Source organism: Mycobacterium gordonae (genome assembly GCF_017086405.1).
In the GTDB taxonomy this organism is placed as follows: domain Bacteria; phylum Actinomycetota; class Actinomycetes; order Mycobacteriales; family Mycobacteriaceae; genus Mycobacterium; species Mycobacterium gordonae_D.
Genome location: NZ_CP070973.1, coordinates 3,167,935 through 3,225,456, shown reverse-complemented (window position 1 = coordinate 3,225,456; position 57,522 = coordinate 3,167,935). Strand labels below are relative to the sequence as shown.

Here is a 57,522-nt window from a genome sequence, read left to right as displayed (position 1 = left end):
TCCCACAACCGCACGGTCTTGTCCCAGCTGCCGGACACGATGCGACGACCGTCCGGGCTGACGGCGACGCCGGAGACGGCGTCGGTGTGCCCGGTCAGGGGCGGCCCGATCGGCGCGCCGGTCACGGCGTCCCAGATCCGCACCGTGTCGTCGCGTCCGCCGGAGACGATCCGGTTTCCATCCGGAGTGAACGCCACGCTCGACACGGCTTCGGTGTGGCCGATCAGGGGTCCGCCGACCGGCGCCCCGTTCGCGGCGTCCCACAACCGCAATGTGTTGTCGCTCGCGGACACGATGCGCCGACCGTCTGGGCTGAGCGCCATCACCCCGGAGGACGGAGCCAGCGGGAAGATCTTCAGGGTGCTGCGCCGCGCTGCCAGCGTGTCGAGTACCGAGCCGAGTTCGGTGGCGGGCGCGACCACCGGGGCGGCGAGGATCTGCTGAATCGCCCGCACGTCGCCGCCGGGCGCGATCCCGGCCAGCATCGTCTGCGCCTGCGAGGTCAACTTCAGCGCCACCGCCTGGTCACGCTGATGCAGGGCCTGCTGGCGCTGATGAACCGCTTCGCGTTGCTGGATGACGGCGAAGACCGCGGCGACCACGGCGAGAACCGTCAGCACCGCCATCCCGGCGATCGCGGCGGCGCGCAAGCGGCGAAACCGTTGCCGCTCGCGCAGGTCGTCACTGGCCAATTGGTCTTTGGGTACGCCGTGGATCGGCGCCGCCAGCGCGGTGATCTTCTCCCGCAGTATCGCCGCGTGCGGATTCCAGGGAGCGTTGTCGCTGACGTCGATGAAGAACGGCTCCGCCGGCAGCACGCCCGGTTCGGTCAGCACCGGCAGCGCGGCGTTCGACGATTCCGGATCGAAGCGCTGGTGTTCGGCATCCCAGTGCAGCCGGCCGCCGGCAAGTACCAGCAGCAGCCGGTCGCGGCCTTCGTGCTCGAGCCAGTAGCTGACTTCGCGGTTCACCCAATACGACTCGGCCGCTTTGTCCGACAGCACAGCGACCAGAAAGCGGGACCGATCCAGGGCGTCGGTGATCTTGCCCCACAGATCCGGGCTGACCGTCAGATCCGTGTCGTCACGAAACACCCGCAGTGCCCGAAGCTGACCCAGCCGGCGTCCGATGTGGTGCATACCCTGCTGGATCCCGGCGGCCGCCCGGCGGTCATGGCGCGTGTACGACAGAAACGCGTCGTAGTCGCGCGCGCGTGTCACCGGAGCCGAAGTTGGCGGCACGGGCTATCTGCTCGGTGCGGGGAAGTACTTGAGCACGCCCTCCTGTACGACGGTCGCGACGACCTGTCCGGAGCGATCGAAGAAATGCCCGGTGCCCAATCCGCGCGAGTCGGCAGCGACCGGCGATGAGGTGGAGTACAGCACCCAATCGTCGAAGTCGACCTGGCGATGAAACCAGACCGAGTGATTGGCCGACGCGGCGAAGATTCGGTCGTATCCCCATGACAATCCGTGAGTGGTGATCACCGAGTCCAGCACGGTGGTGTCCGAGGAGTACAGCATCGTCGCGGTGTGCAGCACCGGATCGTTGGGCAGCGCGCCCGATGCCTTGAGCCAAACCCGGTTATGAACAAGGCTTTCGTCCTTGTCGCGCATCACCCAGGACGGGTCGTTGGTGTAGCGCCAGTCGACCGGCTGCAGCGCGTTGACGAAGTGCGGAAGCATCTGCTCGTATCCGCGCAGCAATTCGGCCAGGGGCGGGACGGATTCCGGTTCGGCGACTGCCGGCGGCTCGACACCGTGCTCGAGACCCCGCCCGCCGGACATGTAGGCGATCATCGCCGTGCACAGCAACCTCCCGTCTTGCACGGCGTCGACGCGGCGGTTGGCGAAGCGGCGCTCGTCGCGCAGCCGCACGACGTGGAATTCGATGTCCTTGTGGGTGTCGCCGCCGTTGACGAAATGCACCGACAGCGCGCTCGGCGGCAGATTTCCGCGGACCAGCGTCCGGGTGCTCGCGACGAACGACTGCGCCACCAGCTGGCCACCGAACGTGCGCATCGGGTTCTTGCTGGGGTGCGATCCGACGAATTGGTGGTCGGCGACACGGTTGAGATCCAGCACCGCCAGCAACTCGTCGAAGTCAGACACGCTTCACCCTAATTGCCCGGCTCCTCCCCGTCGGCACCGCGGCCCGCATCGTCACCAGGCTAAACGTCGTCCTCGCCGATGCGGTGCACGTGGATCAGGTTGGTCGAGCCCACCGTTCCCGGAGGTGCCCCGGCCACGATGACCACCAGATCACCGCGCTTATAGCGCCCGAGTTCGAGCAGCGACTTGTCCACCTCTCTGATCATGCCGTCGGTGGACTTCATGTGCGGGACGATGAATGTCTCGGTCCCCCAGGTCATGGCCAGCTGACTGCGTACCTCCGGCAAGTCGGTGAACGCCAGCAAAGGCAACGGGGTGTGCAGGCGGGCCAATCGCCGGACGGTGTCGCCGGACTGGGTGAACGCCACCAGGGCCTTCGCGTCCAGTCGCTCGCCGATGTCACGCGCGGCGTAGGAGATCACTCCCCGCTTGGTGCGCGGCACGTGTGTCAGCGGCGGCGCGGCAGTGGAATTCTCTTCGACCGCACACACGATGCGCGACATCGTCTTGACCGCCTGGAGCGGGTACTTGCCGACGGAGGTTTCGCCGGACAGCATGAGCGCGTCGGCGCCGTCGAGCACGGCGTTGGCGACGTCGGACGCCTCGGCCCTGGTGGGCCTGGAATTCTCGATCATCGAATCCAGCATCTGGGTCGCGACGATAACCGGCTTGGCGTTCTCGCGGGCCATCTGGATGGCCCGCTTCTGCACCAGCGGCACTTCCTCCAGTGGTAGCTCGACTCCGAGGTCACCGCGCGCCACCATCACCGCGTCGAACGCCAGCACGATGGCCTCGAGGTTGTCGATGGCTTCGGGTTTTTCGAGCTTCGCGATCACCGGGACCCGCCGCCCGACCCGGTCCATCACCTCGTGAACCAACTCGACGTCGGAGGGTGACCGCACGAAGGACAGCGCCACCATGTCGACACCCAGCTTGAGCGCGAAGGTCAGATCCTGGATGTCCTTTTCGGACAGCGCAGGGGCGGACACATTCATCCCCGGCAGCGAGATTCCCTTGTTGTTGCTGACCGGACCGCCCTCGACCACCTTGCACAACACGTCGTCGCCCTCGACGCGATCGACGACGAGTCCGACCTTGCCGTCGTCGACGAGCACCCGGTCACCGGGCGTGGCATCTTCGGCCAGCCGCTTGTACGTGGTGGAAACCCGGTCGTGGGAGCCACCGCACTCGGCGACGGTGATGCGGATGGTTTCGCCGTCGGCCCAGTAGGTGGGGCCGCTGGCGAAACGCCCGAGCCTGAGTTTGGGTCCCTGTAGATCGCACAGCACGCCAACGGCGCGGCCGGTGTCGTTGGAAGCACGTCGGACGCGGTTATAGGCGGCTTCGTGATCCGCGTAGTCGCCATGACTGAAGTTCATTCGGGCGACGTCCATTCCGGCTTCTACCAGGTCACGGACTAACTCGTCGGTGGGGGTGGCCGGCCCGAGGGTGCAGACGATCTTTCCGCGTCTAGTCACGACGACAAAGCATAGTCGCGCCCGATTGCATCAGGGTGACTGGAAGGCCCGAGACACGTCGATGCCGCGTTGCTCAAGTGGGCTCCCGGCTTCATGTGCGACGCCGAAAGTGCCGCTCGCGGCGCGAGCCAGCGGGCCCAGCGGGGCCCGATCAGCCGGTCAGGAGGGTCGGCACCAACGGGAAGCCGGGCAGGTTGCGCACCACCGTCCACGCTGCCGCCGCGACCAACAAGGTGATCGTCGTGGGTGTCGGCAACCAGGAACGTCCGCCGAACCGGCGCACCAGGATCCAGACGGCCAGCAGCGGGATCACAACCAGCGCGAACACATTGTCGGTGGCGGCGGCCAACAGGTCACCATGTAGTAGGTCGTGAGTCATCCGAAGGCCACCGCAGGCCGGACAGTTCCAGCCGGTGAGAAATTTGAACGGACACAGCGGGTAAACCGAATCCGGTTTGTGTGGATCACAGACCCCGATGTACGTCAGCGCACCAGTCAGCAGGACAGCCGATCCTGCCGTGACTACCTTGGGCGTTGCCGGGGCGGGCGAGTCAGGTTCCATCGCGCAATGGACGCCCCTGCGGGTCGGTGACCTTGTCGGTCAGGATCAGCACCGCGTCGATGACGCCCCATACCCAGGCTCCGATCCCGCAGGTCACCCAGCCAACCACCAATTGTGCGATACCCAGGCCCACATAACCCGCGTAAATGCGCCCGATGCCGACAAAACCGAAGAGCCCCACCAGTTGCAGCAGACCGGCGACGGTCTTCGACTTGTCCGAATACGGTTGCCCGGTCACGGGATGCCGGCCGAACGGCGCTGACGGGTCGTAGCCAGCTCCATACTGCGGGTATTGCGGGTACGACGGATAGGGGGGCGGAAAAGGCGGCGGCGGATACCCCGCGTCCGGCGGGGAGCCCGACTCGCTGGCGCCGGGCCACGGCTGGTCAGTCACGGGTTCAGCATGCCAGATACCGCGTGTCGCCGCCCTGTCGTCACATCGGCCGCTCTGGCACCGGTCCTGACCCGGTGACACGTCCTGGGACAGGATCTCAGCGGTGGCATCAGTAGCGTTGTAGCGCAATCGAATTCAGGCTTGCGACGAGGTTACGAGCGCTGTCTGCGGAGCCGGAGCCGCCATCGTTGACGTGCTGCGCCGGCGGTCGCCGCCGCAATGTCCGGGGTCGGGCTCGGAGGCGCGGGGGTGTCGTCATCGTCGTTCTCCGGCTCGACGGCCTCGGGTGCGGTGCCGACGGTCTCGGTCTCTGTGACGGTCTCGCTCAATTCGGGTTCGTCGGCCTCGTTCTCGGCGGCAGCCCCGCCGGCTTTCTCGGCTTCGTCGGCTTCGTCGGCCTTGTCGGCGCTGTCGGCGGCGGCCTCGTCGATCTCGGCGGCAGCTTCGCCGGTCTCGCCGGTCCCGTCGGCGGCGGCGCCGGCCTCGTCGGTCTCGGCGGCGTCGTTCTCTTCGGCTTCGTCAGCCTCGTTGGTCTCGTCAGCAGCTCCGTCGACCTCGTCGACTTCCGCGACTTCGTCGGCCACGTCGGCTTCTGCGGTCTCGTCGGCTTCGACGGTCTCGGCGGCTTCCTGGGATCTAACGTCAGGCTGTTCAGCCTCCGGCGCTGCGGCCGCTTCCTCGGCTTCGTCGGCGTCCTCGCTCACTGCCGGGGCGGCACCTAGCAACGGGTGACCACCAGGCTTGGCGGCGGTCGACGGGACCTCACCCGCCGGTTCGACGTCTGCTGCCTCTGCGGGTTCATCAGTAGGCTCGGATTGCACCGTCTCTGCGGCCTCGGGCTCGGCGTCCTCGACCGCCGTTTCGATCGCGTCGATCCCTTGAGGCTCCACCGGTGCTTCTACCTCAACCCCTGCCTCTTCCGGCTCGGCTTCCTCGACCTCGGCCGTCACCGGCTCAGCCGCGGTGGGCTCCGACTCCACTTCGGCCTCTGCGCCCTGGTGCTCGTCGGCCTCGGCAAGATCCGCCGCGACAGGCTCGTCGGCAACCTCGGGTTCAAGATCTACGGCTTCGACATCGGCTTCGTCGGCTTCTTCAGCTTCTTCAGACACTTCAGCCAGTTCGCCGTCTTCTTCGGCAGCAACTTCACCGCCTTCGGCGGCAACTTCGGCGGCAACTTCGGCGGCAACTTCGGATTCGCCGTGTTCGGTCTCGCCAACTTCGGCGGTGTCCCCTTCGACCACCTCGGCCACCGCGGCTTGGGCCTCCGTCACCTCCGGCTCGGACTCCACATCGGAGTCGGCAGCTGAAACCTCCGCCGTCTCCGACTCACCGTCAACAGCAGAAACGGGATCGTGATCAGCGTCGGCTTCATCGGCTTCATCGGCTTCATCGGCTTCATCGCCGTCATCGACTGCTTCGCCGCCAGCGACCGCCATCGGAGCCGCTGCGGTCGCCGCGGCGGCGCCGACACCGGCCAGCTCTTTGTCCGGCTCCGGCTCCGGCTCCGGCTCCAAGACTTCGTCGGCATCGTCGGCCCCACGACCGCGCAGCAGTGCCGGATCCTCACGTCCCTTCGGCGCCAGGATGATGTAGACGACCGCACCGATGAAGACGAACGTCGATGTGAACGTGTTGATCCGAATGCCGGCGATGTGTGTCGCGGTGTCATCGCGCAGCAGTTCCACGCCGAATCGCCCGACGCAGTACAGCGCGACATACGACGCGAACAGTCGCCCGTGGCCAAGAATGAAACGCCGGTCCAGGGCCAGCAGGATGCCGAAAACCAGCAGGTTCCACAGCAACTCGTAGAGGAAAGTGGGCTGCACGACCAGCGCCACCTGCCCCGTCGAGACGCCGTCGAGTGAGTGCACGTCGACGTATCCCGCCGGGTCGCGTCGGTAAAAGATTTCCAGGCCCCACGGCATCGTCGTTTCGCGCCCGTAGAGCTCTTGGTTGAAGTAGTTTCCGAGCCGTCCGATGGCCTGCGCCAACACCACTCCGGGCGCTACCGCATCGATGAACGCGGGCAACGGGACTCCGTGCCGCCTACAGCCGATCCAGGCACCCACGACGCCGAGCGCCACGGCACCCCAGATACCCAGACCGCCGTCCCAGATCCGCAGCGCCGCGCTCAAACCCGCACCGCCCGGACCCCAATAGGTCTGCCAGTCCGTGGCCAGGTGGTAGAGGCGGCCGCCGATCAGACCGAACGGCACCATCCACAGTGCGATGTCGTAGACGACACCCCGCTGGCCGCCGCGGGCCGCCCAGCGCCGGTCCCCGATCATCAGAGCGACGATGATGCCGGTGATGATGAAGAACGCGTAGGCGCGAATGGGCAGCGGTCCCAAGTGCCAGACGCCCCGCGGGGGGCTGGGAAAAGAGGCGAGATACGTCTGGGACATCGCAGCGATCATGCGCAGTCACTCCGGCGCACACCGGCGGCGAGTTCCTCGGTCAAGACCCGCAAGGCGGCTAAACCCTCACCCAAGGCCGAAACCAGTGCGGAACCCACGATCACGCCGTCGGCATACGCGCCGATCTGCGCGGCCTGCTCACCCGAGCGCACCCCAAGGCCGACCCCGACCGGTATGTCAGCCACCGCCTTCACCCTTCGCACCAGTTCCGGTGCGGCCGTCGACACCGCATCGCGCGCCCCCGTCACACCCATCGTCGAAGCTGCGTAAACGAATCCGCGCGAAGCCTCGACAGTGGCCGCCAGCCGTTCGGGCGTCGAAGACGGCGCCACCAGGAAGATGCGATCCAAGCCACGCTCCTCTGACGCCGCAATCCACTGCACCGCCTCGTCGGGAATCAGGTCGGGGGTGATCAGTCCCTGACCTCCGGCCGCTGCCAGGTCGCGGGCGAAGGCACCGATCCCGTAGCGCAGCACCGGATTCCAATAGGTCATCACCACGGCGTGACCACCGGCGGCACTGATCGCCTCGACCGCGGTCAGCGTGTCGCGCACCCGCACTCCCCCACTCAAGGCCCGCTCCGTGGCCCGCTGAATCGTCGGACCGTCCATCCCCGGATCAGAGTAAGGCACACCGACTTCGATGATGTCGCAACCGGATTCCACCAGCGCGGTCATCGCCTGTAGTGATGTCGGCACGTCCGGGTAGCCGGTGGGCAGATAACCGATCAACGCCGCTCGACCGTCAGCGCGACACGAATCGAACAACGGGCCCAGCCTGCTGGCCTCGCTCTGCCGCACCGTCATGACTCGTCCATCAGGCCGAACCACTTGGCGGCGGTCTCCACGTCCTTGTCGCCGCGGCCCGACAGGTTCACCACAATGACCGCGTCCCTTCCGAGTTCGACACCCAGCTTCAGGGCGCCAGCCACCGCGTGCGCGGATTCGATGGCCGGGATGATGCCTTCCGATCGGGACAGCAGACCGAACGCGTCCATCGCCTCGGTGTCGGTGATCGGCTCGTACTGAACGCGTCCCGCGTCTTTGAGCCAGGCGTGCTCCGGGCCAACCCCGGGGTAGTCCAAACCCGCTGAGATGGAGTGTGATTCGACCGTCTGGCCATCTTCGTCCTGCAACAGGTAGGAGAACGAACCCTGGAAAGCACCGGGTGACCCACCGGTGAACGTCGCCGCGTGCCGACCGGTCGCGACACCGTCGCCCGCGGCCTCGTAGCCCACCAACCGCACGCCGGGATCGTCGAGGAACGCGTGGAAGATCCCGATCGCGTTGGATCCGCCACCGACGCAGGCGACCACCGCGTCGGGCAACCTGCCTGCCTGCTGCAGGATCTGTACGCGCGCCTCCATGCCGATGATGCGCTGGAAATCGCGCACCATGGTCGGGAAGGGATGCGGCCCGGCGGCAGTGCCGAAGCAGTAGTAGGTGTTGTCGGCGTTGGTGACCCAGTCCCGGAAAGCCTCGTTGATGGCGTCCTTGAGGGTTCTGGATCCGGTCTCCACCGAGACCACCGTGGCACCGAGCAACCGCATGCGGGCCACATTGAGCGCCTGGCGGGCGGTGTCCACCGCACCCATGTAGATGATGCAGTCCAGACCCATCAGCGCGCAGGCGGTGGCCGTGGCGACGCCGTGTTGGCCCGCGCCCGTCTCGGCGATGACCCGGGTCTTACCCATCCGGCGAGCCAACAGCGCCTGGCCAAGCACATTGTTGATCTTGTGAGAACCGGTGTGGTTCAAGTCTTCTCGCTTGAGAAAGATGCGCGCCTGCCCGGCGTGCCCGCCCAGCCGGGTGGTCTCGTACAACGGTGACGGCCGGCCGGCGTAATGCGTCTGCAGCTTGTCCAGAGTGTCCAGGAAATCCTGGTCGACGCGTTCCTTCTCGTAGGCGACGGTGACTTCCTCGATGACGGCCATCAGCGCTTCCGGGACGTAACGTCCGCCGTAAACGCCGAAATGACCGCCCGCGTCCGGGTCGTAGTGGGTGCGTTCGACGATGGCGGCGCTGGTACGCGGAATATCCGGATTCGACAGGTCTGCCATCACAAAGACTCAGGGCGTGCGCGAGACATCAACGGCTAGCGAGCCGGTTTCGGACAGGATGGGTGGGTTCCGGCGGTAACCAGGTCGGCGACCGCCGCACGGGGGTCACCGCTTTTCACCAGACCCTCGCCGACGAGAACCGCGTCGGCGCCCGCGCCGGCATAGGCCAGCAGGTCACCAGTGTGGCGCACGCCGGACTCGGCGATTCTGATCACCTTGCTGGGTAGCCCGGGGGCGATCCGCGCGAAGCAGTCCCGGTCGACTTCCAGGGTGGTGAGATCGCGGGCATTGACCCCGATTACATTGGCGCCCGCCCTCAGAGCCCGGTCGGCTTCCTCTTCGGTGTGCACCTCGACGAGGGCTGTCATCCCGAGAGACTCCGTCCGGTCGAGCATCGACACCAGCGCCGACTGGTCAAGCGCCGCGACGATGAGCAACAACATGTCGGCGCCGTGCGCCCTGGCCTCGTGGATCTGATAGGGCTGCACCACAAAGTCTTTGCGCAACACCGGGATTGACACCGCGGCCCGCACCGCGTCGAGGTCGTCGAGCGAACCGTTGAAACGTCGCTCCTCGGTCAGCACGCTGATGATCCGGGCGCCGCCATCCTCGTAGGCACGGGCCAGCTTCGCCGGGTCGGCGATCGTGGCCAGCGGACCCTTCGACGGACTGGCGCGCTTCACCTCGGCAATCACGCCGATCCCGGGCTCCCGCAGCGCGGCCATCACGTCGCGAGGCGGCGGGGCGGCAGCTGCGGCGGCCTTGATTTCAGAAAGACTCACCCGGGCTTCGCGCGCGGCAACATCGGCCCGGACTCCCTCAAGAATGGAGTCAAGCACGTTGGCCGGACTCATACCTGCGGTTCCTTCCTTCTGTAACCCACTGTGCGTCTGGGTCACCCCGCGCTCGTCAACCGATTTCGACGGCGTGAGAGAAGGGTAGCGACCGCCACGAATGGGTCCGTCACCGCCCCTCGGTGTCCGGGTCGCGCGGTCGATCGGTAGGGTCGCGACCCTCGTCGAGCGCATCCCAGATCATGCGCTCCGAGAGCTGCGACTGCCCGTCGCGACCCTGCGCCCCATCCTCGATCTGTGTCCCGTCGATCTCCCGCGCCGCCGAGCGACGCGCCCCGGGAGCCAGGTACTTCGTGCTGCCCGGACGGGCGGATCCAGCGACCGACGCCGAGCGCATCAACAACGCCGCGGCGATCAGGGTGCACACCGCGGCCGCCACCGTCACCACCGCCCCGGAGTACTGACGGGTGCTGCCCACCAACGTCGCCACCGGGACATGTGCGAGATCAGCGCCGCGCGCGGCCACATCCGGTACGGCCCAGAGGCTGACGCCCAGATAGCCGACCGCAAAGCTCGCGGCCGCCAGCAACGCCGCCAGGGCGCGCAGCTGCCAGCCACGCACCGCCAGCGCCGCGACCGCGGCGGCCAGGTTCACGATCGCCAGGGGTAGCAGCGCCGTCGACCAGGACGCTCCTGACAGGGCGATCTGCTTCGGCGGCCCCAGCCCGTCGAACGACCGGATGACGACCCAGGTGAACCGCGACGCCCCCCACAGCGCACCGGCCCCGACCACCAGCAGCAGTTGAGCAACACCGGTGATGATCCGGCCGCGGCGCTGGTTTTCAGTCACCGGGCGTGCCCGGGGCCGTCAGCGTCTCTGCCGCGGCGATCGCGTTGAGCACGGCCCGCGCCTTATTCCTCGACTCGTTGTACTCGTAAGGCCCGTTGGAGTCGGCCACGACGCCTCCGCCGGCCTGGACGTAGGCGGTTCCATCACGCATCAGCGCGGTGCGGATGGCGATCGCGAAGTCGGCGTTTCCGGCGAAGTCGAGGTAGCCCACCACGCCGCCGTACAGGCCGCGACGGGTCCTCTCCACCTCCTCAATGAGCTCCATCGCCCGCACCTTGGGAGCCCCCGACAGGGTGCCGGCCGGGAAGCAGGCGGTCACCGCGTCCAGAGCCGTTCTGCCCTCGGCCAGCAGGCCCGTCACCGTGGACACCAGATGCATCACGTGGCTGTAGCGCTCGATGTGGCTGTAGTCCTCGACGCGGACGGTGCCCGGCGTGCAGACCCGGCCCAGGTCGTTGCGGCCGAGGTCCACCAGCATCAGGTGCTCGGCCAGCTCCTTCTGGTCGGCCAGCAGCTCCTTTTCGAGCAGCACGTCCTCTTCTTCGGTTTCCCCCCGCCACCGCGTCCCGGCGATCGGATGCGTCGTCGCCCGTCCGTCCTGCACGGTGACCAGCGCCTCGGGACTGGAGCCGACAATCGAAAAGTCCACTGCGCCTTCGGCATCGGGAATTTGCAGCAGGTACATGTACGGGCTCGGATTGCTCACTCGCAGCATCCGGTAAACATCGATCGGGTCGACGTCGGTGTCCATTTCAAACCGCTGCGACGGCACGACCTGAAATGCCTCACCGGCGGCGATCTGCTCTACCAAGTAGTCGACGATCGCGCCGTACTCCTCGACGGTGCGTTGGGAACGATGCACCGGTTCGGGTTTGCTGAACGTGGATACCGTCGAGGGCAGCGGCTGACCCAGCGCCGCGGTCATCACGTCGAGCCGCGCGACCGCGTCGTCGTAGGCCCAGTCCACCCGCTCGTCGGTGCCGTTCCAGTTGACCGCGTTGGCGATCAGGGTGATGGTGCCCTCGTGGTGGTCAACCGCAGCCACATCGGTGGCCAGGAGCAACAGCATGTCCGGCAGCTTCAGGTCGTCGACAGCAAGCTCGGGTAGACGCTCCAGCCGCCGCACCATGTCGTAGGCGAAGTAGCCGACCATGCCGCCGGACAGCGGCGGCAGCCCCGGCCTTGAATCCTGGGGAGCGGCGGTCGCCAGAACCTCCAACGTGGCGCGCAACGCGTCCAGCGGATCGCCGCCGGCGGGAGCGTCCTTGGGCACCGCGCCCAGCCACACCGCATGGCCGTCTCGCACGCTCAACGCCGTCGGCGCCCCGGCACCGATGAACGACCAGCGTGACCACGACCGGCCGTTTTCGGCCGACTCGAGCAGGAAAGTCCCGGGCCGGCCGGCGGCGAGCTTGCGATACGCCGAGAGCGGAGTTTCGCTGTCGGCCAGAACCTTGCGAGTCACCGGGACTACCCGATGCTCGGCCGCCAACACGCGGAAATCCTTCCGCGTCGTCGTGGCTGCGAGGTTGGCGTGCACCGAACCATCCAATCAGATTGCGGGGCGACCGCCCGCGTAGCGTGGCGACCATGAAAATTGGTGACACCGTGGCCGACTTCGAGCTACCCGATCAGACCGGCGCGCCGCGCAAACTCAGCGACCTGCTGAGCGACGGGCCGGTGGTGCTGTTCTTCTACCCCGCGGCGATGACGCCGGGGTGCACCAAGGAGGCGTGTCACTTCCGCGACCTGGCGTCCGAATTCGCCGCCGTGGGAGCCAACCGGGTCGGCATCAGCACCGACCCCGTGCAGAAGCAGGCGAAGTTCGCCGACACCCAGAACTTCGACTACCCGCTGCTGTCGGACAGCGACGGAAAGGTGGCAACCCAGTTCGGCGTCAAGCGCGGTTTGCTGGGCAAGTTGATGCCGGTCAAGCGCACCACGTTCGTCATCGGCACCGACCGCACCGTGCTCAACGTGATTTCCAGCGAGATCAGCATGGACACTCACGCGGACAAGGCCCTGGAGACGCTGCGCGGCCGCTGAGATCCGGGCACAGCCAGCGAACGAATCCCGATTGATCGAGCTGTTCTGGCTTGAGCACATCCGCTGCTGCACCGCCACCAGCGTGGTTACCGATTCACGGGCTGATCGCCAAAAACAACCAGGCGGCCAGTATGACGAGATGAACCTCGCCCTCGAGGCGCGTCGCCCGGCCTGGCACCACGGTCAGCACACTGACCACCATGGTCAGCGCCAACAGCACCAACTGGGTGGGTCCGAGCCCCAAGAGCAGCGGACCACGGATCCAAATCGAGGCCAGCGCGATGGCAGGGATGGTGAGCCCGATGCTGGCCATCGCCGAACCGTAGGCCAGGTTGAGGCTGATCTGCATACGACCGTGGCGCGCCGCGCGGCCGGCGGCAAGGGTTTCCGGTAGCAGCACCACCAGGGCGATCACCACGCCGACGAACGAATGCGGAAAGCCCGCTGCGGCGACCATCCGCTCGATGATCGGCGATTCCACCTTGGCCAGCCCCACCACGGCCACCAACGCGACGGACAGCACTCCCAGGCTGACCAGCGCCGACTTCGTGCTCGGCGGTGCTGCGTGGTTCTCGTCGTCGACCGCCCCCTTCTGCACCACCGGAAGGAAGAAGTCACGGTGCCGCACCGTCTGGGTGAAGACAAACATCAGGTACAGCGCCAGCGAGGCGACCGCGGCGAAAGCGAGCTGCCCCGGGGAAAACTGCGGACCCGGATGACTTGTGGTGAAGGTCGGCAGCACCAGGCCCAACGTCGCCAGCGTGGCGACGGTGGCCAGCGCCGAGCCGCTGCCGTGGGCGTTGAACCAGGTCACACCGTAACGCCGGGAACTGAGCAGCAGCGACAAGCCGATGATCCCGTTGGTGGTGATCATGACCGCCGCGAACACCGTGTCACGCGCAAGGGTGGCCGCTTTGTCGCCACCCGAGGTCATCAGGGTGACGATCAGCGCCACCTCGATCACAGTCACCGCAACAGCCAGCACCAGCGACCCGAACGGCTCGCCGACCCGGTGCGCCACCAGCTCGGCGTGATGAACCGCCGCCAGCACCGCACCGCCGAGCAACAGGGCCACCACCGCACCAAGCACCAGCCCGATCTCCTGACCCCAGGTGAAAATCAACGCGACAAGCGCGATCAGCGGTGCCGCGACGTTCCAGGAGACACGTTTGACCACCGACCGCTCCTTTCGTCATCACCTTTGCCAGTCCGGTTGCCGCACGCCGAGAAAGCGACTCCGGCTAAACGGTTTGCGCTGCCTTGCTCAGCCGGCCACGGACAAGCCTGAAATCAGATGAGCCGCAACGTCCATCTTCGGCATACCCAGCCCGGTATCGGCGAAACACGTTCTGATACAACCGATTACGTGTACCGGTACCCCAACTGAGGCCACCCCGTCAGCGGATGGCAACCGCACTGGTGTGCACCTGCCAGCGAAATTTGCAGCGCCCCAATTGTACCAGTGCGTTAATTCCGCCTAACTGCGGCTCAGTAGCATGCTTGCATGCCGACCAGCGCAGACCGCGACCCCGGGCAGGGCCTACACGAAGGCGAAAACTTCGCCGGATACACAATCGTGCGGCGGCTCGGTGCCGGCGGAATGGGTGAGGTGTACCTGGCGGAACATCCCCGTCTGCCGCGGCGGGATGCGTTGAAGATCCTCCCGGCAGAGTTCACCTCGAACCAGGAGTTCCGGCAGCGGTTCAACCGCGAGGCCGACCTGGCCGGCAGCCTGTACAACGAGCACATCGTCGGCATCCACGACCGTGGCGAGTACCAGGGGCAGCTGTGGTTGTCGATGGACTACGTGGAAGGAACCGACGCCGCCCGACTGCTGCGCGACCGCTACCCCTCCGGAATGCCGCTGCCAGACGTGATCGACATCATCACGGCCGTCGCCGAAGCACTTGACTACGCCCATTCGAAGGGTCTGCTGCACCGCGATGTGAAACCCGCCAACATCCTGTTGGGCGAAACCGGCCCGCGGCGCCGAATCCTGCTCGCCGATTTCGGGATCGCCCGGGAACTCGGCGAAATCAGCGGCCTGACCGCCACAAACATGATGATGGGCACCACCGCCTACTGCGCGCCCGAGCAGCTGCAGGGTTCCGATCTCGACGGGCGCGCCGATCAGTACGCGCTGGGCTGCGCCGCGTATCAATTGCTGACCGGAAGCGCCCCGTTCCAGCACTCCAACCCCGCGGTGGTGATCACCCAGCACCTGTCGTCCCCCCCGCCGCCGCTCAGCGAGCGTCGACCCGAGCTGGGTTACCTCGATCCCGTCATCGCCAGAGCCCTCGCTAAGGAACGATCCGCGCGTTTTGCGACCTGCTCGGAATTCGCCGCCACACTGGCCGCGCAGCCAGGCACGCTCCAGGCACCCGTCGCCACGGCGCCCATTGAGGCACCCACCCAGGTGATCGCGGCGCCGCCGAAGGCGGCCGGGCGCCGTCGTGCCCCGCTAATCGCCACGCTGATAGCGGTCGCACTGGTGGTGGTGGCCGTGATTCTCGGGGTGGTGGTGATGCGCGGGCATTCCGCCGGACAACAGGCGGCGGACACCTCGAGCGGAGGCAGCAGCCCCTCACCCTCAGCGACCAGCGCGACTCCGCCCGCGCTTAAATTGGCCGATCTGGTGACCGACAATGCAGGAGTGTTGGGGCCGGGCGAACGCCTGCTGGTCGAGCGCGCAGTCCGCAAGCTCTACGACGAACGCGGCACTCGGCTGTGGGTGGTCTACGTCAGCGATTTCGGTGGCGTAAGACCCGCCAAGTGGACCGAAAATGTCATGCGCGCCAACGGTTTCACCGACACAGACGTCCTGCTGGCCATCACCACCGACCGACCGTTCTTCATCTTCCACGTGCCGGCGGCAGTCACGGTAGGCAAGCCCATCGACGTCGAGCAGATCCGCCGAGACCGCATCAGGCCGGACGTGGAGCGGCGCGAATGGACCCGAGCCGCGCTGGCGGCGGCCACCGGGTTGGACGTGCCCGCCAGTTAGCCCTCGGGTTCCAGCAGTACCGCGGCGTCGAAGCAGCTGTGGTCGCCGGTGTGGCAGGCGCCGCCCTCCTGATCGACGGTCAACAGCACGGTGTCGCCGTCGCAGTCCAGGCGCACCGAGTGCACGTGTTGGGTGTGCCCCGAGGTTGCTCCCTTGATCCACTGCTCGCCGCGGGACCGCGAGAAGTAGGTGGCTTCGCGGGTTTCCAGGGTGCGGGCCAGCGCGTCGTCGTCCATCCAGGCGACCATCAGCACATCACCGCTGCCGCGCTCCTGCACCACAGCGGTGAACAATCCGTCGGCATTGCGTTTCAAGCGCGCGGCGATCCTGGGGTCGAGACTCATTTCGCGGTGATCCGCACGGTGATGTCGTTGGCGGCCATGGCGGCCTTCACCTGCCCGATGCTCAGCTCCCGGAAGTGAAACACGCTGGCCGCCAACACCGCATCCGCCCCGGCGTCGACCGCCGGCGCGAAATGCTCGACCGCCCCTGCGCCGCCACTGGCGATCACCGGCACGGTGACCGCCGCACGCACCGCGCGCAGCATCGCCAGATCGAACCCCGCTTTGGTGCCGTCGGCGTCCATCGAGTTCAGCAGGATCTCACCTACGCCCAACTCGGCGCCGCGGGCCGCCCACTGCACCGCGTCGATCCCGGTACCCTGCCGGCCGCCGTGAGTGGTGACTTCCCAACCCGACGGCGTCGGCGCCGATCCCTCCGGCACGGCGCGGGCGTCGACCGACAACACGATGCACTGCGAACCGAATTGCCTTGCCAGTTCCGCCAATAGATCGGGCCGGGCGATGGCGGCGGTGTTGACCGACACCTTGTCCGCTCCGGCGCGCAACAGGGTGTCGACGTCGGCCACGGTGCGCACCCCACCGCCGACGGTGAGCGGGATGAACACCTGCTCGGCGGTGCGGCGCACAACGTCGAGCATGGTGGCTCGCCCGGAGGAGGATGCCGTCACGTCGAGAAACGTCAGCTCGTCGGCGCCCTCGGCGTCGTATGCCGCCGCCAGCTCGACGGGATCACCCGCGTCTCTGAGGTTTTCAAAGTTGACACCCTTGACGACACGGCCATCGTCGACGTCCAGGCAGGGGATCACGCGCACGGCGAGCCCGTCACCGGAATGATGCTGCATCTCAGTAGTCCTCCGGTTGCCCCGTGCTGCGCAGGATTTCGAGGATCTCGCCATGCACACCGGGCGCGGCGGCCAGCGCGGACCGCGACGCCGGCGTCCATCGTTCGCCGGCCAGGTCGGTGACGACGCCGCCGGCGGCGCGGACCAGCACCACTCCGGCGGCGTGATCCCACACGTGGCTACCGAAACTAATTGCGCCACCTAGGATCCCGTCTGCAACATAGGCGAGGTCGAGGCCGGTCGAGCCGTGCATACGCAGCCTCGACGACAGCCGGCTGAGGTTTTCCAGCACCGCCACCCGGTAGCGCCCGGGGAACCGGCCGCGGGAGTCGGCGCTAAACGAGCCGGCGCCGACGAGCGCGTCCGCCAACTCGCCGGACGCCAACTTCGGCTGCGGCTCACCGTTTTTCATCAACAGGCCGCCCGTTACGGCGGTGTACCGCTGGCCGGTGAAGGGCAGCCAGGTCAACCCGGCCACCGGTTCGCCGTCGCGCAGCAGCCCCAGCAGGATCCCCGCCATCGGCGACCCGGCTGCGTAGTTGAATGTGCCGTCGACCGGGTCCAGCACCCAGACCCACGGCGAGTCGACGTCGGCACCGCCGTACTCTTCGCCGTGCACCTCGATACCGGTCGCTGCGACCAGTGCATCGACGACCTGGCGTTCGATGGCGAGGTCGACCTCGGTGGCGAAGTCGTTGCCCTTCTTGCGGACCGCCGAATCGGCGCGGTGGCCGGCCAGAAACGGCTCGACGGCATCGTCGAGAATGTCCGACGCTTGCCGAACCAGCGCATCCAGATCCATGCCGCTACTCCCGCACCGCGGCCAGCGCCTGGGGCAGTGTGAACCGGCCGGCATAGAGCGCCTTGCCCACGATGGCGCCCTCGATCCCGCGGTCGGTCAGGGTTGCGATCGCACGCAGGTCGTCCAGGCTGGACACACCACCGGAGGCGATCACCGGCGCGTCGGTGCGTTCGGCGACCCGGGCCAGCAGGTCGAGGTTGGGACCGCCCAGGGTGCCGTCCTTGGTGACGTCGGTGACGACGTAGCGCGAGCACCCCTCGGCGTTCAGCCGGTCCAGCACCTCCCACAGATCGCCGCCGTCGGTCTCCCAACCACGGCCGCGCAACCGATGTGCGCCATCGACGATTTGGACGTCCAGCCCGACCGCGACCTTGTCGCCGTGCTCGGCGATGGCCCTGGCACACCACTGCGGGTTCTCCAACGCCGCGGTGCCCACATTGACGCGGGCGCAGCCGGTGGCCAATGCGGCCGCCAGGGAATCGTCGTCGCGGATGCCGCCGGACAACTCGACCTGGACATCGAGCTTGCCCACCACTTCGGCCAGCAGTTCGCGGTTGGAGCCGCGGCCGAAGGCGGCGTCCAGGTCGACCAGGTGGATCCAGTCGGTACCGTCGCGCTGCCAGCCCAGGGCGGCGTCCAGCGCCGAGCCGTATTCGGTTTCGCTGCCGGCCTTGCCCTGTACCAGGCGCACCGCACGGCCTTCGACGACGTCGACGGCCGGCAACAGAATCAGCGCCATGCCTACAGCCCCTCAACCCAGTTGTGCAGGATGGCGGCTCCGGCGTCCCCGCTCTTCTCCGGGTGAAACTGGGTGGCGGACAGTGCTCCGTCTTCCACCGCCGCCAGAAACGGCACCTCATGTGTGGCCCACGTCAACATCGCTTCGGGTGAACCTTCCCACCGCTGCGCGGCGTAGGAGTGGACGAAATAGAACCGGGTGTCCGCGCTGAGTCCCCGGAAGAGCACGCTGTCAGGCGCGGCGTCGACCACATTCCACCCCATGTGCGGGATCACCGGCGCGTCCAGCCGAGTCACCGAGCCGGGCCACTGACCGCAGCCGGTGGTCTCGACGCCGAACTCGACGCCGCGTGCGAACAGGATCTGCATGCCCACGCAGACACCCAATACCGGATGCCCCGCGGCGACCCGCTCGGCGATGATCCGTTCGCCGCCGATCTTGCGCAGGCCGGTCATGCACGCCTCGAAGGCACCCACGCCGGGCACCACCAGTCCGTCGGCAGCCAGCGCCGCTGCCGCGTCGGCGGTGACTTCCACGTTCGCGCCGACTCGCTCCAGCGCGCGTTGCGCCGAGCGCAAATTACCGGAGCCGTAGTCCAGAACTACGACGGATTTCCCAGTCACAGAACACCTTTGGTCGACGGCACACCCGATACGCGGGGATCGGGCTCGACGGCCTGGCGCAGCGCGCGGGCCACGGCCTTGTACTGCGCCTCGGTGATGTGGTGCGGGTCGCGTCCGTACAGCACCCGCACGTGCAGCGCGATGCGGGCGTTGGCGGCCAGCGACTCGAACACGTGCCGGTTGATGACGGTGTGATAGGGCACCGAATTTCCGGCGATCGTGGTGTGTTGCAGATGATCCGGTTCTCCGGTGTGCACGCAGTACGGCCGGCCGGACACGTCGACAGCGGCGTGCGCCAGCGTCTCGTCCATCGGGATGAACGCGTCGCCGAACCGGCGGATGCCCTTCTTGTCGCCGAGGGCCTGCCCGAGTGCGGAGCCCAGGGCGATCGCGGTGTCCTCGATCGTGTGGTGCGCCTCGATCTCCACGTCACCCTTGGTGCGCACCATCAGGTCGAAGCTGGCGTGGGAGCCCAGTGCGGTGAGCATGTGGTCGTAGAACGGCACGCCGGTGTCGATGTCCACCTCGCCGGTGCCATCCAGGTCCAGTTCGATGACGATGTCGGATTCTCGGGTGCGACGTTCGATGCGCGCACGCCGTCTTTCGGTTGTCACTGTGCTCCTAATGTCTGGTCGCGACCCGCTTCGCCCGGCTCCGCCGCGCTCGCGATCGCTCCGAATGTCTGGTCGCGACCCGCTTCGCCCGGCTCCGCCGCGCTCGCGATCGCTCCGAATGTCTGGTCGCGACCCGCTTCGCCCGGCTCCGCCGCGCTCGCGATCGCTCCGAATGTCTGGTCGCGACCCGCTTCGCCCGGCTCCGCCGCGCTCGCGATCGCTCCGAATGTCTGGTCGCGACCCGCTTCGCCCGGCTCCGCCGCGCTCGCGATCGCTCCGAATGTCTGGTCGCGACCCGCGCCTACCGGACTGGGGTTGCCCAGATCGGTGGTGGCAATCTGGGCGCTCACCCGCAAGAACGCGTCGTTCTCGTCGTCCATCCCGATGGTGGCGCGCAGATAACCGGGAATGCCGACGTCGCGAATCAGGACGCCGGCTTCCAGGTAATGCTGCCAGGCGGCCGCCGCGTCGGCGAATTCACCGAACAGGACGAAGTTGGCGTCGCTTGGGATGACTCGAAATCCCATGTGTGTCAGTGCCGTTGACACCCGTTCCCGTTCGGCGATCAGGGTGGCGACGCTGCCCAGAGTGTCGTCGGCATGCCGCAACGCCGCCCGCGCCGCCGCCTGCGTGACCGACGACAGATGGTAGGGCAGTCGAACCAGCAGCATGGCCTCCACCAAGGCCGGGGTGGCAACCAGGTAGCCAAGTCGACCGCCGGCGAAGGCGAACGCTTTGCTCATCGTGCGGGTGACGACGAGCTTGGTCGGATATTCCCCGACCAGGGTGATGGCGCTGGGCTGCGACGAGAACTCGCCGTAGGCTTCGTCAACGATCACGATGCCCGGTGCCGCTTCGAGCAGCCGGCGCAGGCCGGACAGCGAGATGCTCTGTCCCGAAGGATTATTCGGGCTGGCGATGAAGACCACGTCGGGCCGGCGGTCCGCCACGGCGGCGACCGCCTGGTCGATGTCCAGGCTGAAGTCGTCGGCGCGGGCGGCTTCGAGCCATTCGGTGCGGGTGCCGTCGGAGATGATGGGGTGCATCGAATAGGACGGCACGAAGCCGATGGCGCTGCGGCCCGGACCGCCGAATGCCTGCAGCAGCTGCTGCAGTATTTCATTGGAACCATTTGCCGCCCAGACGCTTTCGACGGCGACAGGGGTTCCGGTCTGGGCGCTGAGGTAGGCGGCGAGGTCGGTGCGCAGCGCCACCGCGTCCCGGTCGGGGTAGCGATGCAGGTCGGCGGCCGCCTCGCGCACCGAGCGCACGACGTCATCGATCAGCGCCTGGGTCGGCGGGTGCGGGTTCTCGTTGGTGTTCAGCCGCACCGGCACGTCCAGTTGCGGCGCACCGTAGGGCGACTTGCCGCGCAGGTCCTCCCGCAGCGGCAGGTCGTCGAGGGTCGGTGTCCTCACCGCTCGAACCTCCGGCGTACCGCCTCGCCGTGCGAAGGCAGGTCTTCGGCCTTGGCGAGCGTGACGACGTGACCCGAGACGTCTTTGAGGGCGGCCTCGGTGTAGTCGACGACGTGGATACCACGCAGGAAGGTCTGCACCGACAGGCCGCTGGAGTGGCGCGCGCTACCGGCGGTAGGCAGCACGTGGTTGGAGCCTGCGCAGTAGTCGCCGAGGCTTACCGGTGCATACGGTCCCACGAAAATGGCTCCCGCTGAGCGGATCCGGGTCGCAACCTGTGCCGCGTCGACGGTCTGGATCTCCAGGTGTTCGGCGGCGTAGGCATTCACCACCTTCACGGCCGCATCGAGGTCGTCGGTCAAAATGATCTTCGACTGCGGGCCGGACAACGCGGTGGCCACCCGCTCGCGGTGGACAGTGGTCAGGAGCTGGGCGGCGAGTTCGGCGTCCGTAGCGTCCGCCAGCTCTGGGCTGGGAGTGACCAGGACGCTGGCGGCCATCTCGTCGTGTTCGGCCTGGCTGATCAGGTCGGCGGCCACGTGCGCGGGGTCGGCGGTGTGGTCGGCCAGGATCGCGATCTCGGTGGGGCCGGCTTCGGCGTCAATGCCGACCTGGGAACGGCACAGCCGTTTGGCGGCGGTGACGTAGATGTTGCCGGGTCCGGTGATCATGTCGACGGGGACGAGTTCGCTTCCGCCGGTGTCGGTGCCGCCGTATGCCAGCAGGGCCACCGCCTGTGCCCCGCCGACCGCCCAGACTTCGTCGACGCCCAGCAGGTGGGCCGCGGCCAGGATGGTCGGGTGCGGCAGGCCGCCGAATGCCGCCTGGGGCGGGCTGGCCACGACCAGCGAGTCGACACCGGCCGCCTGGGCCGGCACCACGTTCATAACCACGCTGGATGGGTAGACCGCGTTTCCGCCGGGGACGTACAACCCCACCCGCTCCACCGGTACCCAGCGTTCGGTGACGGTGGCTCCCGGGCCCAGGGTGGTTGTGGTGTCGGCACGGCGCTGATCGGCGTGGACGGCGCGGGTCCGTTCGATCATCACCTGTAGGGCTTCCCGCACATCGGCGTCCAGGCCCACCGCGGCCGCCTCGAGCGCGCCCTCGGGCACCCGCACGGCGGCGGGCCGGACACCGTCGAACTCCTCGCCGTAGTTCAAGGCGGCCACCGCCCCACGCTCGGCGACAGCCTCGACGATGGGCCGCACCGTGGGCAGCACGGCTTCCACGTCGACGCCGCCACGCGGCAGTTCAGCGCGCAAGCGCGCAGCCGTCAACTCCACACCCCGCAAGTCGATACGGGACAGCGGCGAGGGCGATGTGGTCACGTCGACCATTGTCCCAGAGCAGCTCAACTCGATATTCGACCGGTACAGTGCGCGGGTAAAAAGGAGCCAGCCATGTCTGCACGGGATCAGCACCCCAACAACGCCCCGGGCGTTCCGATGATCTTCCCGGTGTGGTTCGAGAACATCCAGGTCAAGTACCTCAACCCGGTGTTGAAGCCGATCGCCCGCTTCCTGCCCGGCACCGCGACCATCGAGCACCGCGGCCGCAAGTCGGGTAAGTGCTATCAGACGATCGTGACCACCTATCGCAAGGGCAATGTGTTGGCGATCGCACTGGGTCACGGCAAGACCGACTGGGTCAAGAACGTGGTCGCGGCCGGTGAGGCTGACGTGCACTATGCGCGCCAGACCGTGCACATCACGAACGCCCGGATCTTGCCCGCCGGCACCGACGGTCCGGAGGCGGAGGGTCTGCCCAAGATGGCGCGCACACAACTGCGCCGGATGGCCGTCTTCGTCGGCGATATCGCCTGAGTCCTGTTCGCCGAGCGTGCAATGGCGGCGGAAATTATGCCCGGCGACGCCGCCAGTTCATACTCGGCGCATCTCGTCAGCTCCGGACGAAGACCGTCTTGCCGGTCATCGCGGGCCAGGCTGCCGGCGCGTCCTCCCACGGCACGACGCGGTCGACGGCCGGCGACAGGTCGCAGCCGTCGGCCAGCAACGCCATCACCTGCGGAAGGGCGGCCCGGGCGTTGACCCGACCGGTGACGAACCGTACGCCGCGGGTGTAGAGCGCCAGCAACGCCATCTCGGTCGGCTCGTAGTAGATCCCGGTGTCGGTGCACACGCCGTCGGGCCAGGTCGCGCGTAGCGCGGCGGCCAGCAGCGCCGGGTCGCCCGACGTGTTCACCGTGACGGGATACGGATCCCACTCTTTGGCGGGCTTCGCCCGGTCGTGCACGGTCGCGCCCAACTTTTCGGCGGCCGACAAGCGGTGTGGATCGGTATCGACGTAGTCGACGTAGGCTCCCAGGGCAGCCGCGAAAGCCGCCGCGTACAGCCCGATCGATGCCCTGCCCACCACCAGCACGCGGCGATCCACCGGGTCCATGCGGGCAAGCTCGTCCGCGAATGGCGCAACCGTGCGCCAACCGTCGGGGATGTTGTCCGACAACGACGCGACGGCCACCGGATCGACGCCGTCCGGAACCGGGACGAGCATCGCGTCGGCATAGGGCACCGCTACCAGATCCGACATGAAGCCGCCCCCGTCCAACCCGGCAATGGGCCCCATGCCGTACATCGCCAGCAATGGCAGCGAGCCGCATGATCCGGTGACGCCGCGGCGACATTCGCCGCAAGTGCCGCAGTTGATCTGAAACGGCACGACGACGCGGTCACCCGCTCGCACGCCGGAGACGTCATCGCCGACCGCGACGACCTCGGCCAGCCCCTCGTGTCCGACGGCATACCCCGGCGGCAACGGCAACCGGCCCGCGCAGACGGCGACGTCGAGGTCGCAGCACGCCACCGCCAATGGCCGGACCAGCGCCTCCCCGGGCGCCGAAATCTGCAGGTCGGCGACCTCCCGCCACTCGTAACGGCCGCCGTCGGCGTGAATCAGTTGCCTCATCGCAACATTCTTGAGTGATCACTCAAGTAATGTCAAGACCATGCCGAGACCTGATCGCAGCCGCACCGCGCTCATCGACACCGCCGCCACCCTGTTCCGCCGCCAGGGGTACGCGGCAACGGGCCTGAACCAGATCCTCGAAGAGGCGGGTGTCAAACCGGGCTCGCTCTACCACCACTTCCCGCAGGGCAAACAGCAGCTGGCGGCGGCGGCGGTGACGACGGCCGGTTCAACCATCGAGCAACTGCTCCGCCAGCTGTTGTCCACCGACAGATCGGTGAGCGACATCGTCGAGCGCTGGTTAGACGTGCTGGCGGCCGGCCTGGCGGCTGACCCACGCGACGGCTGTCCGGTCGAGCCGTTGGCCACCGAGGCGGTACACGGCAGTCCGGCGGTGCGCGACGCCGCCGGCCGCGCATTCGCGGCCTGGTGCGCGACGATCACCGGGCGGCTGTGCCGGGACGGCTGGTCCGCGGCGCGTGCCGAGCAGACCGGACTGGTGGTGATATCGCTGATCGAGGGGGCGTTGATCCTGTCCCGCACCAGCGGCGACACGGCCGCACTCGAGGCGGCAAAGGCCGCAACACGCCTGCTCCTGACGGTTTAACGTAATGGCGTGACCGACACCGTTGGCGAATTCCTCCGGGTGATCGACCTGACCGGAGTGTTCGGCAACGCCATTCTGGGGGGACTCGTGGCCCGGGAGATGCACCTGGATCCGATCGGGTTCGCGGCGTTGGCGACGTTGTCCGGGCTGGGCGGCGGTTTGATCCGGGACACCCTGCTACAGCACGGGCCACCGATCGCACTCACCGACTACCTGTACGGGCTGGCCGTTCTCGCCGGCGCCGTCGTCGCCTTCCTCACTCCGGTGCACGACCGCGCATGGGCACTGGTGTTCCCGGTGGTCGATGCCCTGGCCCTAGGTTGCTGGGCAGCCGCCGGCGCCCAGAAGACGTTGCACGTCGGCTTGGGCTGGCTGCCGGCGATTCTGCTGGGCACCATCACCGCGGTGGGCGGCGGCGCACTGCGGGACCTGGCCGTGCGACGGACGCCACTGATCTTCGGCGGCAACACCCTCTATGCGACCTGCGCGGTGACCGCCAGCGTCGTGGCGGTGGCCTTCGACTATGTGGGGCGTGCGTCGGCGGGCATGGTGGTCGCGACGGTGGTCGGTGCCGGTTTCGTCCTGCTGGCCCGCTGGCGCGGCTGGCAACTGTGGACGGGGCTGGATTGGGACTATGACATCCAGCGGTCGCCGGGCAGGCTGCTGCCGCGTATCGCGGTACGCGTCAACAGGAGGCCGGCCCCGCCTCCGGAGCTTTAGCCGTACTCACATGTCCAGGCCGACGTCGAGGACCCGGACCGAGTGGGTCAGCGCCCCCACGGCGAGGTAATCCACCCCGGTCCCCGCATAGGTCTTGGCGGTTTCCAGACCGAGCCCGCCGGAGGATTCCAGCAGCACTTCGGGGGCGCGCGCGTCGCGGCGCTGCACGGCAATCTGCGTCTGCCACACCGGGAAGTTGTCCAGCAGGATCAACTCCGGCTGCTCCGCCAGCACCTCGTCGAGCTGCTCGAGCGAGTCCACTTCCACCTCGCAGGACAGCTCCGGCGCGGCAGCCCGCACCGCTCGGAGCGCCGCCACCACCGACCCCGCGGCAGCCACATGGTTGTCCTTGATCAACGCCGCGTCGCCCAGGCCCAACCGGTGGTTGACGCCGCCGCCGACCCGCACCGCGTACTTCTGCAGCGCCCGCAGCCCCGGCAAGGTCTTGCGGGTGTCGCGGATCTTGGCCCTGGTGCCCTCCACCGCGTCCACCCACGCCGCGGTCACCGTGGCGATGCCGGACAAGTGGCAGACCAGATTCAGCATGGTTCGTTCGGCCGTCAGCAGGCCCCGTGTCTCGGCCCGAACCGTCAACAACGGCTCACCCGGGCCCACCCGCGCGCCGTCTTCCACCCGGTGCAGCACCTGGTAGCCATCGCTGCCGACCACCTCGTCGAGCGCCAGCAAAGCCACGTCCACACCGGCGACAACCCCGGGCTCGCGCGGCACCATCGACGCGTTAGCCAGCGCGTCCGCCGACACCGTAGCCAGCGTGGTGGCGTCCGGTCCGTAGCGCAGGTCCTCGTCCAGGCCGCGCCGAATGGTCGCTATCGCATCAGCGCGCTCTGCGGCATCCAGCTTCATCTGCCAACCCCCGCCAGGGTCTCCACCTCGACCGAGCTGCCGTCGGCAGCCAGCCGCACCAGTGCGCTACGGGCCGGTTCGGTCCCAGTCGACGGATACTCGGCGCGGTGGTGGCAGCCGCGGCTCTCGGCGCGGGCCTGTGCGGCGGCCGTCACGGTGCGAGCGGCCAGAGTCAGAGCGACATCCTCGGCATCCTGACGGCACGTCACGGTGCGGCTGGGCGCGGTACTCAGCATGTCGGCCAACCGGTGCAACCCGTCGGCGTCACGCACCACCGAAGCGTCCCGGCTCATCGCCTGTTGCAGGTCGCCGCGCCGCGGCGCGGTACGCCGGACCGGCTCGGGCATCTTGGCACGCGGGCATCCCGTGGCCACCGCATGCGCGGCCGCGGCCTGTCCGGCCCGTCCGCCGACCACCAGCCCCTCCAGCAGGCTGTTGGAGGCCAGGCGATTGGCGCCGTGCATTCCGGTGCGGGCCACCTCCCCCGCCGCGTACAGACCGGGCAGCTCGGTGTGGCCGTACACATCGGTGACCACACCACCGCAGCTGTAGTGCGCGCCCGGGACGATCGGGATCGGCTGGCGGACCGGGTCGATGCCCGCGGCCCGGCAAGCGGCGGTGACGGTCGGGAATCGCGAGGCGAAGCCCGCGATACCCCGGGCGTCGAGGTACGCGCACATGTCGCCGGTCGCCTTCAACCGATCGTCGATGGCGGCCGCGACCACATCGCGTGGAGCCAGGTCCCCCATTGGATGCACCCCCGCGGTGATCGAATTGCCTTGACTGTCAAGCAGGATTGCGCCCTCGCCGCGGATGGCCTCGGTGATCAGCGGCCGCCGGCCCTGAGCGCCGGGAACGAAGAGCATGGTGGGGTGGAACTGGATGAACTCCAGATCGCTGACCGCCAGACCGGCCCACAACGCCAGCGCGATGCCGTCGCCGGTGGATCCGTTCGGGTTGGTGGTGGCGCTGTAGAGATGACCGAGGCCGCCCGTGGCCAGGATCGCCGACGGTGCGCTGATGATGCCGGCGCCGTCGGGCCGGGACACCAGGACCCCGGTCACGCCCGCGTCGTCGTGCAGGACCTGCAGCGCCACATGGCTGCTGCGGATGTCCAGCGTGCGGGCAGCGCGGTCGAGTGTGCGCTGCACTTCGGCTCCGGTCGCATCGCCCCCGGCGTGCACCACCCGTCGCCGGGAGTGGCCCCCTTCGCGGGTCACGTCCCAGGTGCCGGGTACGGCTTCGTCGAATCGTGCTCCGTCACCGACCAATTGGGTGACGGCGCGGTACCCGTCGGCGACGATCGAGTACACGGCGTCGGGGTCGCAGAGGCCCGCGCCGGCCGCCAGCGTGTCGCCCACGTGGGCGTCGATGGAATCGTCGTTATCGGGCAACACCACCGCGATGCCACCCTGGGCATAGTGGGTCGCGGTGACGCCACGCGTTGCAGCCGCCTTGTTCAGGACGACGACACGCGCCCCGGCACGGTGGGCGGCTAGGCCCGCGGCCAGGCCGGCCACACCCATGCCGATGACGACGACATCGGCATTGTCGCGCCACACCGGACGGGTGCTCATTCGCCACCGCCGGGCTGGCCGATCGCGATCATGCGCTGCACGCTGCGCTTTCCTGCCGCCGCGACGTCCGGATCGACGTGGACCTCGTCGGCGCCTTCCACCAGGCACCGCAACAAGGCGGCGGGGGTGATCATCTTCATGTACTTGCACGAGGCCCGGTCGTTGACCGCTTGGAAGTCGACGTCCGGCGCCGCCCTGCGTAGCTGGTGCAGCATGCCGACCTCGGTGGCCACCAGCACCTTGCGGGCGCGGGTCTGGTGCGCGGCGTCGAGCATCCCGCCGGTGGACAGGATCTTGACCCGCTCGGCCGGGACGGCGCCCTCCCCCGCCAGATAGAGAGCCGAAGTGGCGCAACCACATTCGGGGTGCACGTACAGCTCGGCGTCAGGATTGGCGCGAGCACGCTCGGCGAGCTCGTCGCCGTTGATGCCGGCGTGCACATGGCATTCGCCGGCCCACACGTGCAGGTTCTGCCGGCCGGTCACCCGCCGCACGTGCGCGCCCAGGAACTGGTCCGGGCAGAACAGCACCTCGCGGTCGGGGTCGATGGAGGCGACGACGTCGACGGCGTTCGACGACGTGCAGCAGATGTCGGTGAGTGCCTTGACCTCCGCCGTGGTGTTGACGTAGGAGACGACGACGGCGTCAGGGTGCTCGGCCTTCCACGCACGCAGGTCGTCGGGCGTGATCGAGTCCGCCAGCGAGCATCCGGCCCGCTGGTCGGGAATGAGCACCGTTTTGTCCGGGCTGAGGATCTTGGCGGTCTCGGCCATGAAGTGCACGCCGCAGAACACGATGGTGTCCTCCGGCGCCTCCGCGGCGATCCGCGACAGCGCCAGCGAGTCTCCGACGTGATCGGCGACATCCTGGATAGCCGGCAGCTGGTAGTTGTGGGCCAGCACGGTGGCACCGCGCAAGCGCGCCAGCCGACGTATCTCGGCTGCCCACTGCGCGTCGCCGTCGACTCCGGAGAAGCCGGTGGGCGTTTTGACGATGCGGGCCGACAGCTCGTCGCCAATGGCGCCGACCCCCGGCGCCCGGCCTCGCCGCGCTTGCGATCGCCCCTCGGCGAGCGTGTCCATGCGATTCAAGACCGTCATGGTCGGCTCCTTTCGCACTCAGGAGGTTTTCGACTTACAATCGAAAACATGCCCCATGGTAGCACCGCCCACGAAGTGCTCGCCGTCGTGTTCCAGGTTCGTTTGGTTACCGATGGCCCTCGTACCGGAAAACCGCAGCTGAACGTGTTGTTATGGCAGCGTGCCCAGGATCCGCAACGCGGCGCGTGGTCGCTACCGGGCGGACAGCTGCGCAACGACGAGGACATGACCACCTCGGTGCGTCGCCAACTCGCGGAGAAGGTCGACCTGCGCGAGTTGTCCCATCTGGAGCAGTTGGCGGTGTTCTCCGATCCACAGCGGGTGCCGGGCGTGCGGATGATCGCTTCGACGTTCCTGGGCCTGGTGCCCTTGCCGGCCACTCCCGAACTGCCCTCGGACACCCGTTGGCATCCGGTCAGCGCGCTGCCGCCGATGGCCTTCGACCACGGGACCATGGTGGCCCACGCCCGCACCCGCCTGGTGGCCAAGATGTCCTATACGAATATCGGCTTTGCCCTGGCACCGAAGGAATTCGCATTGTCCACACTGCGCGACATCTATGGTGCGGCGCTGGGTTACCAGGTCGACGCGACCAATCTGCAGCGCGTGCTGGCCCGTAGGAAAGTCATCACAGCCACAGGGACCATCGCCCAGTCCGGCCGCAGCGGCGGCCGCCCGGCCGCGCTGTACCGCTTCACTGACTCCCAATTGCGGGTCACCGACGAATTTGCCGCTCTGAGGCCACCCGGATAGGGCCCACAATGGATTGTGACGAGCGGCACGCGGCGCTGTTTTAGGCGTGTCGATGGTTTGTACAGTAGTTTGTATAAGAGTTGGATAAGGCGAAATAAGATTCTAGTAAGAGGCGCTGGCCGCGATGAGCAGCCGGCGCCGCATTGTGACCAGCCTGACCGCGACCCAGGATCGGCACCGAGGGCGCGACGAGGGCCATGAAGGGAGCCTTGATGGTGGAGCTTGCGAAGCTGGGTGGCGAAACCGGGGCGGACTGGATCGGGCGGCCTCCGCACGAGGAGTTGCAGCGCAAGGTGCGCCCGCTGCTCCCCGCCGACGACCCGTTCTACCAACCTCCCGCCGGCTTCCAGCACGCCGCACCAGGCACCGTGCTGCGTTCCCGCGACGTCGAACTGGCCTTCATGGGGCTCATCCCGCAGTCCAGCAAGGCAACCCAGCTGCTGTACCGGACGACCGACATGAACGGCAATCCCGAGGCGACGGTGACGACGGTTTTGCTGCCAAAGGAAGTCGCACCCGGCAAGACCATGCCGCTGCTGTCCTACCAGTGCGCCATTGACGCAATCTCTTCGCGGTGCTTCCCCTCCTATGCCCTGCGGCGCCGCGCCAAGGCCGTCGGCTCACTGGCCCAGCTGGAACTGCTGCTGATCAGTGCCGCCGTCGCCGAAGGGTGGGCGGTGTCGGTACCTGACCACGAGGGCCTGCACGGGCTGTGGGGCACCCCGTACGAGCCCGGATACCGCGTGCTGGACGGACTGCGGGCCGTGCACAATTCGGAGCGGCTCGCCGTGCCGGCATCCGCGCCGATCGGCCTGTGGGGCTATTCCGGTGGCGGCTTGGCCAGCGCGTGGGCCGCAGAGATGTGCGGCGAGTACGCGCCCGAACTCGACATCGTCGGTGCGGTGCTGGGATCACCCGTCGGCAACTTGGGCAACACCTTCAAGCGACTGAACGGCAGCCTGCTTGCGGGCCTGCCCGCGATGGTCGTGGCGGCACTGACCCACGCCTACCCCGACCTCGACGCGGTGATCAAGGAACACGCCAACGAAGACGGACTGGCCATGCTCGAGAGCATGGAGCGGATGACCACCGCGGAAGCGGTGATCTCGATGGCTAAGAAGAACATGGCCGACTACCTGGACGAGCCGCTGGAGGACATCCTGGCCACCCCCGCGGTGACGCACGTCTTCGACAGCACCACCCTGGGCGTCGCGGTGCCGACACCGCCGGTGCTGATCGTGCAGGCCGTGCACGACTACCTCATCGGCGTCGACGACATCGACGCGCTGGCCGACACGTACTCGGCAGGCGGCGCCGACGTCACCTACCACCGCGACGCGTTCAACGAGCACATGCTGCTGCACCCGCTGTCGTCTCCGATGGCGCTGCGCTGGCTCATCGACCGGTTCGCCGGTCGCCCCATCACCGACCACCTCATCCGGACCACCTGGCCCACCATGTTCAATCCGATGACCTACGCCGGTATGGCACGCCTGGGCGTGATTGCGGCCAAGGTCATCACCGGCCGCAAGATCCACCGGCGTCCGCTCTAGGGGACTGTCGGATTGGCGGGAGCGGGCGGCACCACAGGCGGCCGCGGGTCGACCGGCGGATAGCCGCCCAGGTCGTCGCGCACGGTGCCGGTCGCCGCGAACGCATAGATCAGGGCGGCCGTGGCCGTCGGCGAGAGCAGCGTAGCGGCGATCTGCAGCGGCAGGTGACCGAAGAACACCGGTGGCGCCTGTCTGACGTAGGTCACGTTGTGGTCACCGGAGGCAAGCGCGACCGTGTCGAAGTTCAGCGCACCGTAGCGCAGTAGAACCAGTAGCGCTCCCACGCCCGCGGCGGCCGCGGCGGCTCCGATCAGGCCCAACGTGAGCGCCGCGACCATTTGCGGCCCCCGATGGTCACGCCACTGCCAGACAGCCACGGCGGCCACCACCGCTAGCACGCCGAGCAGACCGAGCAACATGAACGGCGCTACGAAGAAGTTCTGCGATTCGCTGCCCAGGTAGTCGTGCACCCGCTCGCCCTTGCGGCTCACCGCCACCACGGCGTGAATCGGCGGGGCGATCCACGCCCACAGGGCGCCCACCAGGACCCCGCAGGCGCTCAGCACGAGCACCACGGTGACCAGCGCGCGATTGCGGGACGTGCGCGGCCGCCGCTCGACGTTCCCCGGAACTTCCGGAACCGCGGTCACCTCAGTCATCGCTGCGCCTCCAGGTCGGCCGAGTCCACCTGTCCGTGCCGGGAACAGCGCGCCCACCAGCCGTCGGGACGGACCTGCACGATCATCCGGCGCCCGCACTCGGCGCAGAAGCGGGGCGGCTCCAGCCCCAGCTGAGCCGCGGTGGGCGTGACCGTGCCGGCCGGCTCTCCGGTGTAGACGTTGTAGGCACCGGATCCGATCGGAGCCTTGAGGTTTCCCGCCACGCTTCTCTTTCTACGACTTCTACAAGCTCGCGTTGAGCGCCTTGAGCGGCATCTGCAGGTCGTCGAGCAGTTGCAGGTCGGCTTCGGCAGGACGGCCCAGCGTGGTCAGGTAGTTGCCGACGATCACGGCGTTGATGCCGCCAAGAATTCCCTGCTTGGCACCCAGGTCGCCGAGGGTGATCTCGCGGCCACCGGCGAACCGCAGCATGGTCCGCGGCAACGCCAGCCGGAACGCGCCGACCGCTTTGAGCGCTTCGCTGGCCGGCAACACCTCCAGATCGCCGAACGGGGTGCCCGGGCGCGGGTTGAGGAAGTTCAGCGGCACCTCGTGCGGGTCGAGTTCGGCCAGCTCGGCGGCGAATTCCGCGCGCTGCTCCAGCGTCTCGCCCATGCCCAGAATTCCGCCGCAGCACACCTCCATACCCGCCTCGCGCACCATCGACAGGGTTTGCCAGCGCTCTTCCCAGGTGTGCGTGGTGACGACGTTGGTGAAGAACGAACGGGCCGTCTCCAGGTTGTGGTTGTAGCGGTGCACTCCCATGGCCGCCAGTCGCTCGACCTGTTCAGCGTTAAGCATCCCCAGGGAGCACGCGATGTGGATCTCCACCTCGTTGCGAATCGCTTCGATGCCGGCGGCGACCTGCGCGAGCAGCCGCTCGTCGGGCCCGCGCACGGCGGCCACGATACAGAATTCGGTGGCGCCCGACTTGGCCGTCTGCTTGGCCGCCTCGACCAGGCTGGGGACGTCCAGCCAGGCGCTGCGCACCGGTGACTGGAACAGGCCCGACTGCGAACAGAAGTGGCAGTCCTCCGGACAGCCACCGGTCTTGAGGCTGATGATGCCTTCGACCTCGACCTCGGGACCGCACCAGCGCATCCGCACCTCGTGGGCCAGCGCAAGCAGTTCTTCCAGCCGGTCGTCCGGCAGTTGCAGGACCCGCAGCACCTGGTCCTTCGTCAAGCCCTCGCCACGCTCCAGCACCTGCTCGCGGGCGACGGTCAAAATGTCGATCTCGGTGCCATCCTGGCCGGTGTCGCTGATCGGTCGAGTTGGCGCTTGAGTCACCGGGTACCCCCTGTTTGGTTGATCGCGTCCGAGCACGGTCGGACCACATCTGCGTTCCAGGGCCGCGTGTTCGTGGCAGCCCGAATGAAATCTGTTCAGGTTAGGGTAACGGGCGCCGCGTCGACGGATGGCGTCCGGGCGTGCCGATCGCCGATACGACGTCGCCCGGGAGGGTATGGATCCATCATGAGCAATCCGCCCGTCACCTATCTGGCCGACCACGGGATATGGCTGGCCATCCCCGCGTTTCTGCCGGCGCTGATCGTCGCGGGAGTGGTTTTGTATGTCGCAATGCGCAATCGGCGAAATTCGGGCAAAAAGCAGGATTGACCAGCCCGTCGGGTGGGCATTACAGGTTCGTCCTAGTCAGCCGTGCGCAACGGGAGGCGGTCGCGGTGGAATTGACAGTTGTTGCAGAGGCTCCGGCGGCGCGCGGCGCTGAATTGAGCCAAGTCATCGGGCTTTCGGTGGCCGCGCTGGTCATCACTTTGATCATGCTGGCCATCGGCTATGCGCATCGCACCCGTCGCATCAGCTGGTTGGAGCGGTTCGCCGACTGGCTTGGAGTCAAGTTCCGGCGCCCGTCCTGGGTGGCGCTGCCGGTGCTGGTGTACACCACGTCGATCATCTGTGCGCTGTTCGGATTTATCTGGGACGTCAGCTGGCATATTGGCGAAGGCCGTGATCCTGGCCCACTGGCCAATCCTGCGCACTACTTCATCATCATCGGCCTGTTCGGCATCTTCCTGGGCGGCATGATCGCGATCGTGCTGCCGTTCGACGAGCCGGGCCCGGCGCCGGTGCGCATCACCGAGAACTGGCACGCGCCGGTCGGTGGCATATTGATGGCCGGCTGCGGGATGTACGCACTGTTCGGCTTCCCACTCGATGACGTCTGGCACCGCATCTTCGGCCAGGACGTCACGCTGTGGGGTCCAACCCACCTGATGATGATCGGCGGCGCCGGTCTCTCCCTGTTCTCGGTGCTCATGCTGGAGTACGAAGGCGGCCGCGCTCTGCCGGATGCGCCGCCCGAGAAGCCGTTCGTGCGGTTCCTGCGTTACCTGTCCTGCGGCGGGCTGCTGATCGGGTTGTCGGTCTACCAGATCGAATACGACTTCGGTGTCCAGCAGTTCCGCCTGGCCTTCCACCCCATGATGATCGCCGGCGTGGCATCGCTGGCTCTGGTCGTGGCCCGGATGACGCTGGGCAAGGGCGCGGCGATCATCGCCGCTCTGTTCGCCATTGCCCTGCGGGGTGCGGTGGCGTTCACTGTCGGCCCGGTGCTGGGGGCCCCGATCAACTGGTTCCCGCTCTACCTGGGTCCGGCGCTGGTGGTCGAGCTGCTGGCCCTCACCCCCCTGTTCAAACGCCCCATCGTCTTCGGCGCCGTGGCCGGCCTGCTGGTGGGTACCGTCGGCCTCTGGCTCAGTTCCCTGTGGGTCGGCGCGGTGTACCACTACCCATGGCCGACCAGCATGTGGGGCGAGGCTCTGGCCATGTCGGTGCCCGTCGCGGTGATGATGGGCCTGTGCGGGGTGCTGACCGGGATGGTGCTCACCGGGCAACCCCTGCCCCGTCGCGCGATCGGGATCTCGATCGTCGCTGCGACCGTCGTCGTGATCGGCGGCGCGGTGGCCAACGGGCTGCACATCAACATCCCGAGCAAGAACACCGCAACCATCAAGCTCACCGAACTGCCCAGCGAGCCCGGGAAACAGATGGTGTCCGCGGATGTTCAGATCAACCCGCCCGACCTGATCAAGGACGAGCCCGACTGGGTGTCGATCACGTCCTGGCAGGGGAAGATGGTCAACGACCGCGGCCTGCTCATCGATCGGCTGCAACGGGTCGGTCCCGGGCATTACCGCAGCACCGAACCCATCCCCGTCTGGGGTTCATGGAAGACACTCCTGCGTGTGCAAGACGGCTACACGATGACCGCCGTGCCGATCTACGCCCCAGCCGACGAAGCGATCCCGGCTCCCGAGATCCCGGCCCAGCCCGTGATCACCCGCCCGTTCGTCCTGGAGAACACGATCCTGCAGCGCGAACGCGACCCGAACGCGCCCGAGTGGCTGTTCACCGCCGGCTCGATACTGGTGCTGGTCTTCACCCTGATGGTGATCGCGGCCCTGACGTGGGGCGCCGGTCGCATCAACGGCGAGACGACCAAGCCCCGGCGAGCGGAGGAGGAAGCCCATCCCCTCCCCCGGGCGGCATGAATCGATGACGGGACGCATTCTCGCCGCCGTCTGGGCGGCGATACTGACCTGCGCGATGGTCGGCTGCGGTGGCAGTTCGCAACGTAGCGCACCGACTAGTAGCGCGGCCGGCCCCGCGCTGACGATCGAGGTCACCATCGCCGACGGCCGGGTGACTCCGACGAACGCCACGCTGCAGGCCAATGTGAAGGAACAGGTCACACTGCGGATCACCAGCGACGTGACCGACGAGCTGCATGTGCACTCGGTGCCCGATCACAAGTTCGAGGTCGCCGCCGCCCCCAACCAGACGTTTCAGTTCAGCGTCGACGTGCCCGGCAACGTCGACGTCGAGCTGCACCACCTCAAGCGCACGATCGCCACCATTCAAATCCAGCCGTGACCAGCGCAGGGGCAGTGCTGGCGCACGGCCTCGGCGGATCGAACGATCTCCCGGTCCCCTACACGTTTGCGCTGATCGGTGCGGCGTGGGCGCTGACCTTCACCTTCGCGCTGGTGGCCCTGGCCTGGAAGCGGCCGCGGTTCGATCCGGCCAAGCCCGGACGCGCCCTGCCGGCTGTGGTGACGACGCTGGTCGACGCGCGCCTCACGCGCTGGCTGGTGGCGGGTCTGGCGTTGGTGTTCGCGGCGTGGGTGCTGCTAACGGGGGTGTTCGGCCCGCAGACCCAGGCCAACGGCCTCCTTGGCGCGTTCTACGTGCTGCTGTGGGTCGGGCTGGTTGCGCTGTCGCTGGTTTTCGGGCCGGTGTGGCGGGTCGTTTCGCCGGTCCGGACCGTGTACGTCGTGCTGCGGCGGTGTCTGCCGCAGCGGTTGCGCCGGTCCCGCTTCACCTACCCCGAGAGCTGGGGTTACCGTCCGGCTGCCCTCGGGTTGTTCGCGTTCGTCTGGATGGAGTTGGCCAGTCCCGATTCGGCCTCGGTGTTCGCGGTGAAGATCTGGCTGCTGGCCTACAGCGTCGCGCTGCTGGCCGGGGCGTGCCTGTGCGGGCAGCGCTGGCTGGCGCGGGTCGACCCGTTCGGCGTCTACAGCATGGCGGTGTCCCGGCTGTCGCCGTTCTGGCGTAATCGCGAGACCGGGAAGATCGTGCTCGGCAATCCCTTCGACCATCTGCCGTCACTGCCGGTGCGGCCCGGCGTGGTGATGGTGCTGGCGGTGCTCCTGGGCTCCACGGCGTTCGACAGCTTCTCCGCCTCGCCGACGTGGCGCGACTTCGCCGACGGGGTCGCCCGCGGTGCCCACGAGGTGCCGGAGACGGGCACGTCGTCGGCATTGCGCACCGCTGGCCTCATTGTGTTCATTTCCGTTGTGGCACTGACTTTTTCATTCGCGGCCAAGGCCACCGGCGGAGTGGACGCCGCGCAGCGCCGGGCGTTGCCCGGTCAGATGGCGCACTCGCTGATCCCGATCGTGGTCGGCTACATCTTCGCCCACTATCTGACCTACCTGGTGGAGCGCGGCCAGCAGGCCGTGATCGCGCTGGCCGACCCGCTCAGCAGGGACTGGCATGTCGCCTACATCCTGTCGATGCACCCCGCGGTGCTGTCCACCATCAAAGTGACCTGCGTGGTTACCGGGCACATCGTGGCGGTCATCGCCGCGCACGACAAGGCCTTGCGGTTGCTGCCGCCCGCGCATCAACTCACCGGGCAGCTCACCATGATGCTGGTCATGGTCGGCTACACCTTCATGGGCCTGTACCTGCTGTTCGGGGGGTAGTCAGCCCGAAAACACCACTTCAGCGCAGGATCGGCAGCTACAGTTCACTCTCTGAATCCCCTCGAAGCCACCGCGGCTTGCGGCTTCGTATGACCGCTGGGAGTACGTGATGTCGTTTCTAAGTGCAGCGCCCGACGTGATAGCGGCGGCAGCAGCAGACTTGACCAGCATTGAGTCGACGCTCAGCACGGCCAACGCCGCAGCGACATCGTCGACGACGACGATCGTGACCGCGGCTGCCGACGACGTGTCGACGGCGATTGCCGCCGCGTTCGGCGCGCACGCCCAGCAATATCACGAGGTCAGCGCCAAGGCCGCGGCATTTCACGCCCAGTTCGCCCGCGCCCTGTCCGCCGGCGGCAACCTGTACGCCGCGGCTGAGGCCGCTAATGCCTCGCCCCTCCAGGCGGTCCTGGATGTGGTCAACGCGCCGGCCCGGGCCCTGCTGGGACGCCCACTGATCGGTGACGGAAACAACGGCGCAACGCCGGGCCAGGCCGGCGAGGCGGGCGGGCTGCTCTTCGGCAACGGCGGTAATGGCGCGTCTGGCGGAGCGGGCCAGCGCGGCGGCAATGGCGGGGCCGCCGGACTCCTGGGCAATGGCGGTGTTGGGGGCGCTGGCGGGAGCAGCGCGCCGGGCGGTACCGGCGGCAGCGGCGGTTTGCTATACGGCAACGGTGGGTCCGGCGGCGCTGGCGGGGCCGCCACCGTGGCCGGCGGTTACGGCGGCAACGGCGGCGCCGGCGGCAACGCCGGCGTGTTGTTCGGCAACGGCGGGGCCGGCGGCGCGGGCGGCCAAGGCGCGACCGGCACGAGCGGCAATCCCCTTCCCGCTACACCCGTCGGCCAGGCGGCGACTGGCGCCAACGGCACTGACAGCTCTTCTGGCCCGGCGAGCAACGGGCAGGATGGCGCTGCGGGTAACGCGACCGGTGTAACCGGAGGCGACGGCGGCCGAGGAGGCTATAGCGGTGAAGCGGGCATCGTCAACGCCTTCGCCGGCAATGGCGGTGCCGGCGGGCTCGGCGGACCCGGTGCACCCGGCGGCCACGGCGGCGCAGGGGGCTATGCAGTTGACTTGGCCGGTACCGGCACGGCGATCGCGGGTAACGGTGGTGCCGGCGGGTCCGGCGGCGCGGGCGCGACCGGCGGAGACGGCGGAAATGGCGGTGGGGGTTACTCCGCTAACCCATTGAGTTCCTCCGGCACCGGGGGCGCGGGTGGCACCGGGGGCACCGGCGCCGCGGGCGGCAACGGAGGCACGGGCGGCCCGAGTGCGATGTTCGATCCATTCGGGGATCCGAATCTCATCTTCGGTGGCGCGGGTGGCAGGGGCGGTACCGGCGGCGTCGGCGCGGCGGGTGGCACCGGTGGTTCCGGCGGGGTCGGCGGTGCTGGTGGTCATGGCGGGCTGTTGTTCGGCGACGGTGGTGGTGGCGGCGCCGGCGGACTTGCCGGCGACGGGGGCGCCGGCGCTTCTGGCGGCCACGGCGGTACCGGCGGTCAGGGCGGCGCTGACAGTGGCATCTTTCCCGGAGCCGGTGTCGGTGTCGGAGGCAACGGCGGCGACGGAGGCAACGGCGGCGACGGAGGCAACGGCGGCGACGGAGGCAACGGCGGCAACGGCGGCGCGGGCGGCGCCGGTGGACTGTTCGGCCACTCGGGCGGATTCGGCGCCGGCGGCGCTGCCGGCCACGGCGGTGGGGTAGGACTCGGCGGCGACGGGGGTGCAGCAGGCACGAAGGGCACCGGTGGCGCGGATGGACAGGTCGGCCAAAAGGGCGCCGACGGCGTACCGGGTGCGGTCGGCAAGCCCGGCCAACCCGGCTGACGTCAGCCGATCGGGTACTCGACGCGCTGGTCGCCATCCCAGCGGCGCAATCCGGCGAAGCAGCCCTCGAACTGCGCCGGCCGGCCCGCTATCGCCAGCGCCGCGCCCAGATGCGCGACGTCCATTCGGCGGGCCAGCGTGACGTGCGCGGTCCACTGTCCGGGCAGGCTGTTGGCCATCGGCTCCGGGACCAGGTGCGGGCCGCACAGCCGATGTACCTCGGCGTGCAGGTCCAGCAGGGCGCGCGACGGCACGATCAACCGGGTGAATACGACGTTGGCCCGGCCGAACAACACGGGTGCGCCGATCACGCAGCGCACCGGCAGCTCGCGCGCCACCGGAATCAGCAGTTCGTCGACGTCAGGGGCGATGCGTTGCGCGACCGCGACCGTCACATGCGGCCGTCCGGGCGGAATCCGGATGGCCAGCCCCGCCTTTTTCAACGCGCCCAGGTCGTCCCACATGCGCCGCAGCACGGCCTCGGTGTCGGGGTCGAAGAGCAGCTCGATGGAATGTGCCATCAGGACACCAGGGACCGCACCCAGTCAGCGTCGAACGCCGCCGCGCTGACGGCCGCGAAGTCACCGGCGACGCTGGCTTGCGCCGGAAGCACCGCACGCACGGGCGCCAGCGCTTGCAGTGCCGACCGATTGGAGGACTCGACCAAACCTGGCTGAGCCGGCCAGCTGCCGATCACCACGCCGGCACACGGAATCCCCCGTACGGCAAGCGCTTCCAGCGTGAGCGCCGTGTGGTTGAGGGTGCCCAGGCCGGCCCGGGCCACCACCAGCGCGGTCGCGCCGAGGTCGACGGCGAGATCTCGCAGGGTGACACCCCCGGCGGCGAGTTCAACCAGTAGTCCGCCGGCACCCTCCACCAACGTCAACCGTCCCGGCCGGTCCAGCCCACGGATCAGGCGCAGCACGTCCTCGCGGCGGGGCAGCGACATGCCGGCCTGCTCGGCCGCGGCCACCGGCGACATGGGCAGCGGATAGCGCGCCAAGCCGGCCAGTTCGGTGACACCGGACAGCCGGCCCACCTCGGCGAGGTCGTCGTCGCCATCGGCGGTGCCGGTCTGGGCGGGCTTACACACCGCCACATCGATGTCGAGGCGGCGCGCACGCGACGCCAGCGCGGCAGTCGCGATCGTCTTTCCGACGCCGGTATCGGTCCCGGTGACGACCAGGATGGTCAACGCCGGACGCCCGACAGCACGTCAGCGAGCACGCGCCGCGCCAGGTCGAGTTCGTCGGCGCTCAGGGAGGCGCGCGCGGTGAGTCGCAGCCGCGAGGTCCCGGCGGGCACCGTCGGAGGCCGGAAGCAACCCACCCTGACACCGGCGTCCAGGCAGGCTGTCGCGGCGGCCAGCGCCACCTCGGGATCGCCGAGGATCACCGACACCACTGCCGACTGCGGAACCTCGGCGACACCACAGGCCCGCGCCAGTTCGGCCGCGTGGCCGAGTACCGCCGCAGGCCGCCAGGGCTCCCCCTTGAGCAGCCGCAGCGCCGCCAGCGCGGCGCCGACCGCGGCGGGCGCCAAGCCGGTGTCGAAGATGAACGGCCGCGCCGCGTCGATCAGATGAGCCCGCACCTCGGCCGGTCCAAGGACCACGCCGCCCTGACTACCCAGAGCCTTAGACAACGTCGTGGTGACGACCACGTCGGGCGAACCAGCCAGCCCGACCTCGTGCAGCAGGCCGCGCCCACCGCCACGCACCCCGAAACCGTGCGCCTCGTCCACGATCAGCAACGCGCGATGGCGCCGGCACACGTCGTGCAGCTCGCGCAGCGGCGCCAGCGCCCCGTCGGCACTGAACACCGAGTCGGTGATGACGACGGCGCGCTCCTCGTCGCGCGATCCCAGCGCGGCGTCGACGGCAGCCACGTCGCGGCTTGGCGTCACCACCACCCGCGCCCGGGACAACCGGCAGGCGTCGACCAGCGAGGCGTGCGAATGAGCATCGGACACCAGCAGCGAGCCGGGGCCGGACAGACTGACGACGGCGCCCAGATTGGCGGTGTAGCCGGAGGAGAACACCAGACCCGCGGCGGCGCCGACGTAGTCGGCAAGCTCGGCCTCGAACTGCGCGTGCAACTCGGTGTCTCCGGTGACCAGGCGCGACCCCGTGGCACCGGCACCCCACACACGCAGGGCCTGGACGCCGCCATCGATGACATCGGGATGTTGGGACAGTCCGAGGTAGTCGTTGGAGGCCAGGTCGAGTTCGGTGCTCACCGGCGACCGCGGCCGCAGGGAACGGCGCAGCCCGGCCTGACGGCGCTGGATCTCCACCCCTTCCAGCCAGGCCAACGGGGACGTCTCGGTTGACTTCATCGGTGATCAGACTACGAGTCGCGCAACCTGCACCATCGCCGAGGTGATCTGCGCGATCTCGTCAGCCGTGCAGACGTACGGCGGCATCGCATACACCAGGTTGCGGAACGGGCGCAGCCACACCCCGCAGTCCAGCGCCGCGGGCGTCGCCACGGCAAGGTCCACCGCCCGCTCGCACTCGATGACGCCGATCCCGCCGCAGACTCGTACGTCGGCGACCCCCGCCAACGCGCGAGCCGGCTCCAGTCCGTCGGTCAACCCGGTGGCGATCGCCGCGACCCGGGACCGCCAGTCCTGGGCCAGCAATACCTCGACACTGGCCACCGACACCGCGCACGCCAGCGGGTTGGCCATGAACGTCGGCCCGTGCATCAGGGCGCCGGCGGTACCGGCGCTGACGGTGTTTGCGATGTCCGCGCTGCACAGGGTTGCGGCCAGGCTGAGGTATCCCCCGGTGAGCGCCTTGCCGACGCACATGATGTCCGGGCTGACGCCGGTGTGGTCAGCGGCGAAGAGCTCACCGGTGCGACCGAAGCCGGTGGCGATCTCGTCGAAGATCAGCAGCACCCGGTGCCGCCGGCAGATGTCACGCAGGTCGGTCAGGTAGCGCGGGTCGTGGAAGCGCATGCCGCCCGCGCCCTGCACGACGGGCTCGACGATGACAGCGGCCAGTTCGGCCGCATGTTCGGCCAGTTGAGCCTCGAAAGCCGCGCTGTAGGCAGGGTCGTAAGCGCGCGGCACCTGCGGGGCGAAGACCTGCGGATTCAGCACGTCGGCCCATAGCGAGTGCATGCCGCCCTCGGGGTCACAGACGCTCATCGGCGTGAACGTGTCGCCGTGATAGCCGCCGCGCCAGGTCATCAGCCGGTGCTTGGCCGGTTGGTCCAGGCTGCGCCAGTACTGCAGCGCCATTTTGACCGCGACTTCCACCGACACCGACCCGGAGTCACTGAAGAACACGGTGTCCAGGCCCGCCGGGGTGATCTGCACCAGCAACTGGGCCAACCGGGCCGCCGGCTCGTGCGTCAGGCCGCCGAACATGACGTGGTTCATGGTGTCCAGCTGGGCGGTCATCGCCGCGTCGAGAACCGGGTGGCCGTGGCCGTGGATCGCGGTCCACCAGGAGCTCATCGCATCCAGCGCCTGCACCGGATGGCCGTCGCGAATCAGCGTCAGCCAGGCGCCGTGAGCGGCCACAGCCACCAGCGGCGGTATCGCTTCGCGGCCGATGGTGCTGTAGGGGTGCCACAGGTGAGCGGCGTCGATCGCGCTGATCTGGGCGGGCGTCAACCCGGGTTCCGCTTTTCCGGCCGCTGCCACGGATGCCGACACTAGTCGGTTGCGGTCGCAGAAAACCCCGCCATCGGGAAGCATGCAGGGCATGGCAGCACCGGATCAGTCCCCTGACACGGACAAGGCAGTCGACCCGCCGCGGGTGATCAGGCTGCGCCTGGTTCCTTGGGACGTCGTCACCATGTTCGTGCTGTTGGGGTTGTTGATCGCCGCGGTCACCATGACCGACTGGCCCACCCGGCTGTTTGCCTTCACCGACAACGTCTGCCAGGGCGACGACTGCCCGATGGTGCCATTCGGCCTGAATTACTACATCTACCCGCTGGTGTGGGGCGGCATCGGCGCAGCTGGGACCGCCGCCCTGCTGGGCCCGTTCGTGTCGCTGGTGAAGGGCTGGTTCATGTCCTTTTGGCCAATCGTCTCGGTAGGCGTGCTGAGCCTCGCCTCCGTAGCGGGCCACGCCCTGACCGATTTCAGCAACACTTTCGGTCGCTGACGCCGCCCGGACCACATCACGCGGCGGCATCATCTTTGAGACCGAAATCACAACTGCCATCACGGGATTGACCGTTCCTATCACCGTGCGGTCACGGTCCTACAAATAATGTTTCGCCGCTCTGGCGGCCACCTATCTCTGTTGTCAAAGTGTCTGTAGTGACTGGTGTGATTTAACTCCGGCTAACTGGATGACTCACCCCATCAAGTCCAGCGGCGCTCGGCCCCGAAGAGGCGGCCCTTCGCACCTGAACGGCGCGGATGCGCGCGGTCACCGCGCTGAGGCACAGAGGGGCCACCCGGCCCCAGGAAACGAGGAAACGAAATGAAACGCGTCTACGCCTTCGCGATCGGGCTGGTGATGTTCGTGGCGCCGATGGTGACCGTCGCGGGCATCGCCTCCGCAGACCCCTACACCCGAAGCAATGACTATCAGCAGGTCGCTGACACCGTGATCGCGCGGGGACTCTCGCAGCGCGGCGTGCCGTTCTCCTGGGCAGGCGGCGGTGTCTCTGGCCCCACCCGCGGTACCGGGTCGGGCATCAACACGGTCGGCTTCGACGCATCGGGCCTGATCCAGTACGCCTACGCCGGCGCCGGCCTGAAGTTGCCGCGCTCCTCGGGCCAGATGTACCGGGTAGGCGAGAAGGTGCTTCCGCAGCAGGCCCGCAAGGCTGATCTGATCTTCTACGGCCCTGAAGGCACCCAGAGCGTCGCAATGTACCTGGGGAACGGGCAGATGCTCGAGGTCGGCGATGTCGTGCAGGTCTCCCCGGTGCGCGCCAGTGGCATGGCCCCGTACCTGGTTCGGATCCTGGGGACCAATTCGTTGCAGACAGGCCCGGTGCAGCCGGCTCCGGCCCAAACCATCCCCGGCCAACAAGCTCCCGCCCAAACCATCCCCGGCCAACAAGCCCCGGCCCAAACCATCCCCGGCCAACAAGCTCCCGCCCAAACCATCCCCGGCCAACAAGCTCCCGCCCAAACCATCCCCGGCCAACAAGCTCCCGCCCAAACCATCCCCGGCCAACAAGCTCCCGCCCAAACCATCCCCGGCCAGCAGGCTCCGGTCCAGCAGGCTCCGCTGCAGCAGCAGGCGGCTCCGCAGGCCCCGCTGCGGCAGGTGATCCCCCAGCCCGCGGCTCCGCTGGTTCCGACGCCCCAGCCGCCGCTGCAGCTGCTGCCGGCGCAACCGGCGCCCGCTGTCACCGCTCCTCGGTAAGACGCCCGGGGCTTTCCCGGATTTCCACCAGCCGCCGCTTGCTCCGCAAAGGAGCGGGCGGCGGTTTTGGGTAAGTTATTCGGTGACCATGCCGACGCCCACCCTGTCCCGGAGCCCGGCTGCCACCGCGCAGTCCGGCGGCATGGGCACGCCTTCGTCCGGCTTCTACCGGCACGATCTCGACGGTCTGCGCGGCATCGCGATCGCTCTGGTGGCCGCGTTCCACATCTGGTTCGGCCGGGTGTCCGGTGGCGTCGACGTGTTCCTGGCGTTGTCCGGGTTCTTCTTCGGCGGCAAGGTGCTACGCGCCGCGCTCGGCGGGAAGTTGTCCCCCGCCACCGAGGTGGTCCGCCTGATCCGCCGGTTGCTGCCCGCGCTGGTCGTGGTGCTGGCCGCGTGTGCGCTGCTCACCGTCCTGATCCAGCCGCAGACCCGCTGGGAGGCGTTCGCCGACCAGAGCCTGGCCAGCCTCGGTTACTACCAGAACTGGGAACTGGCCAATTCGGCGGCGGACTACCTGCGCGCAGGTGAGGCGGTCAGTCCGTTGCAGCACATCTGGTCGATGTCGGTACAGGGCCAGTTCTACGTGGCGTTTCTGCTGGCGATCGCCGCCGTTACCTATTTGCTGCGCAAACCATTGGGCAGACACCTGCGGACGGTGTTCGTGGTGTTGCTGAGCGCCCTGACGGTGGCGTCGTTCGTCTACGCGGTGATCGCCCACAACGCCTACCAGGCGACCGCTTACTACAACAGCTTTGCCCGGGCCTGGGAGCTGTTACTGGGCGCGCTGGTAGGCGCCGCGGTCCCCTATATCCGCTGGCCGATGTGGCTGCGGACGGCGGTCGCCACGATGGCGCTGGGGGCCATCCTGTCATGCGGCGCCCTGATCGACGGCGTGAAGGAGTTTCCCGGCCCGTGGGCGCTAGTACCGGTCGGTGCCGCGATGCTGATGATCATGGCCGGAGCCAACATGGCCGCCGACCCCGCGACCCGCGGCCGGATGCCGCTGCCCAACCGGATGCTGGCCATCGGACCGCTGGTGACGCTGGGCGCGATGGCCTACTCCCTATACCTGTGGCACTGGCCCCTGCTGATCTTCTGGCTCTCCTACACCGGCCACCACCACGCCAACTTGCTCGAGGGCATGGGCGTGCTGCTGGTGTCGGGGGTGCTGGCGTACCTGACCAGCCGGCACGTCGAGGATCCGTTGCGCTACCGCGCATCGCCCGCGCCCGCCTCGTCGGTGCCCTGGCAGCAGCGGTTGCGCCGACCGACGATCGCGCTGGGATCGGTGGTGGCCCTGCTGGGCGTCACCCTGACGGCGACATCATTCACCTGGCGCGAACACCTGGTCGCCGAGCGCGCCGGCGGCAAGGAGCTCAGCGGCCTGAGTTCCGCCGACTACCCGGGAGCGCGAGCGTTGGTCAACCACGTGCGGGTGCCCAAACTGCGGATGCGGCCCACGGTGCTGGAAGTCAAAGAGGACCTTCCCGTGTCCACCAGGGACGGGTGCATCAGCGACTTCGTCAATCCGACGGTGGTCAACTGCACCTACGGCGACACCGATGCCCCTCGAACCATCGCGCTGGCGGGCGGATCACACGCGGAACACTGGCTGCCGGCGCTGGATCTGCTCGGCCGGCTGCATCACTTCAAGGTGGTGACCTATCTCAAGATGGGCTGCGCGCTGTCTACCGAACAGGTCCCGCTGATCATGGGTAACAACGCGCCTTATCCACAGTGCCGGCAATGGGTGGAGGCGACGATGGCCAAGCTGGTCACCGATCGTCCCGATTACGTGTTCACCACCTCGACCCGACCCTGGAATATCAAGGCCGGCGACGTGATGCCCGCCACCTACATCGGGATTTGGCAAACGTTGTCCGACAACAACATCCCGATCCTCGGCGTGCGGGATACGCCCTGGCTGGTCAAGGACGGTCAACCCTTCAACCCCGCCGACTGCCTGGCCAAGGCCCGCGGCTCGGATTCGTGCGACGTAAAGCGCTCCGACATGCTGTCCGATCACAACGGCACGCTGGACTTCGTCGGGCAGTTCCCGCTACTGAAGCCAATTGACCTGTCCGACGCGATCTGTGAGCCCGACATCTGCCGCGCGGTCGAAGGAAACGTCCTGATCTACCGCGATCCTCATCACCTGACACCGACTTACATGCGAACGCTGGCGCCCGAACTGGGCCGCCAGATCGCGGCGGTCACCGGTTGGTGGTGACACGCCACCCAGGGATGCCCGACACGGATAAGGTCTAGTGATGTCGCCGACGGAGCGTGAGAACGAGGGTTCATACGACGGCGCTGATGGCTCGCCCGAATTGGTGACCGTGTGGCCCGGGGCGCCATTTCCACTCGGAGCCACCTACGACGGCGCCGGGACCAACTTTTCGTTGTTCTCCGAAGTCGCCGACAAGGTCGAGTTGTGCCTGATCGAGCGGGACGGCAGCGAGACCCGGATCAATCTCGACGAGGTCGACGGTTACATCTGGCACTGCTACCTACCGACCGTGACCCCCGGGCAGCGCTACGGGTTCCGGGTGCACGGACCGTTCGATCCGGCGGCGGGCCACCGGTGCGATCCGAGCAAGCTGCTGCTCGACCCGTACGGCAAATCCTTCGTCGGCGATTTCGACTTCACCCAGGCGCTGTTCTCCTACGACCTGGCGGTGGCGGCCGAGGACCCCTCCGAAACCGGCACTCCCCCGATGGTCGACTCCCTGGGCCACACCATGACCAGCGTGGTGATCAACCCGTTCTTCGACTGGGCATCGGACCGGGCGCCCTGCACGCCCTACCACGAAACGATCATTTACGAGGCGCACGTCAAGGGCATGACGCAAACTCATCCAGGCATCCCGCACGAGCTGCGCGGTACCTACGCCGGCCTGGCGCACCCGGTGATCATCGACCACCTCAAGTCACTGAACGTCACCGCCATCGAACTGATGCCGGTGCACCAGTTCCTGCACGACCATCGTCTGGTGGACCTAGGGCTGCGAAACTATTGGGGCTACAACACATTCGGCTTCCTGGCTCCGCACTACCAATACGCGGCCACTCGCAAACCCGGTGGCGCTGTCGCCGAGTTCAAAGCGATGGTGCGCACCTTCCACGAGGCCGGCATCGAAGTGATCCTCGACGTGGTCTACAACCACACCGCCGAAGGAAATCATCTCGGTCCGACCATCAACTTTCGCGGCATCGACAACGCCGCCTACTACCGCCTGGTCGACGGTGATCTGCGCCACTACAAGGATTTCACCGGCACCGGCAACAGCCTCAATGTCCGGCACCCGCACACCCTGCAGCTGATTATGGATTCGTTGCGCTACTGGGTGCTGGAGATGCATGTCGACGGCTTCCGGTTCGACCTCGCGGCCACCCTGGCCCGCGAGTTCTACGACGTCGACCGGCTGTCGGCATTTTTCGACCTGGTTCAGCAGGATCCGGTGGTCAGCCAGGTGAAGTTGATCGCCGAACCGTGGGATGTCGGCGAAGGTGGCTACCAAGTCGGCAACTTCCCAGGTTTGTGGACCGAGTGGAACGGGAAATACCGCGACACTGTGCGCGACTACTGGCGGGGCGAGCCCGCAACCCTGGGCGAGTTCGCTTCCCGGCTGACCGGGTCGTCGGACCTGTATGAGGCGACCGGTCGGCGCCCCGGCGCCAGCATCAATTTCGTCACCGCCCACGACGGGTTCACCATGCATGATCTGGTGTCCTACAACGAAAAACACAACATCGCCAACGGCGAGGACAACCGGGACGGCGAAAGCCACAACAGGTCCTGGAACTGCGGGGTGGAAGGCCCCACCGACGACCCGGACATCCTCGGGCTGCGTTGCCAACAGATGCGCAACTTCTGGGTAACCCTGATGGTCAGCCAGGGCACCCCGATGATCTCCCACGGCGACGAGATCGGGCGGACCCAGTTGGGCAACAACAACGTCTACTGTCAGGACTCCCAGTTGTCCTGGATGGACTGGTCGCTGGTCGAGAAGAACGCCGATCAGTTGGCCTTCGCGCGCAAGGTGACACGACTACGCCGAAAGCATCCGGTGTTTCGCCGGCGTCGCTTCCTCAAGGGCCGGCCCATCCGCAGCGGCGAGGCCGACATCCACGACATCGCCTGGCTGACGCCCTCCGGCCAGGAGATGACCGAACAGGACTGGGACAACGACTTCGGCAAGAGCATCGCGGTGTTTCTCAACGGCCAGGCACTACCCGAACCGAATCGCCGTGGCGAACGCATCGTCGATGACTCGTTCCTGCTCTGCTTCAACGCCCACGATCAGGAAGTCACTTTTGTCATGCCACATGGCGACTACGCACAGCAATGGACAGTGGAGCTGGACACCACCAGCCCGACCGGGGTGGCCGAGCGGGTGGCTAACGAGGGCGACGCGGTCGCCCTGCCCGGCCGCTCCGTCCTCATCTTGCGTAAGACGCTGTAACGCATGACTTTTTCAATATCGGCAACCTATCGGTTGCAGCTTCGCGGCGCGTCCAGTGGTTTTGCGTTCACCCTCGATGACGCCGAGAATCTGTTGGATTACCTCGACGAACTCGGGGTGTCCCACGTGTACCTGTCCCCCGTACTGACCGCGGTCGGCGGATCGTCACATGGCTACGACGTCACCGACCCGACCACCGTGTCACCCGACCTGGGCGGCCCCGAGGGGCTGGCGCGGTTGTCGCGGGCGGCACGGGCACGCGGAATGGGCCTGGTGATCGACGTGGTGCCCAACCATGTCGGCATCGACAAGCCCGACCAGAACGCCTGGTGGTGGGATGTGCTCCGGCACGGACGAGATTCGGAATACGCCGGCTTCTTCGACATCGACTGGACACTGGACGACGCGGGACGAATCGTGTTGCCGCTGTTGGGTTCTGACGACGATGCCGCCGATCTGACCGCCGACGGCGACCTGCTGCGACTGGGCGACCTCGCACTTCCGATCGCTCCCGGCACCGGCGACGGCCCCGGCCCCGAGGTGCACGAGCGCCAGCACTACCGCCTGGTGGGCTGGCGCAACGGGGTCGTCGGCTACCGCCGTTTCTTCTCCATCACGTCACTGGCCGGATTACGCCAGGAGGACCGCAGCGTCTTTGACGCGAGCCACGCCGAGGTGGCGCGCTGGTTCAGCGAGCGACTTGTCGACGGGGTGCGCATCGACCATCCCGATGGATTGGCCGATCCGGCGAGCTATCTGATCTGGCTGCGCGAGTCCGTGGGACCCGACGCCTGGATAGTGATCGAGAAGATCCTCGCCGTCGACGAGGCGTTGGAGCCGACCCTGCCGGTCGCGGGCACCACCGGCTACGACGTGCTACGGGAAGTGGGCGGGCTTTTCGTCGATCCGCGGGGGGAAGCCGCCCTCACCGAACTCGTCGAATCCGCCGGCGTGGACTACAGCGCAATGCCGGACATGTTGGCCGAACTCAAGATTCGCGCCGCTACCGACACCCTGTCCAGCGAGCTGGCCCGGTTGCGGCGTGCCATTGTGGCGACCGCGGGCGCCGACGATCCGCGGCTGCCCGAGGCCGTGGCCGCACTGCTGACCCACATCGACGTCTACCGGTCCGACTACCAGGGGTTGTCGGCGTTGCTGCCCGCGGCCTTAGCGAAAACCGAGGCAGCGCAACCCGATCTGGGGCCGGCGCTGGCCGTCTTGGCGGCGGCCCTGGCGCTCGGCGGCGAACCCGCCACCCGCCTGCAGCAGCTGTGCGGAGCGGTGACCGCGAAAGCGGTCGAAGACTGCCTGTTCTACCGCGACGCCCGCCTGGTGTCACTCAACGAGGTCGGCGGTGAACCGCACCGGTTCGGAGTCGGGGTCGCCGAGTTCCATCAGAGCGCGGCCACCCGGGCGCGGCTGTGGCCGGCGGCCATGACGACGCTGACCACGCACGACACCAAACGCGGCGAAGACGTCCGGGCCCGAATCGGAGTGCTGTCGCAGGTGCCGTCGCTGTGGGCGCAATTCGTCGGGCGGTGGGAAAGCCATGCCCCCTCGCCCGACCCGGCGACTGGACAGTTCCTGTGGCAGAACATCTTCGGCGTCTGGCCGGTGAGCGGGGAGGTCACCAGCGAACTGCGCGACCGCCTGCATGCCTACGCCGAGAAGGCGATCCGGGAGGCGGCGTGGCATACGTCGTGGAACGACCCGGATTCCGTGTTCGAAGGCGCCGTGCACAGCTGGCTGGACACGGTGCTGGATGGGCCGGTGGCCGGCGAACTGACCGGACTCGTCGGCCAGCTGAACCCTCATGCCGCCAGCGACGCGCTGGGTCAGAAGCTGCTGGCTCTGACCGTGCCGGGCATTCCCGACATCTATCAGGGCACCGAGATGTGGGATGACAGCCTGGTCGACCCGGACAACCGCCGCGAAGTCGACTACGCGGCCCGCCGCGCCGCACTGAAAGACTTGCAGCACAACAAGATTCGTGTGGTCATGACGGCGCTGCGGCTGCGGCGTTCGCGACCGGACTGCTTTCTGCACGGCGAGTACGTGCCGGTGCTCGCCGCCGGTCAGGCCGACGACCACATCGTCGCGTTCCGCCGCGGCCCCGGCGTTCTGGTGGCGGTGACCCGTTGGACGGTCGCCTTGGCCGACACCGGCTGGGGTGACACAGTGTTGCCGCTGCCCGAAGGATCCTGGACCGACCGACTGACCGGCGCGACGGCCAGCGGACCGATATCGGCCGCGCAATTGTTCGGCGAGTTGCCCGTAGTGCTGTTGGAGCGTCGCGATGACTGAATTCAGAGTATGGGCACCCAAGCCCGAATCGGTGCGGCTTGACGTCGACGGGGCGGTGCACCGCATGATCCGCTCCGACAACGGCTGGTGGCACGCCGACGTGGATGCGCCGGAGGATGCCCGCTACGGGTTCCTACTCGACGACGACCCCACCGTGCTACCGGACCCCCGTTCACCGCGCCAGCCTGACGGCGTGCACGAACGCTCTCAACTGTGGGATCCTTCGGCCGCCGCTTGGACCGACGGCGATTGGGGGGGCCGCTCCGTGGCGGGGGCAGTGATCTACGAGCTGCACGTCGGCACCTTCACTCCCGACGGGACATTCGACTCCGCGATCGACAAGCTGGATTATCTGGTCGATCTCGGCGTCGACTTCGTCGAGCTGATGCCCGTCAACTCCTTCGCCGGTACCCACGGCTGGGGTTACGACGGCGTGCTGTGGTACAGCGTGCACGAGCCCTACGGCGGTCCCGACGGCCTGGTCAGGCTCGTCGATGCCTGCCACGCCCGCGGGCTGGGAGTGCTGATCGACGCGGTGTTCAACCACCTCGGCCCCTCGGGCAACTACCTGCCCAAATTCGGGCCGTATCTGTCCTCGGCAAGCAACCCGTGGGGCGAAGGCATCAACATTGCCGACGCCGATTCCGACGAGGTGCGCCGCTACATCATCGGATGTGCGCTGCGGTGGATGCGCGACTTCCATGCCGACGGCCTGCGACTGGACGCGGTGCACGCGCTGGTGGACCTCACCGCGATACACCTGCTCGAGGAAATGGCCACCGAAACCGACTGGCTGTCAAGGCAGTTGGGGCGCCCCCTGGCGCTGGTCGCCGAGAGCGACCTCAACGATCCGCGCCTGATCACCCCGCGGGAGCGTGGCGGATACGGCCTGACCGCGCAGTGGGCCGACGATATCCATCACGCCATCCACACGGCGGTGTCCGGCGAACGGCAAGGCTACTACGGCGACTTCGGCTCCGTCGCAACCCTGGCCCAGACCCTGCGCCACGGCTTCTTCCACGCCGGCACCTACTCGTCGTTCCGTCGGCGCCGGCACGGACGCCCGCTGGACACCGCCGAGGAAACCGGGATTCCGGCGACCAGGCTGCTGGCCTATACCTGCACCCACGACCAGGTAGGCAATCGCGCGCTCGGGGATCGCCCGTCGCAGAACCTGACTCCGGGACAGTTGGCCGTCAAGGCCGCGTTGGTGCTCGCGTCTCCTTACACAGCAATGCTCTTCATGGGCGAGGAGTGGGGCGCGTCCACCCCGTTCCAGTTTTTCAGCTCCCATCCCGAACCGGAGTTGGCGCAGGCCACCCGGGATGGGCGCAAGGCGGAGTTCGCCGAGCACGGCTGGGATGCCGATGAGATTCCCGATCCCCAGGACCCGCAGACGTTCCAGCGCTCCAAGCTCGAGTGGGATGAGGTATTGGGCGGCCAGCACGCGCGACTGCTGGCGGTGTACCGGGAACTGATCGCCCTGCGGCGCACCGAGCCCGACTTGGCCGACCCGTGGCTGGACCACCTCGTCGTCGACTATGACGAAGACCAACGCTGGATCATGCTGCGCCGCGGCGCGCTGGCGATCGCCTGCAATCTCGGCGCCGAGCCGGCGAGCGTGCCGATCGGTGGTGAGCTGGTGCTGGCCTGGGACGCTCCTGAGATTAGGAAAGGTTGTACCCGGCTCCCCGGGCACTCCTTCGCGATAGTCAGGTAACGGGCGGCGCCAAGCGACGCGGGCGTGAGAAATCTCCAAGGATCCTCCAAGGGCGGTGCGCGACGCTGAGCTCACCGAGATTCCACGAGCGAGAGGGCAGGTACTTCCAGACATGACCACCATCAGCCCGGCACTGGTCTTCTCCGTCTTTGCGCCGCACCGGCGCAACGTCAATCGCCGTGCCGTTTTCAGCCTGACGGTCGCCATCCTGCAGTTCCTGCTGCCCTTCGTCCCGGCCGCGGTGATCACCGTCCCACTCGCTATGAACGCGCTGGCCCACGCCGAGGCCGGTGACCGCGAAGGTCGCGGCATGGCGATCGCCGCGCTGGCGCTGTCGGTGGCCCATTTCCTCGTCTACGTCACGCTCTTCGTCTGGCTGCTCGTCTAAAAGCCACGGTCATACACCCGCGGGCCCGGTGCCGTGAATGGCCTCGGCGATGGCGTCAGCCAGCGGCTCGATCTCGTCGTCCGCCAGGTCCGCGATTGTGACGCGCATACCCGGTGGCGTGTCCATCCGGAACCGCGTTCCGGGCGCAGCCGCCCAGCCCGCGTTGAGCAGGCGGGTGATGGCGACCGTCTCGTCAGGCACCGGCACCCAGACGTTCAATCCCGAACGGCCGTGCGAGGCCACGTCGCGATCAGCCAGTGCGTCACGAAGCGCGGTGCGATTCTTGGCGTAGTGCGTCCTGGCCTGGTGAACAAGTTCCGTCGCAGCGTCGTCGGACCACAGGCGCACAGCGAGATCCTGCAACAGTCGGCTCACCCACCCCGGCCCCAACCGCAGTCGACCATGGACCCGCTCGACAGTGCGGCGATCTCCGGCCAACACGGCGAGCCGCAGGTCCGGACCGTACGCCTTGGACACCGACCGGACGAAAGCCCAGCGCCGCGTCGCCCCGGCCAAGGCGTGCAGCGGTACACCGGAGATCTTGGCGCAGTGGTCATCCTCGATCACCAGCACGTCGCTGGTCTTGGCGGCCAGCAGACTGCGCAGTGCCTTCGCGCGTTCCTTGGACAGCGCGGCGCCGGTCGGGTTCTGCGCCCGGGTGGTGACGATAACGGCCTTCACGCCGCGACGCAGCGCCCGCGCCATGCTGAGCACCACCGGCCCGTCGTCGTCGACTTTGACCGGCTCCGGGGAAAGCCCCAGCGCCGCAACGAGATCGAGCATATTCGCCCAGCCCGGATCCTCAACCGCCACCCGGTCGCCCGGACGCAGATGCGCACTGAGCACGCGCTCGATACCGTCGAGCGCACCGCTGGTCACCGCCAGGTGCTCACCCGGCACTCCGTCAGCACTCAGATCCGCGCGGGCGCGCTCGACCAACTCCGCCGACATCGCCGACTGCCCGTAGAGCAGCGGCCGGCCCTGCCGAACCGGAGCCAACGGCACAGTCGCGATCGGCAACAACGCGGGATCGGGGTTCCCGGTCGACAGGTCGCGCGCCCCCTCGGGAACCGCGAGGCCGAGCAACGAACGCGGTGTGGTCGCCGGCCGGCTGCGCACCCGGGTGCCGCGCCGGCCCGCGGTCTCGACCGCGCCGCGCTCGCGCAGCAAACGGTAGGCGGCAGCAACCGTATTGGCGTTCACCCCGAGCTGACCGGCGACCTCCCGGATCGACGGCAGCGGATCGCCCGGTGCCAGGGCGCCCTGTGAGATGCCCTCCTCGATGCTGGCGGCAATCGACTCGGCGCCGGACCCGGTGATGGTGTATCGTACTGGCACGCTACTCATTATGTACTAGAACAAACATGAAGGCAAGATGATGGACACGGCGTATCAACCCACCCCACGCACGACCCCGTCCCGCTACCGGGATCGCGGGCACTATGACCGCGAGACCGTGCACCAGATCCTGGACGAGTCGCTGATCTGCCACCTCGGCTATGTCCGCGATGGCCGGCCCGTGGTCTTGCCGACCATCCACACCCGCATCGACGAGACCCTCTACATCCACGGCTCCTCGGGCAGCGGCCCGATGATGGCAGCCCGACTGTCCGGCATGCCCGTCTGCGTCACGGTCACGCTCCTCGACGGATTGGTGCTGGCCCGGTCGGCGATGCACCACTCGATGAACTACCGCTCGGTCGTCGCGGTCGGAACGGCGCGCGTCGTTGAAGATCCCGACGAGAAACGGCGAGCGCTGCATGCGGTGCTCGACCACATTCGGGCCGGCCGGGCCGACGACTGCCGGTCGCCGAACGCTCGAGAACTCGCCGCGACCGCTGTGCTGGCGCTGGATTTGGTGGAAGTCTCGGCCAAGGTGCGCGCCGGCGGCGTGGCCGACGACGCCGAAGACCTGGCCCTGCCGTACTGGGCGGGCGTAGTGCCGTTGTCCTTGGGTGCCGGGATTCCAATCCCCGACGGGGATTTGGACCCCGCTCAGCCACTGCCGGCCTACCTAGGCTGACGATTGCCGAGCGTGCACTTCAGCACAGCGACACGCCGCCACCACCGGCACTAGGCGCACGCTCGCGACGCGCGGAACTCAGAGCAACAGATACCGGTACGCCGGCGATCCGGGAAGCAGGGTTTCGACGTGCATCTCGGTCGCCCGCATCCGGGCCAACAGACCGTCCAGATCCGCGGCAGAACCCAACTGGATACCAACCAATGCCTCACCGGTCTCCCGGTTGTTGCGCTTGACGTACTCGAACAGCGTGATGTCGTCGTTAGGACCGAGCACCTCGTCCAGAAAGCGCCGGAGCGCGCCCGGCTCCTGCGGAAAGTCGACCAGGAAATAGTGCTTGAGACCCAGGTGGACGAGTGAGCGCTCCAGTACCTCGCCGTAGCGGGACACGTCGTTGTTGCCGCCCGAGATCAAACACACCACGGTGGAGCCGGGTTCGACGTCAGCCTCCAGCAGACCGGCCACCGACAACGCACCCGCAGGCTCGGCGATGATGCCCTCGTTCTGGTACAGGTCAAGCATCGCGGTGCACACCGCACCTTCGTCGACCGTCGTGATCGACACCATGTCACCGGCCGCAGCCAGCGCGGCATAGGTCAACCTCCCGGCACACGCGACCGCGGCGCCGTCGACGAACTGGTCCACGTGCTCGAGGGTCACGGGCTCACCGGCGGCCAACGCGGCCATCATCGCGGCGGCCCCGGCCGGCTCGATGCCCAGCACCGCGGTGTTCGACGTCCGTTCGGCCAGGTAGCTGGTGATACCCGCGATGCAGCCGCCGCCACCGACGGGCACCACCACCACGTCTGGCTCATCGCCCAGGGCGTCCAGGATCTCCACGGCAATAGTGCCCTGACCGGCCATGGTGCGCAGGTCGTCGTAGGGCGGCACCAGCGTGGCGCCGGTGCGTGCGACGTCGTCGCGGGCCGCTGCGGCGGCCAGGTCGTACGTCGAGCCGCCCACGATCAGTTCGATGAACTCCCGTCCGTGGTAGCGGATCCGGTCGCGCTTTTGCTTCGGCGTCTTGGCTGGAACGTAGATGCGGCCGTGCACACCCAACGATCGGCACGCATAGGCGAAGCCCTGCGCGTGGTTGCCCGCCGACGAACACACCACTCCGGCGGCCAGCTCCTCGTCAGAAAGCTGAACCAACAGGTTGTAGGCGCCGCGCAGCTTGTAAGAACGCACCACCTGCAGGTCTTCGCGTTTGAGGTAGACGCTCGCGCCGGTGATCTCCGACAACCGGTCGCTGTATTGCAGGGGCGTGGGGGTGACCACCGGGGCGATTCGCTTGGCCGCACCGTCGATGTCAGCCGCGCACAGCGGCAACTCGCGTGGACTTTGGCTCAGTTCGGCGGACACCGGTTAATGGTGCCATGCCGCCAGGAGCAGCGTTCAGCTCACCAGGGTGAGGACGATGAGCGGCATGCGCTTCATGTCCGCGGCCCCCGGCACCGCCGGATTGCGCGTACTTGTCGGCTTGCTCGCGCGACCAAGCCCACGAAGCCGGGTGCATCTTCACCCGATAGCGGGCATGCCGGCCACTTGGTGCGCCGACGTCACAGGTCGAGGAGCCGATTCCGCTGTTGGATGAACTGCTCCTCGGTGATCAGACCCTCATCTCGGAGCTTGGCGAATTCGCGGATCTCGGCGGCTATTCCGGTTACCGCGGTGCGGGGCGCCGGGTCTCCGCCGGTCTTCTCGGGGTCCTCCCGGGGCGCGACCGCACACACGACCGCAGGCTGTCTGACTCGCTCGCGTACGCCTACCCTGTCGGTCAAGGCCCGGCCCGCCGTGCTGGCCAGAGCCAGGTTAGTCAACGCGTCGCTGGAGCCGGCCGCCACCATCTGCTGCCCGGCAACGCCGACGCTTGTTGGCATGGCCAACGCGACCGGGCGAACCGCTGGCGTCGCCGCCGTCCAGGTCGGCGGCACTGACAACGAACCCACCGCGTTCGCCTCGCCGACACCAGCCGACACTGCGCCTTCGGACACTTTGACGGTTACCGACGAAGACGCTTCTTTCATGCCGGAAATGACGCCCTCGTCCCTCCAGGCGGTGACGATGTCGTCGGTGTGCAGTCCTGTCTGGGCGCCGACGACATCGAGAGGAAGGGAGACCGCGGCCAACGGACCCATCGGAGCATCAATGACGTACGTGATCAAATCGGCCCCCAAGTCGAACAGGTCTATCGGACTCAAGCCTTTGGACGCGAAGTTACTCAGCCGATCCGGAATGGCCGAAAACATCCGCGCCGCTTGTATGACTGCGTCGCGCGCGGTTCCGGAAGACACCGACGCGGCCGTGCCGACCGCGTGCGCCCGGTCTGCTAACCCCGCCAAATCGGCGGTCTGCCGCGGGGAGCTGAATGGCGTGATGCGCGTGGCTGTCGC

At 67.8% G+C, this 57,522-nt stretch carries 52 protein-coding genes and 2 pseudogenes (2 of these 54 cut by a window edge); 20 read left to right on the top strand and 34 right to left on the bottom strand.

Annotated features, from left to right (window positions below; all coding sequences use genetic code 11):
- The 11 genes from JX552_RS13745 to JX552_RS13695 all read right to left on the bottom strand — a co-directional run.
- Positions 1-1,220, bottom strand: the beginning of a protein-coding gene (locus tag JX552_RS13745) for a TIR domain-containing protein (RefSeq protein WP_205877907.1). 1,555 nt of this gene lie to the left of the window's left edge; only the first 1,220 of its 2,775 coding nucleotides appear in the window; it begins with the start codon at positions 1,218-1,220; its stop codon lies beyond the left edge, outside the window.
- A gap of 24 nt (positions 1,221-1,244) precedes the next feature.
- Positions 1,245-2,111 (bottom strand): acyl-CoA thioesterase II, encoded by an 867-nt coding sequence (locus tag JX552_RS13740; protein WP_205877906.1) that lies wholly within the window; start codon positions 2,109-2,111, stop codon positions 1,245-1,247.
- A gap of 59 nt (positions 2,112-2,170) precedes the next feature.
- Positions 2,171-3,589 (bottom strand): pyruvate kinase, encoded by a 1,419-nt coding sequence (gene pyk, locus JX552_RS13735; RefSeq protein WP_205877905.1) that lies wholly within the window; start codon positions 3,587-3,589, stop codon positions 2,171-2,173.
- A 151-nt stretch (positions 3,590-3,740) separates the two neighbouring features.
- Positions 3,741-4,151: a DUF2752 domain-containing protein gene (locus JX552_RS13730; protein ID WP_205877904.1), complete on the bottom strand. Its 411-nt coding sequence runs from the start codon at positions 4,149-4,151 to the stop codon at positions 3,741-3,743.
- Positions 4,141-4,545, bottom strand: a complete 405-nt coding sequence (locus JX552_RS13725; protein WP_205877903.1) for a TM2 domain-containing protein — start codon at positions 4,543-4,545, stop codon at positions 4,141-4,143. Before JX552_RS13725 ends, JX552_RS13730 begins: the two co-directional genes overlap by 11 nt.
- A gap of 152 nt (positions 4,546-4,697) precedes the next feature.
- Positions 4,698-6,950 carry a prolipoprotein diacylglyceryl transferase gene (lgt, locus tag JX552_RS13720; protein ID WP_205877902.1) on the bottom strand — a complete coding sequence of 751 codons (2,253 nt, stop codon included), beginning with the start codon at positions 6,948-6,950 and terminating at the stop codon, positions 4,698-4,700.
- 8 nt (positions 6,951-6,958) lie between these two features.
- Positions 6,959-7,768: a tryptophan synthase subunit alpha gene (trpA, locus tag JX552_RS13715; RefSeq protein ID WP_205877901.1), complete on the bottom strand. Its 810-nt coding sequence runs from the start codon at positions 7,766-7,768 to the stop codon at positions 6,959-6,961.
- Positions 7,765-9,021 (bottom strand): tryptophan synthase subunit beta, encoded by a 1,257-nt coding sequence (trpB, locus tag JX552_RS13710; RefSeq protein WP_205877900.1) that lies wholly within the window; start codon positions 9,019-9,021, stop codon positions 7,765-7,767. The genes trpA and trpB overlap by 4 nt, the downstream gene beginning before the upstream one ends.
- Before the next feature lie 35 nt (positions 9,022-9,056).
- Positions 9,057-9,875 (bottom strand): indole-3-glycerol phosphate synthase TrpC, encoded by an 819-nt coding sequence (gene trpC, locus JX552_RS13705; RefSeq protein ID WP_205877899.1) that lies wholly within the window; start codon positions 9,873-9,875, stop codon positions 9,057-9,059.
- A 109-nt stretch (positions 9,876-9,984) separates the two neighbouring features.
- Positions 9,985-10,635 (bottom strand): TIGR02234 family membrane protein, encoded by a 651-nt coding sequence (locus tag JX552_RS13700; protein WP_205878429.1) that lies wholly within the window; start codon positions 10,633-10,635, stop codon positions 9,985-9,987.
- Between the two features lie 22 nt (positions 10,636-10,657).
- Positions 10,658-12,205 (bottom strand): anthranilate synthase component I, encoded by a 1,548-nt coding sequence (locus JX552_RS13695; RefSeq protein ID WP_205877898.1) that lies wholly within the window; start codon positions 12,203-12,205, stop codon positions 10,658-10,660.
- A 50-nt stretch (positions 12,206-12,255) separates the two neighbouring features.
- On the opposite strand from JX552_RS13695, the gene JX552_RS13690 reads away from it, so the two are divergent.
- Positions 12,256-12,711: a peroxiredoxin gene (locus tag JX552_RS13690; protein ID WP_205877897.1), complete on the top strand. Its 456-nt coding sequence runs from the start codon at positions 12,256-12,258 to the stop codon at positions 12,709-12,711.
- A 94-nt stretch (positions 12,712-12,805) separates the two neighbouring features.
- On the opposite strand, the gene JX552_RS13685 is transcribed toward JX552_RS13690, so the two are convergent.
- Positions 12,806-13,888: a calcium:cation antiporter gene (locus tag JX552_RS13685; RefSeq protein ID WP_205877896.1), complete on the bottom strand. Its 1,083-nt coding sequence runs from the start codon at positions 13,886-13,888 to the stop codon at positions 12,806-12,808.
- A gap of 327 nt (positions 13,889-14,215) precedes the next feature.
- Here JX552_RS13685 and JX552_RS13680 point away from each other — a divergent pair, with 327 nt between their 5' ends.
- Positions 14,216-15,715 carry a serine/threonine-protein kinase gene (locus JX552_RS13680; RefSeq protein WP_205877895.1) on the top strand — a complete coding sequence of 500 codons (1,500 nt, stop codon included), beginning with the start codon at positions 14,216-14,218 and terminating at the stop codon, positions 15,713-15,715.
- Here the strand turns inward: JX552_RS13680 and hisI are convergent.
- The 8 genes and pseudogenes from hisI to hisD all read right to left on the bottom strand — a co-directional run bounded on the left by hisI (position 15,712) and on the right by hisD (position 22,395).
- Positions 15,712-16,059, bottom strand: coding sequence for a phosphoribosyl-AMP cyclohydrolase (hisI, locus tag JX552_RS13675; protein WP_205877894.1), 348 nt, complete (start codon positions 16,057-16,059; stop codon positions 15,712-15,714). The genes JX552_RS13680 and hisI overlap by 4 nt on opposite strands.
- Complete coding sequence (gene hisF / locus JX552_RS13670) at positions 16,056-16,859, bottom strand: imidazole glycerol phosphate synthase subunit HisF (RefSeq protein WP_205877893.1); 804 nt, start codon at positions 16,857-16,859, stop codon at positions 16,056-16,058. The genes hisI and hisF overlap by 4 nt, the downstream gene beginning before the upstream one ends.
- Before the next feature lies 1 nt (position 16,860).
- Entirely contained in the window at positions 16,861-17,661 is an 801-nt protein-coding gene (locus tag JX552_RS13665) for an inositol monophosphatase family protein (protein WP_205877892.1), read from the bottom strand.
- Positions 17,662-17,665: 4 nt separating this feature from the next.
- Entirely contained in the window at positions 17,666-18,400 is a 735-nt protein-coding gene (priA, locus tag JX552_RS13660; RefSeq protein WP_205877891.1) for a bifunctional 1-(5-phosphoribosyl)-5-((5-phosphoribosylamino)methylideneamino)imidazole-4-carboxamide isomerase/phosphoribosylanthranilate isomerase PriA, read from the bottom strand.
- A gap of 2 nt (positions 18,401-18,402) precedes the next feature.
- A complete protein-coding gene (hisH, locus tag JX552_RS13655) occupies positions 18,403-19,023 on the bottom strand; it encodes an imidazole glycerol phosphate synthase subunit HisH (protein WP_205877890.1) in 621 nt (206 codons plus the stop codon).
- Positions 19,020-19,649, bottom strand: a complete 630-nt coding sequence (gene hisB / locus JX552_RS13650) for an imidazoleglycerol-phosphate dehydratase HisB (RefSeq protein WP_205878428.1) — start codon at positions 19,647-19,649, stop codon at positions 19,020-19,022. The genes hisH and hisB overlap by 4 nt, the downstream gene beginning before the upstream one ends.
- A gap of 284 nt (positions 19,650-19,933) precedes the next feature.
- Positions 19,934-21,055: pseudogene (locus tag JX552_RS13645) on the bottom strand (histidinol-phosphate transaminase); the annotation flags it as partial.
- Positions 21,052-22,395 (bottom strand): histidinol dehydrogenase, encoded by a 1,344-nt coding sequence (gene hisD / locus JX552_RS13640; protein WP_205877889.1) that lies wholly within the window; start codon positions 22,393-22,395, stop codon positions 21,052-21,054. The pseudogene JX552_RS13645 and the gene hisD, both read right to left, overlap by 4 nt.
- A 63-nt stretch (positions 22,396-22,458) precedes the next feature.
- Between hisD and JX552_RS13635 the strand changes: the two genes are divergently transcribed.
- Positions 22,459-22,881 (top strand): nitroreductase family deazaflavin-dependent oxidoreductase, encoded by a 423-nt coding sequence (locus tag JX552_RS13635; protein WP_205877888.1) that lies wholly within the window; start codon positions 22,459-22,461, stop codon positions 22,879-22,881.
- Between the two features lie 76 nt (positions 22,882-22,957).
- Here JX552_RS13635 and JX552_RS13630 read toward each other — a convergent pair whose 3' ends face one another.
- On the bottom strand, positions 22,958-23,983 hold the full coding sequence (locus JX552_RS13630) for an alcohol dehydrogenase catalytic domain-containing protein (RefSeq protein ID WP_205877887.1): 1,026 nt from the start codon (positions 23,981-23,983) through the stop codon (positions 22,958-22,960).
- Between the two features lie 40 nt (positions 23,984-24,023).
- On the opposite strand from JX552_RS13630, the gene JX552_RS13625 reads away from it, so the two are divergent.
- A complete protein-coding gene (locus tag JX552_RS13625) occupies positions 24,024-24,590 on the top strand; it encodes a TetR/AcrR family transcriptional regulator (protein ID WP_205877886.1) in 567 nt (188 codons plus the stop codon).
- Positions 24,591-24,599: 9 nt separating this feature from the next.
- Positions 24,600-25,310 (top strand): trimeric intracellular cation channel family protein, encoded by a 711-nt coding sequence (locus tag JX552_RS13620; protein WP_205877885.1) that lies wholly within the window; start codon positions 24,600-24,602, stop codon positions 25,308-25,310.
- A 6-nt stretch (positions 25,311-25,316) separates the two neighbouring features.
- Here the strand turns inward: JX552_RS13620 and nadC are convergent, their stop codons facing one another.
- The 3 genes from nadC to nadA are packed head-to-tail and all read right to left on the bottom strand — an operon-like array spanning position 25,317 to position 28,851.
- A complete protein-coding gene (nadC, locus tag JX552_RS13615; RefSeq protein WP_205877884.1) occupies positions 25,317-26,174 on the bottom strand; it encodes a carboxylating nicotinate-nucleotide diphosphorylase in 858 nt (285 codons plus the stop codon).
- Complete coding sequence (locus JX552_RS13610; protein ID WP_205877883.1) at positions 26,171-27,751, bottom strand: L-aspartate oxidase; 1,581 nt, start codon at positions 27,749-27,751, stop codon at positions 26,171-26,173. The genes nadC and JX552_RS13610 overlap by 4 nt, the downstream gene beginning before the upstream one ends.
- Positions 27,748-28,851 (bottom strand): quinolinate synthase NadA, encoded by a 1,104-nt coding sequence (gene nadA / locus JX552_RS13605; RefSeq protein ID WP_241011032.1) that lies wholly within the window; start codon positions 28,849-28,851, stop codon positions 27,748-27,750. The genes JX552_RS13610 and nadA overlap by 4 nt, the downstream gene beginning before the upstream one ends.
- 48 nt (positions 28,852-28,899) lie before the next feature.
- On the opposite strand from nadA, the gene JX552_RS13600 reads away from it, so the two are divergent.
- Positions 28,900-29,604 carry an NUDIX hydrolase gene (locus tag JX552_RS13600; RefSeq protein ID WP_205877882.1) on the top strand — a complete coding sequence of 235 codons (705 nt, stop codon included), beginning with the start codon at positions 28,900-28,902 and terminating at the stop codon, positions 29,602-29,604.
- Positions 29,605-29,816: 212 nt separating this feature from the next.
- Positions 29,817-31,157, top strand: a complete 1,341-nt coding sequence (locus JX552_RS13595) for a lipase family protein (RefSeq protein WP_205877881.1) — start codon at positions 29,817-29,819, stop codon at positions 31,155-31,157.
- Here the strand turns inward: JX552_RS13595 and JX552_RS13590 are convergent.
- Genes JX552_RS13590 through bioB form a run of 3 tightly spaced genes read right to left on the bottom strand, consistent with a single transcriptional unit; the run spans position 31,154 to position 33,106 of the window.
- A complete protein-coding gene (locus tag JX552_RS13590; protein WP_205877880.1) occupies positions 31,154-31,816 on the bottom strand; it encodes a DUF2567 domain-containing protein in 663 nt (220 codons plus the stop codon). The two genes, JX552_RS13595 and JX552_RS13590, sit on opposite strands and share 4 nt — an antisense overlap.
- Positions 31,813-32,040, bottom strand: a complete 228-nt coding sequence (gene bsaP, locus JX552_RS13585) for a biotin synthase auxiliary protein BsaP (protein WP_205877879.1) — start codon at positions 32,038-32,040, stop codon at positions 31,813-31,815. Before bsaP ends, JX552_RS13590 begins: the two co-directional genes overlap by 4 nt.
- A gap of 19 nt (positions 32,041-32,059) precedes the next feature.
- The gene (gene bioB / locus JX552_RS13580) at positions 32,060-33,106 is read right to left on the bottom strand and encodes a biotin synthase BioB (protein WP_205877878.1); all 1,047 of its coding nucleotides are present in this window, start codon (positions 33,104-33,106) and stop codon (positions 32,060-32,062) included.
- Positions 33,107-33,292: 186 nt separating this feature from the next.
- Between bioB and JX552_RS13575 the strand changes: the two genes are divergently transcribed.
- From JX552_RS13575 to JX552_RS13555, 5 genes are all read left to right on the top strand, one after another.
- Positions 33,293-33,436 (top strand): hypothetical protein, encoded by a 144-nt coding sequence (locus tag JX552_RS13575; protein WP_205877877.1) that lies wholly within the window; start codon positions 33,293-33,295, stop codon positions 33,434-33,436.
- A 113-nt stretch (positions 33,437-33,549) separates the two neighbouring features.
- The gene (locus JX552_RS13570; protein ID WP_205878426.1) at positions 33,550-35,331 is read left to right on the top strand and encodes a hypothetical protein; all 1,782 of its coding nucleotides are present in this window, start codon (positions 33,550-33,552) and stop codon (positions 35,329-35,331) included.
- A gap of 4 nt (positions 35,332-35,335) precedes the next feature.
- Positions 35,336-35,713: a cupredoxin domain-containing protein gene (locus tag JX552_RS13565; RefSeq protein WP_205877876.1), complete on the top strand. Its 378-nt coding sequence runs from the start codon at positions 35,336-35,338 to the stop codon at positions 35,711-35,713.
- The gene (locus JX552_RS13560) at positions 35,710-37,047 is read left to right on the top strand and encodes a hypothetical protein (protein ID WP_205877875.1); all 1,338 of its coding nucleotides are present in this window, start codon (positions 35,710-35,712) and stop codon (positions 37,045-37,047) included. Before JX552_RS13565 ends, JX552_RS13560 begins: the two co-directional genes overlap by 4 nt.
- Positions 37,048-37,156: 109 nt before the next feature.
- A complete protein-coding gene (locus JX552_RS13555) occupies positions 37,157-38,878 on the top strand; it encodes a PE family protein (RefSeq protein ID WP_205877874.1) in 1,722 nt (573 codons plus the stop codon).
- 2 nt (positions 38,879-38,880) lie between these two features.
- Here the strand turns inward: JX552_RS13555 and JX552_RS13550 are convergent, their stop codons facing one another.
- The 4 genes from JX552_RS13550 to JX552_RS13535 are packed head-to-tail and all read right to left on the bottom strand — an operon-like array spanning position 38,881 to position 42,535.
- On the bottom strand, positions 38,881-39,399 hold the full coding sequence (locus JX552_RS13550) for a 2'-5' RNA ligase family protein (RefSeq protein ID WP_205877873.1): 519 nt from the start codon (positions 39,397-39,399) through the stop codon (positions 38,881-38,883).
- Positions 39,399-40,073 (bottom strand): dethiobiotin synthase, encoded by a 675-nt coding sequence (gene bioD, locus JX552_RS13545; protein ID WP_205877872.1) that lies wholly within the window; start codon positions 40,071-40,073, stop codon positions 39,399-39,401. Before bioD ends, JX552_RS13550 begins: the two co-directional genes overlap by 1 nt.
- A complete protein-coding gene (locus tag JX552_RS13540) occupies positions 40,070-41,215 on the bottom strand; it encodes an 8-amino-7-oxononanoate synthase (protein ID WP_205877871.1) in 1,146 nt (381 codons plus the stop codon). The genes bioD and JX552_RS13540 overlap by 4 nt, the downstream gene beginning before the upstream one ends.
- A gap of 6 nt (positions 41,216-41,221) precedes the next feature.
- On the bottom strand, positions 41,222-42,535 hold the full coding sequence (locus tag JX552_RS13535; RefSeq protein WP_241011031.1) for an adenosylmethionine--8-amino-7-oxononanoate transaminase: 1,314 nt from the start codon (positions 42,533-42,535) through the stop codon (positions 41,222-41,224).
- A gap of 61 nt (positions 42,536-42,596) precedes the next feature.
- Here JX552_RS13535 and JX552_RS13530 point away from each other — a divergent pair, with 61 nt between their 5' ends.
- The 7 genes and pseudogenes from JX552_RS13530 (at position 42,597) to JX552_RS13500 (ending at position 53,106) form a co-directional block, all read left to right on the top strand.
- Positions 42,597-43,004, top strand: a complete 408-nt coding sequence (locus tag JX552_RS13530) for a hypothetical protein (protein WP_205877870.1) — start codon at positions 42,597-42,599, stop codon at positions 43,002-43,004.
- 324 nt (positions 43,005-43,328) lie between these two features.
- Positions 43,329-43,997, top strand: a pseudogene (gene ripD, locus JX552_RS13525) (NlpC/P60 family peptidoglycan-binding protein RipD); the annotation flags it as partial.
- 316 nt (positions 43,998-44,313) lie between these two features.
- The gene (locus tag JX552_RS13520) at positions 44,314-46,458 is read left to right on the top strand and encodes an acetyltransferase SucT (RefSeq protein WP_205877868.1); all 2,145 of its coding nucleotides are present in this window, start codon (positions 44,314-44,316) and stop codon (positions 46,456-46,458) included.
- A gap of 40 nt (positions 46,459-46,498) precedes the next feature.
- On the top strand, positions 46,499-48,694 hold the full coding sequence (gene glgX, locus JX552_RS13515; protein WP_205877867.1) for a glycogen debranching protein GlgX: 2,196 nt from the start codon (positions 46,499-46,501) through the stop codon (positions 48,692-48,694).
- A 3-nt stretch (positions 48,695-48,697) separates the two neighbouring features.
- The gene (gene treY / locus JX552_RS13510; protein ID WP_205877866.1) at positions 48,698-50,998 is read left to right on the top strand and encodes a malto-oligosyltrehalose synthase; all 2,301 of its coding nucleotides are present in this window, start codon (positions 48,698-48,700) and stop codon (positions 50,996-50,998) included.
- Positions 50,991-52,718 (top strand): malto-oligosyltrehalose trehalohydrolase, encoded by a 1,728-nt coding sequence (gene treZ / locus JX552_RS13505; RefSeq protein WP_205877865.1) that lies wholly within the window; start codon positions 50,991-50,993, stop codon positions 52,716-52,718. Before treY ends, treZ begins: the two co-directional genes overlap by 8 nt.
- A gap of 112 nt (positions 52,719-52,830) precedes the next feature.
- Positions 52,831-53,106, top strand: coding sequence for a DUF4190 domain-containing protein (locus tag JX552_RS13500; protein WP_205877864.1), 276 nt, complete (start codon positions 52,831-52,833; stop codon positions 53,104-53,106).
- 9 nt (positions 53,107-53,115) lie between these two features.
- On the opposite strand, the gene JX552_RS13495 is transcribed toward JX552_RS13500, so the two are convergent.
- On the bottom strand, positions 53,116-54,444 hold the full coding sequence (locus JX552_RS13495; protein ID WP_205877863.1) for an aminotransferase class I/II-fold pyridoxal phosphate-dependent enzyme: 1,329 nt from the start codon (positions 54,442-54,444) through the stop codon (positions 53,116-53,118).
- A 40-nt stretch (positions 54,445-54,484) separates the two neighbouring features.
- Between JX552_RS13495 and JX552_RS13490 the strand changes: the two genes are divergently transcribed.
- A complete protein-coding gene (locus JX552_RS13490) occupies positions 54,485-55,129 on the top strand; it encodes a pyridoxamine 5'-phosphate oxidase family protein (protein WP_205878424.1) in 645 nt (214 codons plus the stop codon).
- Positions 55,130-55,207: 78 nt separating this feature from the next.
- On the opposite strand, the gene ilvA is transcribed toward JX552_RS13490, so the two are convergent.
- Both ilvA and JX552_RS13480 read right to left on the bottom strand, forming a co-directional pair.
- Positions 55,208-56,491 (bottom strand): threonine ammonia-lyase, encoded by a 1,284-nt coding sequence (ilvA, locus tag JX552_RS13485; protein ID WP_205877862.1) that lies wholly within the window; start codon positions 56,489-56,491, stop codon positions 55,208-55,210.
- A 197-nt stretch (positions 56,492-56,688) separates the two neighbouring features.
- Positions 56,689-57,522, bottom strand: partial view of a PPE family protein, SVP subgroup gene (locus JX552_RS13480; protein ID WP_205877861.1) — the 3' portion only. It continues 474 nt past the right edge of the window; only the last 834 of its 1,308 coding nucleotides appear in the window; its start codon lies beyond the right edge, outside the window; it ends in the stop codon at positions 56,689-56,691.

Bases quoted from the DNA above. Each gene is read 5' to 3' on its own strand.
- JX552_RS13730 (WP_205877904.1), bottom strand. From the start codon at position 4,151: ATGGAACCTGACTCGCCCGCCCCGGCAACGCCCAAGGTAGTCACGGCA.
- lgt (WP_205877902.1), bottom strand. From the start codon at position 6,950: ATGTCCCAGACGTATCTCGCCTCTTTTCCCAGCCCCCCGCGGGGCGTC.
- trpA (WP_205877901.1), bottom strand. From the start codon at position 7,768: ATGACGGTGCGGCAGAGCGAGGCCAGCAGGCTGGGCCCGTTGTTCGAT.
- trpB (WP_205877900.1), bottom strand. From the start codon at position 9,021: ATGGCAGACCTGTCGAATCCGGATATTCCGCGTACCAGCGCCGCCATC.
- trpC (WP_205877899.1), bottom strand. From the start codon at position 9,875: ATGAGTCCGGCCAACGTGCTTGACTCCATTCTTGAGGGAGTCCGGGCC.
- JX552_RS13690 (WP_205877897.1), top strand. From the start codon at position 12,256: ATGAAAATTGGTGACACCGTGGCCGACTTCGAGCTACCCGATCAGACC.
- JX552_RS13680 (WP_205877895.1), top strand. From the start codon at position 14,216: ATGCCGACCAGCGCAGACCGCGACCCCGGGCAGGGCCTACACGAAGGC.
- hisI (WP_205877894.1), bottom strand. From the start codon at position 16,059: ATGAGTCTCGACCCCAGGATCGCCGCGCGCTTGAAACGCAATGCCGAC.
- hisF (WP_205877893.1), bottom strand. From the start codon at position 16,859: ATGCAGCATCATTCCGGTGACGGGCTCGCCGTGCGCGTGATCCCCTGC.
- JX552_RS13665 (WP_205877892.1), bottom strand. From the start codon at position 17,661: ATGGATCTGGATGCGCTGGTTCGGCAAGCGTCGGACATTCTCGACGAT.
- priA (WP_205877891.1), bottom strand. From the start codon at position 18,400: ATGGCGCTGATTCTGTTGCCGGCCGTCGACGTCGTCGAAGGCCGTGCG.
- hisD (WP_205877889.1), bottom strand. From the start codon at position 22,395: ATGGTCGACGTGACCACATCGCCCTCGCCGCTGTCCCGTATCGACTTG.
- JX552_RS13635 (WP_205877888.1), top strand. From the start codon at position 22,459: ATGTCTGCACGGGATCAGCACCCCAACAACGCCCCGGGCGTTCCGATG.
- JX552_RS13630 (WP_205877887.1), bottom strand. From the start codon at position 23,983: ATGAGGCAACTGATTCACGCCGACGGCGGCCGTTACGAGTGGCGGGAG.
- JX552_RS13625 (WP_205877886.1), top strand. From the start codon at position 24,024: ATGCCGAGACCTGATCGCAGCCGCACCGCGCTCATCGACACCGCCGCC.
- nadC (WP_205877884.1), bottom strand. From the start codon at position 26,174: ATGAAGCTGGATGCCGCAGAGCGCGCTGATGCGATAGCGACCATTCGG.
- JX552_RS13610 (WP_205877883.1), bottom strand. From the start codon at position 27,751: ATGAGCACCCGTCCGGTGTGGCGCGACAATGCCGATGTCGTCGTCATC.
- nadA (WP_241011032.1), bottom strand. From the start codon at position 28,851: ATGACGGTCTTGAATCGCATGGACACGCTCGCCGAGGGGCGATCGCAA.
- JX552_RS13600 (WP_205877882.1), top strand. From the start codon at position 28,900: ATGCCCCATGGTAGCACCGCCCACGAAGTGCTCGCCGTCGTGTTCCAG.
- JX552_RS13595 (WP_205877881.1), top strand. From the start codon at position 29,817: ATGGTGGAGCTTGCGAAGCTGGGTGGCGAAACCGGGGCGGACTGGATC.
- JX552_RS13590 (WP_205877880.1), bottom strand. From the start codon at position 31,816: ATGACTGAGGTGACCGCGGTTCCGGAAGTTCCGGGGAACGTCGAGCGG.
- JX552_RS13575 (WP_205877877.1), top strand. From the start codon at position 33,293: ATGAGCAATCCGCCCGTCACCTATCTGGCCGACCACGGGATATGGCTG.
- JX552_RS13565 (WP_205877876.1), top strand. From the start codon at position 35,336: ATGACGGGACGCATTCTCGCCGCCGTCTGGGCGGCGATACTGACCTGC.
- JX552_RS13555 (WP_205877874.1), top strand. From the start codon at position 37,157: ATGTCGTTTCTAAGTGCAGCGCCCGACGTGATAGCGGCGGCAGCAGCA.
- JX552_RS13550 (WP_205877873.1), bottom strand. From the start codon at position 39,399: ATGGCACATTCCATCGAGCTGCTCTTCGACCCCGACACCGAGGCCGTG.
- JX552_RS13540 (WP_205877871.1), bottom strand. From the start codon at position 41,215: ATGAAGTCAACCGAGACGTCCCCGTTGGCCTGGCTGGAAGGGGTGGAG.
- JX552_RS13530 (WP_205877870.1), top strand. From the start codon at position 42,597: ATGGCAGCACCGGATCAGTCCCCTGACACGGACAAGGCAGTCGACCCG.
- JX552_RS13520 (WP_205877868.1), top strand. From the start codon at position 44,314: ATGCCGACGCCCACCCTGTCCCGGAGCCCGGCTGCCACCGCGCAGTCC.
- glgX (WP_205877867.1), top strand. From the start codon at position 46,499: ATGTCGCCGACGGAGCGTGAGAACGAGGGTTCATACGACGGCGCTGAT.
- treY (WP_205877866.1), top strand. From the start codon at position 48,698: ATGACTTTTTCAATATCGGCAACCTATCGGTTGCAGCTTCGCGGCGCG.
- treZ (WP_205877865.1), top strand. From the start codon at position 50,991: ATGACTGAATTCAGAGTATGGGCACCCAAGCCCGAATCGGTGCGGCTT.
- JX552_RS13500 (WP_205877864.1), top strand. From the start codon at position 52,831: ATGACCACCATCAGCCCGGCACTGGTCTTCTCCGTCTTTGCGCCGCAC.
- JX552_RS13490 (WP_205878424.1), top strand. From the start codon at position 54,485: ATGGACACGGCGTATCAACCCACCCCACGCACGACCCCGTCCCGCTAC.